Origin of the sequence: uncultured Psychrobacillus sp. (assembly GCF_938022135.1) — a bacterium.
Taxonomy (GTDB): domain Bacteria; phylum Bacillota; class Bacilli; order Bacillales_A; family Planococcaceae; genus Psychrobacillus.
In genome coordinates this window covers 115343-168980 of record NZ_CALIED010000076.1, presented here as the reverse complement: position 1 = coordinate 168980, position 53638 = coordinate 115343, and the positions used below count along the sequence as shown (strand labels likewise).

The 53638-nt window shown below is 37.1% G+C and carries 54 protein-coding genes (1 of these 54 only partly in view); 44 read left to right on the top strand and 10 right to left on the bottom strand.

What is annotated here, in order from left to right; all coding sequences use genetic code 11:
- Positions 1 to 72 precede the first annotated feature (72 nt).
- Complete coding sequence (locus Q0371_RS16230) at positions 73 to 405, bottom strand: DUF3889 domain-containing protein (protein ID WP_298472907.1); 333 nt, start codon at positions 403 to 405, stop codon at positions 73 to 75.
- Positions 406 to 660: 255 nt separating this feature from the next.
- Here Q0371_RS16230 and hemW point away from each other — a divergent pair, with 255 nt between their 5' ends.
- The 22 genes from hemW to recO all read left to right on the top strand — a co-directional run bounded on the left by hemW (position 661) and on the right by recO (position 23314).
- The gene (hemW, locus tag Q0371_RS16225; RefSeq protein WP_298472905.1) at positions 661 to 1794 is read left to right on the top strand and encodes a radical SAM family heme chaperone HemW; all 1134 of its coding nucleotides are present in this window, start codon (positions 661 to 663) and stop codon (positions 1792 to 1794) included.
- 96 nt (positions 1795 to 1890) lie between these two features.
- Entirely contained in the window at positions 1891 to 2928 is a 1038-nt protein-coding gene (gene hrcA / locus Q0371_RS16220; protein ID WP_298472902.1) for a heat-inducible transcriptional repressor HrcA, read from the top strand.
- A 17-nt stretch (positions 2929 to 2945) separates the two neighbouring features.
- Complete coding sequence (gene grpE, locus Q0371_RS16215) at positions 2946 to 3527, top strand: nucleotide exchange factor GrpE (protein ID WP_298472899.1); 582 nt, start codon at positions 2946 to 2948, stop codon at positions 3525 to 3527.
- A gap of 87 nt (positions 3528 to 3614) precedes the next feature.
- Positions 3615 to 5444 carry a molecular chaperone DnaK gene (gene dnaK / locus Q0371_RS16210; protein ID WP_169358055.1) on the top strand — a complete coding sequence of 610 codons (1830 nt, stop codon included), beginning with the start codon at positions 3615 to 3617 and terminating at the stop codon, positions 5442 to 5444.
- Between the two features lie 151 nt (positions 5445 to 5595).
- Complete coding sequence (gene dnaJ, locus Q0371_RS16205; protein ID WP_298472896.1) at positions 5596 to 6717, top strand: molecular chaperone DnaJ; 1122 nt, start codon at positions 5596 to 5598, stop codon at positions 6715 to 6717.
- A gap of 13 nt (positions 6718 to 6730) precedes the next feature.
- Complete coding sequence (prmA, locus tag Q0371_RS16200) at positions 6731 to 7675, top strand: 50S ribosomal protein L11 methyltransferase (protein WP_298472893.1); 945 nt, start codon at positions 6731 to 6733, stop codon at positions 7673 to 7675.
- Between the two features lie 13 nt (positions 7676 to 7688).
- Positions 7689 to 8429, top strand: a complete 741-nt coding sequence (locus Q0371_RS16195) for a 16S rRNA (uracil(1498)-N(3))-methyltransferase (RefSeq protein WP_298472890.1) — start codon at positions 7689 to 7691, stop codon at positions 8427 to 8429.
- A 15-nt stretch (positions 8430 to 8444) separates the two neighbouring features.
- Positions 8445 to 9785: a tRNA (N(6)-L-threonylcarbamoyladenosine(37)-C(2))-methylthiotransferase MtaB gene (gene mtaB, locus Q0371_RS16190; protein WP_251555584.1), complete on the top strand. Its 1341-nt coding sequence runs from the start codon at positions 8445 to 8447 to the stop codon at positions 9783 to 9785.
- Between the two features lie 105 nt (positions 9786 to 9890).
- Positions 9891 to 10562, top strand: a complete 672-nt coding sequence (deoC, locus tag Q0371_RS16185) for a deoxyribose-phosphate aldolase (RefSeq protein ID WP_169358060.1) — start codon at positions 9891 to 9893, stop codon at positions 10560 to 10562.
- Between the two features lie 113 nt (positions 10563 to 10675).
- Positions 10676 to 10849 (top strand): 30S ribosomal protein S21, encoded by a 174-nt coding sequence (gene rpsU / locus Q0371_RS16180; protein WP_004227078.1) that lies wholly within the window; start codon positions 10676 to 10678, stop codon positions 10847 to 10849.
- Positions 10850 to 11252: 403 nt separating this feature from the next.
- Positions 11253 to 12236 (top strand): phosphotransferase, encoded by a 984-nt coding sequence (locus Q0371_RS16175; RefSeq protein WP_298472869.1) that lies wholly within the window; start codon positions 11253 to 11255, stop codon positions 12234 to 12236.
- Between the two features lie 397 nt (positions 12237 to 12633).
- A complete protein-coding gene (locus Q0371_RS16170; protein WP_298472866.1) occupies positions 12634 to 13962 on the top strand; it encodes a nodulation protein NfeD in 1329 nt (442 codons plus the stop codon).
- 11 nt (positions 13963 to 13973) lie between these two features.
- Positions 13974 to 14960, top strand: a complete 987-nt coding sequence (floA, locus tag Q0371_RS16165; RefSeq protein ID WP_298472933.1) for a flotillin-like protein FloA — start codon at positions 13974 to 13976, stop codon at positions 14958 to 14960.
- A 27-nt stretch (positions 14961 to 14987) separates the two neighbouring features.
- Positions 14988 to 15455, top strand: a complete 468-nt coding sequence (locus Q0371_RS16160) for a hypothetical protein (protein WP_298472864.1) — start codon at positions 14988 to 14990, stop codon at positions 15453 to 15455.
- Between the two features lie 289 nt (positions 15456 to 15744).
- Positions 15745 to 16854: a sporulation protein YqfD gene (locus Q0371_RS16155; RefSeq protein ID WP_169358064.1), complete on the top strand. Its 1110-nt coding sequence runs from the start codon at positions 15745 to 15747 to the stop codon at positions 16852 to 16854.
- Positions 16851 to 17804, top strand: a complete 954-nt coding sequence (locus Q0371_RS16150) for a PhoH family protein (protein WP_298472861.1) — start codon at positions 16851 to 16853, stop codon at positions 17802 to 17804. Before Q0371_RS16155 ends, Q0371_RS16150 begins: the two co-directional genes overlap by 4 nt.
- A gap of 400 nt (positions 17805 to 18204) precedes the next feature.
- A complete protein-coding gene (locus Q0371_RS16145) occupies positions 18205 to 20313 on the top strand; it encodes an HD family phosphohydrolase (RefSeq protein WP_298472858.1) in 2109 nt (702 codons plus the stop codon).
- A gap of 19 nt (positions 20314 to 20332) precedes the next feature.
- Entirely contained in the window at positions 20333 to 20818 is a 486-nt protein-coding gene (gene ybeY, locus Q0371_RS16140) for an rRNA maturation RNase YbeY (protein WP_298472855.1), read from the top strand.
- Positions 20805 to 21170 (top strand): diacylglycerol kinase family protein, encoded by a 366-nt coding sequence (locus Q0371_RS16135; RefSeq protein WP_298472930.1) that lies wholly within the window; start codon positions 20805 to 20807, stop codon positions 21168 to 21170. Before ybeY ends, Q0371_RS16135 begins: the two co-directional genes overlap by 14 nt.
- Positions 21171 to 21184: 14 nt before the next feature.
- The gene (locus tag Q0371_RS16130; RefSeq protein WP_169358068.1) at positions 21185 to 21595 is read left to right on the top strand and encodes a cytidine deaminase; all 411 of its coding nucleotides are present in this window, start codon (positions 21185 to 21187) and stop codon (positions 21593 to 21595) included.
- Complete coding sequence (gene era, locus Q0371_RS16125) at positions 21579 to 22499, top strand: GTPase Era (RefSeq protein WP_251555575.1); 921 nt, start codon at positions 21579 to 21581, stop codon at positions 22497 to 22499. The genes Q0371_RS16130 and era overlap by 17 nt, the downstream gene beginning before the upstream one ends.
- A 32-nt stretch (positions 22500 to 22531) precedes the next feature.
- Complete coding sequence (gene recO, locus Q0371_RS16120) at positions 22532 to 23314, top strand: DNA repair protein RecO (protein WP_169358070.1); 783 nt, start codon at positions 22532 to 22534, stop codon at positions 23312 to 23314.
- A gap of 106 nt (positions 23315 to 23420) precedes the next feature.
- Here recO and Q0371_RS16115 read toward each other — a convergent pair whose 3' ends face one another.
- Positions 23421 to 24803 (bottom strand): glycine--tRNA ligase, encoded by a 1383-nt coding sequence (locus Q0371_RS16115; protein WP_298472848.1) that lies wholly within the window; start codon positions 24801 to 24803, stop codon positions 23421 to 23423.
- A 341-nt stretch (positions 24804 to 25144) separates the two neighbouring features.
- On the opposite strand from Q0371_RS16115, the gene Q0371_RS16110 reads away from it, so the two are divergent.
- From Q0371_RS16110 to Q0371_RS16070, 9 genes are all read left to right on the top strand, one after another.
- Complete coding sequence (locus tag Q0371_RS16110) at positions 25145 to 25783, top strand: helix-turn-helix transcriptional regulator (protein WP_169358072.1); 639 nt, start codon at positions 25145 to 25147, stop codon at positions 25781 to 25783.
- Positions 25784 to 25794: 11 nt separating this feature from the next.
- Positions 25795 to 26604, top strand: coding sequence for a pyruvate, water dikinase regulatory protein (locus tag Q0371_RS16105; protein WP_169358073.1), 810 nt, complete (start codon positions 25795 to 25797; stop codon positions 26602 to 26604).
- A gap of 215 nt (positions 26605 to 26819) precedes the next feature.
- Positions 26820 to 28661, top strand: coding sequence for a DNA primase (gene dnaG / locus Q0371_RS16100; protein WP_298472846.1), 1842 nt, complete (start codon positions 26820 to 26822; stop codon positions 28659 to 28661).
- Between the two features lie 28 nt (positions 28662 to 28689).
- Positions 28690 to 29817, top strand: a complete 1128-nt coding sequence (gene rpoD / locus Q0371_RS16095; protein ID WP_169358075.1) for an RNA polymerase sigma factor RpoD — start codon at positions 28690 to 28692, stop codon at positions 29815 to 29817.
- A 176-nt stretch (positions 29818 to 29993) separates the two neighbouring features.
- Positions 29994 to 30563 (top strand): hypothetical protein, encoded by a 570-nt coding sequence (locus Q0371_RS16090; protein ID WP_298472843.1) that lies wholly within the window; start codon positions 29994 to 29996, stop codon positions 30561 to 30563.
- Positions 30564 to 30869: 306 nt separating this feature from the next.
- A complete protein-coding gene (locus Q0371_RS16085) occupies positions 30870 to 32009 on the top strand; it encodes an acyl-CoA dehydrogenase family protein (RefSeq protein WP_169358077.1) in 1140 nt (379 codons plus the stop codon).
- Between the two features lie 141 nt (positions 32010 to 32150).
- Positions 32151 to 32534 (top strand): cytochrome c550, encoded by a 384-nt coding sequence (cccA, locus tag Q0371_RS16080; RefSeq protein WP_169358078.1) that lies wholly within the window; start codon positions 32151 to 32153, stop codon positions 32532 to 32534.
- An 83-nt stretch (positions 32535 to 32617) separates the two neighbouring features.
- Entirely contained in the window at positions 32618 to 33310 is a 693-nt protein-coding gene (locus Q0371_RS16075; protein WP_298472838.1) for a tRNA (adenine(22)-N(1))-methyltransferase TrmK, read from the top strand.
- Positions 33311 to 33312: 2 nt separating this feature from the next.
- The gene (locus Q0371_RS16070; protein ID WP_298472835.1) at positions 33313 to 34431 is read left to right on the top strand and encodes a Nif3-like dinuclear metal center hexameric protein; all 1119 of its coding nucleotides are present in this window, start codon (positions 33313 to 33315) and stop codon (positions 34429 to 34431) included.
- A 117-nt stretch (positions 34432 to 34548) separates the two neighbouring features.
- On the opposite strand, the gene Q0371_RS16065 is transcribed toward Q0371_RS16070, so the two are convergent.
- Positions 34549 to 35526, bottom strand: a complete 978-nt coding sequence (locus tag Q0371_RS16065) for a 4-hydroxy-3-methylbut-2-enyl diphosphate reductase (protein WP_169358081.1) — start codon at positions 35524 to 35526, stop codon at positions 34549 to 34551.
- A gap of 68 nt (positions 35527 to 35594) precedes the next feature.
- A complete protein-coding gene (vrrA, locus tag Q0371_RS16060) occupies positions 35595 to 36296 on the bottom strand; it encodes a VrrA/YqfQ family protein (protein ID WP_298472831.1) in 702 nt (233 codons plus the stop codon).
- 107 nt (positions 36297 to 36403) lie between these two features.
- Here vrrA and Q0371_RS16055 point away from each other — a divergent pair, with 107 nt between their 5' ends.
- Together Q0371_RS16055 and Q0371_RS16050 are read left to right on the top strand one after the other, a co-directional pair.
- Positions 36404 to 37702 (top strand): DEAD/DEAH box helicase, encoded by a 1299-nt coding sequence (locus tag Q0371_RS16055; protein WP_169358083.1) that lies wholly within the window; start codon positions 36404 to 36406, stop codon positions 37700 to 37702.
- A 12-nt stretch (positions 37703 to 37714) separates the two neighbouring features.
- Positions 37715 to 38602 carry a deoxyribonuclease IV gene (locus tag Q0371_RS16050; RefSeq protein WP_298472828.1) on the top strand — a complete coding sequence of 296 codons (888 nt, stop codon included), beginning with the start codon at positions 37715 to 37717 and terminating at the stop codon, positions 38600 to 38602.
- Between the two features lie 30 nt (positions 38603 to 38632).
- Here Q0371_RS16050 and Q0371_RS16045 read toward each other — a convergent pair whose 3' ends face one another.
- Positions 38633 to 38893, bottom strand: a complete 261-nt coding sequence (locus Q0371_RS16045; RefSeq protein WP_298472825.1) for a hypothetical protein — start codon at positions 38891 to 38893, stop codon at positions 38633 to 38635.
- 102 nt (positions 38894 to 38995) lie between these two features.
- On the opposite strand from Q0371_RS16045, the gene Q0371_RS16040 reads away from it, so the two are divergent.
- From Q0371_RS16040 to Q0371_RS16030, 3 genes are read left to right on the top strand one after another with little or no spacing between them, the layout of a single operon-like run.
- Positions 38996 to 39763, top strand: coding sequence for a metal ABC transporter ATP-binding protein (locus Q0371_RS16040; RefSeq protein ID WP_169358086.1), 768 nt, complete (start codon positions 38996 to 38998; stop codon positions 39761 to 39763).
- A complete protein-coding gene (locus Q0371_RS16035; RefSeq protein WP_298472822.1) occupies positions 39760 to 40608 on the top strand; it encodes a metal ABC transporter permease in 849 nt (282 codons plus the stop codon). The genes Q0371_RS16040 and Q0371_RS16035 overlap by 4 nt, the downstream gene beginning before the upstream one ends.
- Positions 40605 to 41015: a Fur family transcriptional regulator gene (locus Q0371_RS16030; RefSeq protein ID WP_169358088.1), complete on the top strand. Its 411-nt coding sequence runs from the start codon at positions 40605 to 40607 to the stop codon at positions 41013 to 41015. Before Q0371_RS16035 ends, Q0371_RS16030 begins: the two co-directional genes overlap by 4 nt.
- A gap of 259 nt (positions 41016 to 41274) precedes the next feature.
- On the opposite strand, the gene Q0371_RS16025 is transcribed toward Q0371_RS16030, so the two are convergent.
- The 5 genes from Q0371_RS16025 to Q0371_RS16005 form a co-directional block, all read right to left on the bottom strand.
- Entirely contained in the window at positions 41275 to 41892 is a 618-nt protein-coding gene (locus Q0371_RS16025) for an NAD(P)-binding oxidoreductase (RefSeq protein ID WP_251555561.1), read from the bottom strand.
- A 141-nt stretch (positions 41893 to 42033) separates the two neighbouring features.
- Positions 42034 to 42612, bottom strand: coding sequence for a hypothetical protein (locus Q0371_RS16020; protein ID WP_169358090.1), 579 nt, complete (start codon positions 42610 to 42612; stop codon positions 42034 to 42036).
- Between the two features lie 12 nt (positions 42613 to 42624).
- Positions 42625 to 43743 (bottom strand): flavodoxin-dependent (E)-4-hydroxy-3-methylbut-2-enyl-diphosphate synthase, encoded by a 1119-nt coding sequence (ispG, locus tag Q0371_RS16015; protein ID WP_251555618.1) that lies wholly within the window; start codon positions 43741 to 43743, stop codon positions 42625 to 42627.
- A gap of 93 nt (positions 43744 to 43836) precedes the next feature.
- Entirely contained in the window at positions 43837 to 44172 is a 336-nt protein-coding gene (locus tag Q0371_RS16010; RefSeq protein WP_169358092.1) for a hypothetical protein, read from the bottom strand.
- A gap of 48 nt (positions 44173 to 44220) precedes the next feature.
- Positions 44221 to 44721, bottom strand: coding sequence for a DUF1189 family protein (locus tag Q0371_RS16005; protein WP_169358093.1), 501 nt, complete (start codon positions 44719 to 44721; stop codon positions 44221 to 44223).
- A 175-nt stretch (positions 44722 to 44896) separates the two neighbouring features.
- Here Q0371_RS16005 and Q0371_RS16000 point away from each other — a divergent pair, with 175 nt between their 5' ends.
- The 8 genes from Q0371_RS16000 to pstB all read left to right on the top strand — a co-directional run.
- Positions 44897 to 46528, top strand: a complete 1632-nt coding sequence (locus Q0371_RS16000; protein WP_298472814.1) for a Na/Pi cotransporter family protein — start codon at positions 44897 to 44899, stop codon at positions 46526 to 46528.
- The gene (locus Q0371_RS15995; RefSeq protein ID WP_298472925.1) at positions 46528 to 47007 is read left to right on the top strand and encodes a DUF456 family protein; all 480 of its coding nucleotides are present in this window, start codon (positions 46528 to 46530) and stop codon (positions 47005 to 47007) included. The genes Q0371_RS16000 and Q0371_RS15995 overlap by 1 nt, the downstream gene beginning before the upstream one ends.
- Before the next feature lie 116 nt (positions 47008 to 47123).
- Positions 47124 to 47732 carry a superoxide dismutase gene (locus Q0371_RS15990; RefSeq protein WP_169358095.1) on the top strand — a complete coding sequence of 203 codons (609 nt, stop codon included), beginning with the start codon at positions 47124 to 47126 and terminating at the stop codon, positions 47730 to 47732.
- Between the two features lie 116 nt (positions 47733 to 47848).
- Positions 47849 to 50089 (top strand): penicillin-binding protein 2, encoded by a 2241-nt coding sequence (locus Q0371_RS15985; RefSeq protein WP_298472810.1) that lies wholly within the window; start codon positions 47849 to 47851, stop codon positions 50087 to 50089.
- Between the two features lie 351 nt (positions 50090 to 50440).
- The gene (locus Q0371_RS15980; protein WP_298472808.1) at positions 50441 to 51415 is read left to right on the top strand and encodes a PstS family phosphate ABC transporter substrate-binding protein; all 975 of its coding nucleotides are present in this window, start codon (positions 50441 to 50443) and stop codon (positions 51413 to 51415) included.
- 24 nt (positions 51416 to 51439) lie between these two features.
- Positions 51440 to 52432 (top strand): phosphate ABC transporter permease subunit PstC, encoded by a 993-nt coding sequence (pstC, locus tag Q0371_RS15975; RefSeq protein WP_298472806.1) that lies wholly within the window; start codon positions 51440 to 51442, stop codon positions 52430 to 52432.
- On the top strand, positions 52433 to 53311 hold the full coding sequence (pstA, locus tag Q0371_RS15970) for a phosphate ABC transporter permease PstA (RefSeq protein WP_298472804.1): 879 nt from the start codon (positions 52433 to 52435) through the stop codon (positions 53309 to 53311).
- A gap of 13 nt (positions 53312 to 53324) precedes the next feature.
- A protein-coding gene (gene pstB, locus Q0371_RS15965; protein ID WP_298472802.1) for a phosphate ABC transporter ATP-binding protein PstB crosses the window boundary here: on the top strand, positions 53325 to 53638 show its 5' end (the start). 487 nt of this gene lie beyond the right edge of the window; the window shows 314 of its 801 coding nt (coding positions 1-314); its start codon is at positions 53325 to 53327; its stop codon lies off the right edge, out of view.

Below are 53638 nucleotides of genomic sequence, written 5' to 3'. Positions count from 1 at the left end.
GGCTGAGGAACTGCCTCCTCGCTTTTCCCCATTTGCCTGTCGGGGCAGACATAGGCGGTTTCGCTTTTCTTATTATCGAGAAGTTTCTTGAAATTCAATATCAACTAATTTACCTGTTTCCGTTGTGTATTTAATATTTATAAAAACTCCAAATTCCTTATTGCCATCCTTCATCCACAATTTAAACCTTTCAATGGTTGAATCCTCTTTTGTTTCACTTCCTATATGCAAGTAGTCAATAATAGTCGCATTTGGATATTTAGTTTGTGTCTCCTTTACTGCTAGCTTTCCCCATTCCGCGTATGCTGGAACTTGGTCTTGAGCATATGTGTTTGAATACATATTCATGGACACAGTGGTTGCTAACATACATATACCTATGGCTATAAACACTTTTTTTATCATCTTCATACCATCTCCTTTTCTTTAAGATGGTTATCTTGCTTAAAATCATTCCAACTTAATAAATAAATCGGAAAACCTAGTGTAACTTCAATAGTTTGAAGGAAGATGAATTATAAGCTATAATTTATGTAGGTAATTTCGGAAAAAGGTATTCAAATTAGTGCAATATTTGATGCTTGATAAATAACTAGGAGAAGGAGGCACTATTTGCCTCCTTCTTCGTATTTATAAAAGAACGTAGAAAGAAGGCTTATAATGGTACGCGGAGTATATATACACATCCCTTTTTGTCATCAAATATGTAATTATTGTGATTTTAATAAATTCTATTTTCATAATCAGCCAGTAGATGAGTATATTGAGTCTTTAGGAAAAGAAATGGCTCTTTGGAAAGACGACTTATCGAAAGGTCATATTGAAACTATTTTTCTTGGTGGAGGAACTCCTACTTCTTTATCACTTGAACAGTTAGATCGGTTGTTAACGCTTATCCAAGAGCATATCCCGCTGGATCATGTAAAGGAGTTCTCATCAGAAGCTAATCCAGATGAGCTTACCCTGGAAAAAATGCAGCTCATGCGAAAATTTGGTGTGAATAGATTAAGCATGGGAGTGCAAACTTTCAATCAAGACTTGTTAAAAATATTAGGTAGAACCCATTCCAATGAACATGTATATAAAGTAATTGAATATGCGAAGGAAACAAATTTCCCCTCTATAAGCATTGATTTAATGTATGGATTGCCAAATCAAACGATGGAGCAATGGAAGGAATCCCTCCAAGAGGCTTTTAAACTGAAGATACCCCATATCTCAGCCTACTCGTTACTAGTTGAGCCTAAGACCATATTCTATAACCTTCTATCAAAAGGGAAATTATCATTACCTGGTGAGGATTTAGAAGCTGAAATGTATGGATTCTTAATGGATGAAATGAAAGCGAACGGATATCACCAATATGAGATTAGTAATTTTTCTCATGAGGGAAAAGCCTCCGAGCATAATCTTTTATATTGGAACAATGACGAATATGTTGGATTAGGGGCTGGCGCCCATGGTTATGTAAATGGAATACGATATTCTAATCATGGCCCTCTTAAAAAGTATATGCAGCAGTTAGATTTAGGTGAAAAGCCTATTATGATGCAAAAAGAGGTTACTTATGAAGAAAAAATGGAAGAAGAGATGTTTTTAGGTCTTCGAAAAAACAGAGGAGTTTCTTTAACCGTCTTCGAACAAAAATACAGCAAGACTTTGCATGAGGTATACGGGAAAGAAATCGAAGAGTTAATTCATAAAGAGCTTGTGGCTTTAGAAGAAGACCACATTTTCCTTACAACTCGAGGACGTTTTGTAGGTAATGAAGTATTTCAATATTTCCTTAAATAATTTGGCGCATAATCGTTGACAGTTTTCTTTAGATTTGATAAGTTTTATATGAGTATTAGCACTCTCTACAGATGAGTGCTAACAGAGGTGATAATCATGCTAACTAACAGGCAATTATTAATATTGCAAGTAACGGTAGATGATTTTATTGATACCGCTCAGCCAGTTGGATCTCGTCAACTTTCGAAAAAGGAGGAAGTACCGTTTAGTCCTGCTACGATTCGAAACGAAATGGCAGATTTAGAAGATATGGGTTATTTAGAAAAAACTCACACCTCTTCTGGCCGTGTGCCATCAGAAAAAGGCTATCGTTACTATGTAGACAACTTACTAACTCCACAAATGGTTTCAAAAGAAGAGATTAAACAAATTCGTTCCGTTTTCGAGGAAAGAAAGGTTGAGACGGAGCAAATAATTCGTAAGTCAGCTAATATTTTGTCTGAACTAACGAGCTATACCTCTATTATGTTAGGCTTAGATGTGAGAAAGCATCGAGTCAAAAGATTTTCAATTGTTCCTCTTACAGACGATTCTGCAGTAGCTATAATCGTTACGGACAGTGGTCATGTTGAAAATCGAGTTTTTTCTATTCCTGAGGCCTTTACTGCTTCCGATATTGAAAAAATGGTCAATATCATAAACGAACATTTAGTTGGTGTATATTTACACGAGCTACAAATGAAGTTAGAAGCTGTCACTCAGTTCGTCTTACGTCAGAATAACGGTCGGTTGAATGACCTACTTGGTTCTCTAAACCAAGCGATGATAATTGAGCATGAGGATAAAGTGTACTATGGTGGAAAAATGCAATTGTTAAGCCAGCCTGAATTTAATGATGTGGAAAAAGCAAAAAGCATTATGTATTGGATGGAACACGTCAATGAATTCCCTGGACTTTTCCATTTGAACAAAAAAGGCATCAATATCAGTATTGGTTCTGAGAATAACCAATTTGGAATGAATAATTGCAGTATAATCACAGCTTCTTATGATATTGGAGAAGAGCAAAGTGGTTCTATTGCCATCATAGGTCCCACGAGAATGGATTACAAACGTGTAGTATCTTTGTTGGATGTAATGAGTGGGGACTTATCTAGAGAGTTGTCTAGAATATTACGAGGTCAACACGAATAAAGGAGAGTTGCTGCTAAATGGAAAATCAAAAAGAAGAAGTAAAAGATGTATCGACTGAAGAAGAATCAGCAGAACAAGAAATGGTAACTGAAGAAGCGATCGAAACTAAAGAAGCAGATGTATCAGAAGAAGCTACTGAAGCAGAAGAAGTAGACGAACTAACGCTTTTGAAACAACAATTAGAAGAAGAACAAGATCGTACGGTAAGACTGCGTGCTGACTTTGAAAACTACAAACGTCGTGTTCAAAAGGATAAAGAAGCAGACTATAAATATCGTGCCCAATCTTTACTTAGCGATTTGTTACCTGTATTAGACAACTTAGAACGAGCACTTGCTGTTGAAGCTACATCTGAAGAAGCGATTTCTTTAACTAAGGGTGTAGATATGGTTTATCGTTCTCTTGTAGCAGCTGTTGAAAAAGAAGGATTGGAATCAGTTGAGTCAGAGGGAAAACCTTTTGATCCAAATCTTCACCATGCAGTTATGCAGGAAAAAGACGAAAGCCAAGATTCAGGTATTGTTCTTCAAGAACTACAAAAAGGCTACAAATTGAAGGATCGAATTCTTAGACCAGCAATGGTAAAAGTAAACGAATAAAATATAAACTGATTTTTATTGGTGTCCATTAGGTTGCCAGTTATAATATAAATTGCATATAACAGTATTTATTAGGAGGAAAATTGTATGTCAAAAATTATCGGTATTGACTTAGGAACAACAAACTCATGTGTATCTGTACTAGAAGGCGGAGAGCCAAAAGTAATTCCAAATCCAGAAGGAAATCGTACAACTCCATCTGTAGTAGCTTTTAAAAATGGCGAAAAACAGGTTGGGGAAGTAGCTAAACGTCAATCTATTACAAACCCAAATACAATTTCTTCAGTTAAACGTTTAATGGGAACTAGTGAAAAAGTAAGTGCTGAAGGAAAAGACTATACTCCTCAAGAAGTATCAGCAATGATCCTTCAATATTTAAAAGGTTTCGCAGAAGAATACCTTGGAGAAAAAGTTACAAAAGCAGTAATCACTGTTCCTGCATATTTTAATGATGCAGAACGCCAAGCTACAAAAGATGCTGGACGTATCGCAGGGCTAGAAGTTGAGCGTATCATTAACGAACCTACTGCTGCAGCGCTAGCTTACGGCTTAGATAAAATGGATCACGATGAAAAAATCCTTGTTTATGATCTAGGTGGAGGTACTTTTGACGTATCTATTCTTGAACTTGGAGATGGTGTATTTGAAGTACTAGCTACAGCTGGGGACAACCGTCTTGGTGGGGATGACTTTGACCAAGTAGTTATGGATTTCCTAGTACAAGAGTTTAAAAAGGATAACGGTATTGATCTTTCTAAAGACAAAATGGCAGTGCAACGTTTGAAAGATGCTGCTGAAAAAGCTAAAAAGGATCTTTCAGGTGTTACTTCAACACAAATCTCATTACCATTCATCACTGCTGGTGAGGCAGGTCCACTTCACTTAGAAGTTACTATGACTCGTGCTAAATTCGATGATTTAACAGCTCATTTAGTAGAGCGTACAATGGTTCCAACACGTCAAGCATTAAAAGATGCTGGATTATCTTCTTCACAAATTGACAAAGTTATCTTAGTTGGTGGATCTACACGTATTCCAGCTGTACAAGAAGCGATTAAAAAAGAAACAGGTAAAGAGCCACATAAAGGTGTTAACCCAGATGAAGTAGTAGCAATGGGAGCAGCAGTACAAGGTGGAGTTTTAACTGGTGACGTAAAAGACGTAGTACTTTTAGACGTAACACCACTTTCTTTAGGGATTGAAACAATGGGCGGAGTATTTACGAAGTTAATTGAACGTAATACGACAATACCAACTTCTAAATCTCAAACTTTCTCAACAGCTGCTGATAACCAACCGGCAGTAGATATTCATGTATTACAAGGTGAGCGTCCAATGGCAGCTGACAATAAAACGCTTGGTCGTTTCCAACTTGCGGATATTCCACCAGCACCTCGTGGAGTACCACAAATCGAAGTGACGTTTGATATCGACAAAAATGGTATCGTAAATGTTAAGGCGAAAGATCTTGGAACACAAAAAGAGCAAACAATTACAATTCAATCTAATTCATCTTTATCGGATGAAGAAATTGAACGTATGGTAAAAGAAGCAGAAGCAAATGCTGACGCGGATAAAGTACGCAAAGAAGAAGCAGAAGTTAAGAATGAAGCGGACCAATTAGTGTTTATGACTGAAAAAACACTAAAAGATTTGGAAGGCAAAGTTTCAGACGATGAGAAAAAATCTGCTGAAGATGCAAAAGAAGAGTTAAAAGCAGCTCTAGAAGCTGGAAATTTAGAAGATATTAAAGCGAAAAAAGATAAATTAAACGAAATCGTTCAACAGTTGACTATGAAGCTTTATGAACAAGCACAAGCGGATGCAGCGGCTAACGGACAACAAGAAGACGGGCCATCTGATGACGGTGTAGTCGATGCAGAGTTTGAAGAAGTAAAGGACGATAAAGACAAGTAATGTCAACAGGAAAAGTCAAAGACCGTTTTCGGCTTTGGCTTTTTCCATGTAATTAGTAGCATGGAGAAATACGCTATTTGTTTTGCTATTAGGAATTTATCCATGTTACAATTATCTTTATGTGTAAGTTAACAGAGCAGGAGAGTGAACTATGAGCAAACGTGATTATTACGAAGTCCTTGGAGTAGCCAAGGGAGCTTCTGGAGATGAGATAAAAAAGGCGTATCGCAAATTATCTAAACAGTATCACCCAGATATCAATAAGGAAGCTAACGCTGAAGATAAATTTAAGGAAATTTCAGAAGCATATGAAGTATTAAGCGACGATCAAAAACGTGCACAATACGATCAATTCGGTCATGCAGGTCCTAACCAAGGTTTTGGTGGCGGATTTAGTGGCGCGGATGGATTTGGATTTGAAGATATTTTCAGCTCGTTCTTTGGAGGAGGAGGTTCGCGTCGTCGTGACCCGAATGCTCCTAGAAAAGGAAATGACCTTCAGTACTCTATGACTATAGAATTTGAAGAAGCAGTATTTGGTATGGAAAAAGAGATTGAAGTAGCTAAAGAAGAAACTTGTGATACGTGTAATGGTACTGGAGCTAAAAAAGGCACACATCCAGAAAAATGTACACACTGTAACGGAAACGGTCAAGTTAATGTTACGCAAGACACTCCTTTCGGAAGAATTCAAACGAAACGAGCATGTAATTATTGCGAAGGAACTGGGAAAATTATCAAAGATAAATGTTCAACGTGTCATGGTAATGGAACAGTTAATAAGCGCAAGAAGATTAAAATCACTATTCCAGCGGGTGTAGATGATGGTCAACAATTACGAGTTAGCGGTCAAGGTGAACCAGGTGTAAATGGTGGTCCAGCAGGAGATCTATACGTTGTATTTAGAGTGAAAGCCGATCCAAGATTTGAACGTGATGGTGACGATATTTATTACGAATTACCTTTGACATTCGCACAAGCGGCACTTGGGGATGAAGTAGAGATTCCAACTGTCCAAGGAAAAGTAAAATTAAAAATCCCAGCGGGCACGCAGTCTTCTACGAAATTCCGTCTTAAAGGAAAAGGTGTAAAAAATGTGCATGGCTATGGCATGGGAGATCAGCATGTAATCGTAAAAGTAATCACGCCTAAGAAATTGACCGAAAAACAAAAACAATTATTACGTGAGTTTGCAGAAATCAGCGGTGATATACCGGAAGAGCAAGGTAGTACATTATTTGACAAAATCAAGAGAACGATAAAAGGCGAATAAGGAGTTGGAGCAAGTGAAATGGTCTGAGCTATCCATTCATACTACTAATGAGGCAGTGGAAGCAGTAAGCAATATTTTGCATGAAGCTGGTGCTAGTGGAGTAGTAATTGAGGATTCAGAAGAGTTGGCTAGAGATAGAGAAGATGTTTTTGGAGAGATCTACAGCTTAAATCCAGATGATTTTCCAGTAGACGGAGTGCGTATTAAAGCTTATTTGGCTGAAACAAGCTTTCTATTAGAAACGGTGGAAGAGATCAAACTTGCGATCAACAACTTACTAAATTTTAATATTGACCTTGGACATAATATTATTACCGTAACCGAAGTAGACGAAGAAGATTGGGCGACTGCTTGGAAAAAGTACTATCACCCAGTTAAAATCTCTAACAGATTTACAATTGTTCCTACTTGGGAAGAATATAATAGAGTGAACTCTGATGAATTAATTATAGAGTTAGATCCAGGTATGGCGTTTGGTACAGGGACACACCCTACTACCGTTATGTGCTTGCAGGCACTTGAAAAAACAGTGAAGCCTAACCTATCAGTTGTCGATGTAGGCACTGGTTCTGGTGTGTTATCTATTGGAGCAGCTAAACTAGGGGCAGTTACAGTTCACGCACTTGATTTAGATGAAGTTGCAGTAAGATCTGCACAAGAAAACATCGCGATTAATAGAGTGAGCGATATTGTAAAAGTTACTCATGGTAATCTATTAGACAATATTACAGAACAAGCAGATATAGTTGTTGCCAATATTTTAGCTGAAATCATTATGACATTTACCGATGACGCTTATACTATTGTTAAGTCTGGTGGGCTATTCATAACTTCTGGAATAATTTCGACTAAAAAAGATGATGTGAAAACTGCTCTTCAAAATTCTGGTTTTGAAATAGATGAAATAATGATGATGGAAGATTGGGTAACTATCATTTCAAGAAAGCCTGTTAAGTAAAGGAGTAGTTGTCTTGCAACGTTATTTTACAGAAAAACCGTTAGATGAGAATTCTACTATAAAAATTCTTGGAGACGATGCGCATCATATGATTCAAGTGATGCGCATGTCACCTGGTGATGAAGTGTATATAGTGGCCGCTAAAGAAACGTATATTATGACTATTCTTTCTGGAACTAGCAAAGAAGTCATTTTAGAAACAAAAGAAAAAGTGTTAAAAACAAATGAAATGCCAATTAAGGTTTCTATTGCCTGTGGATTACCAAAGGGTGACAAACTAGAACTAATCACACAGAAGGCCACTGAACTTGGTATGCATTCCCTCTTTCCTTTTGAAGCAAAGCGCTCTATCGTGAAATGGGACAAGCAAAAAAACGAGAAAAAAATAGCAAGATTGCAAAAGATTGCAAAAGAAGCGGCGGAACAGTCCCATCGCTCATCTATTCCTCACATACATAGTCCTAAGAGCTTGAAAGACCTAATAGAAGTCTCTAAGCAATATGACGTTAAATTTGTTGCTGATGAAGAGGATGCAAAATTAACTGAGCGACAAAAGTTTGCTGACCAATTAAAAAAGGTGTATGATAAACAATCGATACTGATTGTTTTTGGTCCAGAAGGTGGACTTGATAGACATGAGGTTAAGCAACTTTTAGACAATGATTTTCAACCCATTGCACTTGGCCCTAGAATATTAAGAACTGAAACTGCGCCGTTATATGCGCTTGCTGCTATTTCCTATGAATATGAATGAAAGAGGTGTAAGGATATGTCATCCGTTGCATTCCATACATTAGGCTGTAAGGTAAACCATTATGAAACAGAGGCCATTTGGCAACTGTTTAAAGAAAATGGTTATGAACGTACAGACTTCGAAAAAAAATCAGACGTTTATGTAATTAATACATGTACTGTAACAAATACTGGTGATAAAAAGAGTAGACAGGTTATACGAAGAGCTATTCGTCAAAACCCTGATGCTGTTATTTGTGTTACCGGCTGTTACGCACAAACCTCTCCTGCAGAAATAATGGCGATTCCTGGCGTTGATATTGTCGTTGGTACCCAAGAGCGTACAAAAATGCTTGGTTACATTGAACAATATAAAATGGAGCGTAAGCCTATTAATGCGGTAGGAAACATTATGAAAAATCGTGTATATGAAGAGCTAGATGTACCTGCTTTTACTGACCGGACACGTGCTTCTCTTAAAATACAAGAAGGATGTAACAATTTCTGTACTTTTTGTATCATTCCTTGGGCACGTGGCTTGATGAGATCACGAGACCCACAAGAAGTAGTTAGACAAGCACAGCAGTTAGTTGATGCTGGTTATCTAGAAATCGTCTTGACTGGTATACATACTGGTGGATACGGAGAAGATTTAAAGGATTATAATCTTGCTCAACTATTAAGAGATATTGAAACAAATGTAAAGGGACTTAAACGTCTTCGAATTAGTTCAATAGAAGCTAGTCAGCTATCAGATGAAGTAATCGATGTTTTAAAGCAATCGAATATAGTTGTAAGGCATTTACACATACCAATTCAGTCAGGCTCTGATACTGTACTAAAAAGAATGCGTAGAAAATATACAATGGAATTTTTTGCAAATCGCTTAGACCGTTTAAGAGATGCACTTCCTGATTTGGCGATTACATCAGATGTAATTGTAGGATTTCCGGGAGAGACAGAAGAAGAATTTATGGAAACATATAGCTTTATTCGTGACCAAAGATTTTCTGAACTACATGTTTTCCCTTACTCAAAACGTACAGGTACCCCTGCTGCTAGAATGGAAAATCAAGTGGATGAAGAAATTAAAAACGAACGAGTACACAGACTTATTAGTTTAAATGATCAGCTGGCTGTAGAATATGCATCTCGCTTCGAGGGAGAGGTTCTTGAAATCATCCCAGAGGAAGTTATCACTTCAGAAACGGGAGAAACCATGGTAGAAGGCTATACGGATAATTATTTAAAAGTTGCTATACCTGGCTCTGAGGAACTGATCGGAAAATTAGTAAGAGTAAAAATAACGCGAGCAGGCTATCCTCAAAATATTGGTCAATTTGTTCGTGTGTTAGAAGAAGTTAAAGAGCTAGTTTGACTTAGGTCACTAGCTTTTTTTGTTGGAAGAAACATAGTTGCTTGGCTTTTCTTATGTTTACTAGTAATATTAAGAGGTACGTACAACTAAGAAGGAGATTTTAAAATGACAAATAATATAGCAGCACTTATAGATCATACGTTATTAAAGCAAGATGCTACTAAAAATCAAATTGAAAAACTTTGTGGGGAAGCAAAACAACATGTATTTGCATCTGTTTGCGTTAATCCGACTTGGGTTAGCCTAAGTGCTTCTCTATTAAAAGACTCACCGGTTAAGGTATGTACAGTAATCGGATTCCCATTAGGGGCTAGCACAAGCGAAGTAAAAGCATTTGAAACTACGGATGCTATTGAAAAAGGTGCAGATGAAATAGACATGGTTTTAAACGTTGGAGCTTTAAAAGACGGCGATTTTGATTATGTTCAAAAGGATATTGAAGCAGTAGTACAAGCAGCTAAAGGAAAAGCTATTGTAAAAGTAATTTTAGAAACTTGTTTATTAACAAATGAGCAGATAGCTAAAGCTAGCGAACTATCTAAATTAGCTGGGGCAGATTTTGTCAAAACTTCTACTGGTTTTTCAACTGGAGGAGCAACTGTCGAAGCAGTTAAATTAATGCGCGAAACAGTAGGTCCTGAGCTAGGTGTGAAAGCTTCTGGAGGAGTTAGAAGTCTTGCTGATTTAGAAGCTATGGTTGAAGCAGGAGCTACTAGAATAGGTGCAAGTTCTGGTGTAGATATTGTAAATGGCTTAGAAAGTAAGTCAGATTATTAATTGGTGAATATTTAAAACCAAAGTATTGACCAAGTCTATAATATACGGTATAATTTTTTAGTACATAACACTTGGTTATGTACTGACGTGTGTTCGGAGGGAGGGAAAGAGAGATGTCAAAAACTGTCGTTCGCAAAAACGAATCGCTTGAAGATGCTCTTCGCCGCTTCAAACGTACTGTATCTAAAAGTGGTACAATTCAAGAGGTTAGAAAGCGCGAGTTTTATGAAAAACCAAGCGTGAAACGTAAAAAGAAATCAGAAGCTGCACGTAAACGTAAGTGGTAATTTAATCCCAACCATCCCTACGTTCAAAACACGTACTGTATGATTAACATTTACAATTATGTAAACCGAGAAAATTTATTTTCTCGGTTTATTTTAATTTATAGTTTAAAAGAGATTAGCAGTATGTAATATAGGGAGCACCGAAAAAATCCATAAACGAATAGAATTGAGCACTCGAACGATTATCGTTCAAGTGCTTTTTTTGCTTTTCTGCGTAAAAAAGGGATTTGTAATTATATCTAGAATGTAAAGAAGATATATGGCTATTGAATTCTTATAGCCGAAACTTCTGGAAGGGGTGACATATTGAAAATGAAAGAATTTCAAAACAGTATACTAATGAGAGGCATTACTTTTTAACTAGGGTATTAACCTCTCAAGGTAATGGGAGGAAAAACAAGAGATGATGAATTTAGAAAACATGGTACACGTATTAGCTTCAAATACCGTCGCTCAAAACCTCGTTGAATTGTGGGAAAATGATGAGGGTTCATTAGAACTATGGCGCGCAAGTTCAAACTTTGTATATGCTTTTAAACAAAATCAAAATCAATATTTTTTACGATTTAGTTTTGAACAGGATCAAACTATGGACCAAATAAAAGCTGAGTTAGAGTATATGCAATATGTATACTTAAATGGTTTTCCATCTGTCGTACCAATTCGTTCAAAGAATGGAGAATTAATTGAAACACTAATGGCTCCTGAAGGAACGTATATGGCTGTTGTGTTTAGTAAAGCAAATGGGATTAACATGGATTCGGATGATATTACTGAAATACAGATGGAGAAGTGGGGAAAATCCCTTGGCTCACTACACACTTTGTCGAAAAAATTCGAGCCTGGATTTGTAAGAAGAAAAAGTTGGTTGGACACAGTGGAGCTCATGGAAGGTGTGTTTCAAAGGCACCCTTCGGATCGTATTGCCCTAGAGGAGCTAAATAAAGTTACGTCATGGCTTCAATCGCTACCGAAGGATAATGATACATATGGACTCATACACTATGATTTCCAGCTGGATAATATCTTTTTTGAAGAGAATAAAAATTGTTTCCATGTAATCGACTTTGATGATGCAATGTACCATTGGTATGCGATTGATATTGTAATAGCCCTTGATGATTTTATTGGAGAAGAAAATCCTTCTTCAAAAGTATTAATGCAGTCTTTTTTGAATGGTTATCGCTCTAAAATGAATCTAGAAAATGATATAGTGGCTCAATTTCCACGGTTTCAAAGATATGCGAATTTATATAAATTCTACAAGTTATCGATTTCGCTAGATCATGAAGTCATCATGGATGCTCCGTCTTGGTATGATGGGTTAAGGGGAAAGTTAATGCGCGTGAAAGATGACTTAAGAATGACCTTTCAAAAACCATGGTAAATATAGTGTTGTAGGACAAATAAAGGTATGATTTAGTAGGAATTGAAAAAGGAGACTGGATATTATGCCTGTGGTTTCGGTTGATGGAGAGAAAACACGAAAACGTAACTAACAACTGTATTAGCATATGAATTGCAACCGAATTAACAGTATAAAAAACAAGGAAAATGCCCAGGCTTTTATGCCTGGGCATTTTTTTCGAATCACGTTCTCTTGGCTTGCACCAGGTATTAAGACTATACTCTTGGACCACTGTAATCTCGTCTTCAAATCAATTGACATGAACATAAACAATTAAATTTATCTCATAATCAAAATATTTTTCTTAATAAAATGAAACTTTTAAGATTTTCATCCGTAAACAATAATATACATATAGATGAAGGGAGGTTTAAGTGTGAAATTATCGCGGCTGTTAATTTCTTTTTGTTTGCTGCTTGCCGCTTTTGCTATGTTGACTCCAGCTTTTTCTGCAGACTCCAAGCTAGTCTATAAAGTTCCCGTTTATAAGGAAGTAGAGAATGGTCTGTATGCTTTTTTAAAGCGATCTATTAAGGAAGCGGAGGAAGCAGGAGCAGATGCCATCATCTTCGATATAAACACGCCAGGAGGGTTTGTAAATTCTGCAGAAAGTATCGTGAACTTGTTAGATTCTACCGATATTCGCAAAATAGCCTATATTAATTCAGAGGCATTATCGGCAGGGGCTTACTTAGCATTGCACACAGATGAAATTTATATGTCACCAAATGGTTCTATGGGAGCTGCAGCTGTCATTGACAATGCAGGAAATGCTGCAGACATGAAAGCAACGAGTGCTTGGAAGGCTAAAATGATAAACGCAGCGGAAAGAACTGGTAAAAATCCTATTTATGCTCAGGCAATGGCTGATGAATCCGTAGATCTTCCTCAGTACCGAGCAGGAAAGGGAGAATTGTTAACGCTTTCAGCAAATGAGGCCATAGAAGTAGGTTATTCGGAGGGAACTGTTGCGACATTCGCTGAGTTACTAACTGCAAGCAATCTTGAAGGTGCAAAAGTAGTGGAAACAGAGCAAGCTTTTGTAGAAACTCTCGCGCGTATTGTTACAAATCCAGTAGTAGTTCCTATTTTATTATCTCTAGCAAGTCTTGGCTTGGTTCTTGAGTTATATTCTCCAGGGTTTGGACTTCCTGGTACAGTAGGGTTACTATCATTAGGTCTTTTCTTTTACGGGCATCTTGTAGCTGGATTGGCAGGGTATGAATCCATTATTTTATTGGTTTTAGGTATTATATTAATTATCGCTGAATTTTTTGTACCAGGAGGAATTATTGGTATAATAGGTTTAGCAGCTGTTTTATTTAGTATAATATTAGCAGGTGGTAATCTTTTTTACATGAGTGTTGCTGTTTTAATTGCAATAACAGTAGCTATATTAGGAATGGTGATTATTGTGAAATTCTTTGGTAAAAGAGTGAGATTGTTAAATAAAATGATTTTGACGGATGCTACTACTACTGAACAAGGGTACGTTTCTAATCAAAATCGTTTAGATTTAGTTGGAAAAATAGCAGAGACAATGACACAGCTTAGACCTTCAGGGACTATACGTATTGAGAATGAACGTATCGATGCGGTATCTGATGGTAGTTTTATCGGCAAAGATAAGAAAGTAGTAATTATCAAGGTGGAAGGCTCTCGAATTGTTGTTCGAGAAGCAAGAGAAGGGGAGGCAACACAATGATTTCTTCAGGCATGATTGGTACTATAGTTATTATTGTCATTGCATTCATTTTGTTATCGGTATTTTTAACATTTTTCCCGATAGCACTTTGGATTTCAGCATTGGCTGCAGGAGTTAAAATTAGTATTTTCACATTAGTAGGGATGAGGTTACGTCGAGTAATTCCGTCACGTATCGTAAACCCGCTTATTAAAGCACATAAGGCTGGATTAAATGTAACGATCAATCAATTAGAAAGCCATTACTTAGCAGGTGGTAATGTTGACCGAGTTGTTAATGCATTAATCGCTGCACATCGTGCAAACATCGAGTTGACGTTTGAGCGTGCAGCAGCTATTGACTTAGCAGGTCGTGACGTATTAGAAGCAGTACAAATGTCTGTTAACCCTAAAGTTATTGAAACACCGTTTATCGCCGGTGTAGCTATGAATGGTATTGAAGTAAAAGCAAAAGCACGTATTACCGTTCGTGCCAATATCGATCGTTTAGTCGGTGGTGCTGGTGAAGAAACAATTGTAGCACGTGTTGGGGAAGGGATTGTATCTACAATAGGTTCTAGTACTAGCCATGAACGTGTATTAGAAAATCCTGACCTAATTTCGCAAACTGTGTTATCTAAAGGATTAGACTCTGGTACTGCATTTGAAATTCTGTCGATTGATATTGCGGACGTTGATGTCGGTAAAAATATTGGTGCAGAACTACAAACGGAACAAGCTGAAGCAGATAAGAAAATTGCCCAAGCTAAAGCGGAAGAACGTCGTGCAATGGCTGTAGCATCTGAGCAAGAGATGAAAGCAAAAGTTGTCGAAATGCGCTCTAAAGTTGTTGAAGCAGAGGCAGAGGTTCCTCGCGCAATGGCTGAAGCACTTCGTGAAGGTAACATGGGTGTCATGGATTACATGAATTATAACAACATTAAAGCGGACACTGGTATGAGAGACTCAATTAGCAAGGTAGGAAATGACAAGCCTTCAACGGATGAGTTGAAAGACTAGTATTAGCTCAGGAAGGAGGACTTCTCCTTGGAAGGTTTAATAATACCATTAATAATTATTATCCTTAGTTCATTGTTTGGCAGAAAGAAGCCGGAAGAAAAGCCGGCTCCCAAACCTGCACCTCGTAACACCCAAAATGCTCCACAGCAAAAACCTGTTAACCCAAATCCCTTTAAAAGCTTAGGGGATTTAGCAAAAGAGTTTCAGCAGGAGCAACAACAAGCTAGACCCGAAAGAAAACAAACACCTAGAAAGCAAGCTCCAAAACAAGTAGTACAGGCAGCAGCTCCTCCTATTGTTGAAAAAGTCGGAAGAGAAGTAGGGAGAGATCAAGGTGTACCGAGGTCAACAGGCCGTCTTTCTGTCCATCAAGTGGGACCTACAAATATAACAAAAAAATCGGTCGTTCAAGAAATAATGCCCGATACAAAAGAAGAGCTAATGCGCGCCATTGTCTTATCAGAGATATTAGCTCCGCCAAAATCTAAAAGATAACTCATGAACACCCCTTTACATGCATAAATTCATGTAAAGGGGTGTTTTTTATCAAACAATTATTTCCACTCCATGCGAGTATTATGATTGATAACTTTGATGACATTATATTAGATTATGAAATTTCTCTTCTTCGGTTAACAGATACGGAGTTAGTCTGTTCCTACAACCATTATCTTCTAGAAATAAAAGCAGACCGTTTGTCTATAAAGTCCATGTCGATGGAGCGCCTTCATCTTCAGGTAGACAAACTCCTTCACTTTAAATTAATTAGGAAGGAAAGCAGCTGATGCCACAACAATTAATTAGGATCCAATTGCCAAGCTCTACTGATCAGTTTCTATTATTTCAAAAGCTGTTATCACAACAAATTGAAGTATATCGGGTGTATAGCACAGAAGAAAGCTTGTTCTTTTCTATCAAACGTAAGGATCTTAAAGAGTTTAGAAAGATAAGGAAAACATTGAAGATTCCTGTGCATCTAAAAGATGAGACAAAAAATCGTACGATTTCTTTATATTCATATTCCATAATCGGGGTAATCTTTTTTTTCATAATACCAGTGGTTTTGGCACAATTTATATGGAAGATCAATATTGACTCTTATACGCCAGAAAGCAATATTCTAATTACAGAACAACTGAAAGAAATGAAAATTAAAGAACGTATACGTATTTCTTCTTTACCGTCAGAACAAGAAATTCGGCAAAAGTTACTTTTAAAGCATAAGGAGTTCTCTTGGATACACTTCACGCAATCAGGTTCCACTTTAACAGTGACTCCGATGCTTGCTCCAATCACGAAGGAGAGAGAAGTGAAAAATGCTCCTGCATCTCATCTTATTGCTAAAAGAAGCGGCGTTGTTACAGACTTTGAGTTAGTAAAAGGAGTTAGAGCAGTCGAGAAGAATGCTGCTGTAAAAAAAGGTGACATACTTGTAAACGGCTTTGTTACTCAGGGAGAAAAACGAATTATAACTAGCGCAGAGGGCAAGGTCTATGCAAGTTATTGGATAGAGCTTAACTTCGAACTTCCCAAAAAAGTGACCATTGTAAAGCCGACTACTAGAGAAGTGCTGATTGAGAAAAAATCCAATAACAGCAATGAATATTGGAAGGAAATAGCTATGCCTAGATTCTTACAGCCATATTTTAAAGCGGGCTATGTACAGGGCAGTGAAAAAGTTACCTATGACTTAGATGAAGAATCGGTAGAGCATTTAGTTCGACCTTTATTATTTCAAAAAATTATGAATGATTTACCGAGGGGCACTCAAATCTTAGAAGATAAAGTTTTACAGATGTCTATAGAAAATGATAAAGTTAAAGGAAAGATATTATTACTAATAAATGAAAATATTGCAACACCACAAGTTATACCCCAAGGAGACGACACATGAGCCAACAAAAACAATTAGATATTAATCTACAGGATCCAACTGAAGCAGTAATGCTGCTTGGTATTTCAGATAAGAATATTAAACTGATTGAAGAAGAGTTGAAGGTGCAGTTGATCACCAGAGGAGAACTAATACAAATTGCTGGTGAAGAACAAAATGTAGAAGATGCAAGGCAGCTAATCATACAACTTCTACTTGTAATTCGAAAAGGTATTAATATTAACCTTCGAGACGTAACCACAGCTATAGAAATGAGTGCAAATGGAACAATTGAATATTTTGCAAGTCTTTATGATGAAGAAATAGCTCGAAATACTAAAGGGAAGGCAATACGGGCAAAAACCATTGGACAAAGAGAGTATGTCCACGGTATTAGACATACTGATTTAACGTTTGGAATTGGACCAGCCGGTACGGGAAAAACTTACCTTGCTGTAGTAATGGCTACACAAGCTTTAAAAAATGCACACGTTAAGAGAATCATTTTAACACGTCCAGCAGTTGAGGCAGGGGAAAGTCTAGGATTCCTACCAGGAGATCTAAAAGAGAAGGTAGACCCTTATTTACGTCCTTTGTATGATGCATTACATGATGTATTAGGAACAGAGCAAACGGATCGCCTTATGGAACGTGGTACAATAGAAATTGCTCCTCTTGCCTATATGCGTGGTAGAACGTTAGATGATGCTTTTGTTATTCTGGACGAGGCCCAAAATACTACAAAAGCTCAAATGAAAATGTTCTTAACACGATTAGGCTTTGGTTCAAAAATGGTCATAACTGGAGATAAAACTCAAATAGATTTACCAAAAGGTGCAGAGTCAGGTCTCATAGTAGCAGAAAAAATACTACAACAAGTTTCTGGCATACACTTCCAATATTTAGAGCAAGGCGACGTAGTACGTCACCCATTAGTTGCTAAAATTATATCTGCATATGAAGAGCAGTAGTCAATAAGTTAAACGTGAAATCATCAACTTGATTTCACGTTTTTATTTCTTTTTAAAGGCAGTTAATTCCTTAGAACCTCTCCATACTAGCTGTTTGAGAGGAAGAGAACTTCTGTGGGGATAGCTCAAGCTCCAAACCAAAGCAGGAGCAAAAGCCACGAAAAATTGGAAGGCGTGCCCCTAGGGAAGTATCCTACCAAATATAATTGGAATTGAAACCCGAAAACTTTATCTGATCGTAGAATTTTTGAGATTTTTTATTTTCCTTGCATAGAAGATGAACCAGTTACCGCCAGATAACGTCATCATTCTAACTATAAACCAGTCATTTCAGATAAATTGGTCAAATTTTGAAAATATAAGGTATAATAAAGAGAATAGTAGACGAGGGGATGATAGGATGAAGTCTTTAATGATCAAGTGGAGAAAATGGCGAGAAAGTAAATATCTCCCTTTAATTATTATCCTTCTAACTTCCATAAGTATGTTTCTATTGGTTAAGGGAAGCGTGCAAGAAAATACATATGATATATCTTTAATGAACTTAGCACCTGAAACCATCCGTTCAGTTAAAACGATGGAAGACCCAATAAAAACTGAAGAAGAAAAAGACCAGGCTGCTTCAGAAGTAAATCCCGTCTATCAATTTCAGGATGAAACAGCTGAAAATCAGGCGACTATCATTGAGTCTATTTTCGATAGTGTAATAGAGATTAAGCAATCTATCACAAGTGATGAGCCTGAAGCAGCAACAGATAGTCTTCAAAGACTAAAAAAAGAAATGAACGTTCTAGCAGAAAATGCTAGCTTTGTACCGTTAACTGACGATGCACTGAGTATATTATTAAGTCAAAACATAGCAACTATAAATGATGTTAAAGAAAAGCTTCCGATCCTAGTAGAAGAAACATTAAGTGAACCGATTAGGAATGAAAATTTAGGTACAGAAAGAGATAAGGTTGTTCAGAAAGTCCGAACTACTTTTAATTATCCAGATAATTTTATGAGCGTTTTAGTATCTATTGCTCGGGGCTCCATTATAGCTACAGAAACAAAAAACGATGAACTAACGGAGCTACGCATGGAACAAGCTAGAGCTAGCGTTGAACCAACTAGAATATTACAAGGTCAAATACTCGTTCAAAAAGGGGAAATTGTCAGTAAAGATGTGTATCGTCAACTAGAGCTATTAGGAATGCTGACTGATAAATCATCTTATAAACAATATATAGGTGTAGCTCTTTTTGTATTGATGACAATGTGGGTGCTTTTCGGACAAACCATTCGTTTCAAAGACCCTAATGTTATCAACGTGAAAAATCTGATTGTTGTGGCTTTTAGTGTTATTGTATCCGTCTTGATGATGAAAGTGCTACAATCAGTAGCGTACAATTTTGATGTTGTTATTGCATTTTTGTTTCCTACTGCAATGGTATCCATGTTAGTTTATATTCTAGTCAATGAAAGAGCGGCTTTTATATCTAGCTTTGTCGTAGCGGCCTATGCAGGGATTATTTTTCAAGAAGGATATACGAATATCTTTCAAATGGAAGTTGCTTTATACATACTCTTTGGTGGTATAGCAGGGGTTTTTGCCGTACAGCGTATGTACAATAATTCTCAAATTTTACGTTCAAGCTTAATTGTTGCGTCTATAAATTTAACGTTTATCTTATTTTATCTGTTAATGACAAAGACAACTTATGAGTTTGTTGATGTAGCTTTCTATATTGGCGCTGCATTAATATCTGGTATATTATCCGGGGCTCTTACACTTGGTATTTTGCCTTTCTTTGAGTCGCTTTTTGGAATCTTATCCACAATGAGGCTCATAGAACTTTCTAACCCAAATCATCCATTACTTAAGAAAATTTTAACTGAAACCCCAGGTACGTATCATCACAGTCTGATGGTGGCAAACTTAGCAGAAGCAGCTTGTGAGGCAATCGGAGCGAATGGCTTGCTAGCTAGAGTTGGATGTTATTATCATGATATCGGAAAAACCAATCGACCTGGGTTCTTTATAGAAAACCAAGTGAACGGCTATAATCCACATGATAACCTTTCTCCAGAAGCTAGCAGGGATATTATTATTTCTCATGCAACAGATGGGGCAAATATTTTAAAGAAACATAAGCTGCCGAAAGAAATCGTAGATGTGGCGGAACAGCACCACGGCACTAGTTTGTTGAAATTCTTTTATTATAAAGCGAAAGAAAGTAATCCTAATACTACTGAGGAGTCCTATAGATATCCTGGGCCAAAGCCACAGACGAAAGAAATTGCAATTATTTCAATTGCAGATAGCGTAGAAGCTGCTGTAAGGTCCATGAAGGAACCAAATGGAGAGAAAATCCACAGTCTGATTAAATCCATTATTAAAGATAAGGTAATTGATGGACAATTAGACGAATGCGACTTATCATTCAAAGAAATAAAGAAAATTGAAGAAAGCTTCTGCTCTACTATGAATGGCACATTTCATTCGAGAATAGAATACCCTAAATAAATAGTAAGGAGTCAATAATATGTTAGAACTAGATTTAATGGACGAAACAAATACTTTAACTAAAGAAGCTATTGCACTAGTAGAAAAAGTACTCCAATCTGCAGCAGGGCAATTGAATGTAAAAAATGAGAGCGAAGTAAGTGTTACGTTTGTTACAAATGATCAAATTCAAGAAATCAATAAAAATTATCGGAACAAAGATATGCCTACAGATGTAATATCTTTTGCTATGGAAGAAATGGGTGAAGGGGAAATAAAAATTAAAGACGCTGACATACCCACATTGCTTGGAGATATCATTATTTCTGTAGAACGTACGATTGAACAAGCGCAAGCATACGGGCATACCTTTGAACGCGAGCTTGCTTTTTTAGCCGTCCATGGTTTTTTACACCTATTAGGGTATGATCATGGGACAGAAGAAGAAGAAAAAGAAATGTTTGGTCTACAGGAGAAAATTTTGCAGGAGTTTGGTTTGAAGCGTGAAGGCCATGAACTTTCATAAGTTTGGGAAGTCCTTTGTCTATGCTACACAGGGAGTTATACATGCTATAAAGACAGAGCAGAATTTCCGGCTACATTTGCTTGCTGCAGGTATAGTATTCCTTGCAAGTTTATTAACTGGCCTCTCTAAATGGGAGTGGATAATCGTTGTTATGCTCATTTTTGGGATGTTCATGATAGAATTAGTTAATACGTCCGTAGAAAGAATTGTAGACCTTGCTTCTCCGGACTTCCATCCTTTAGCCAAACAGGCTAAGGATCTTGCTGCAGGCGCATGTCTAATCTATGCGCTCTGCACAGTAATAGTAGGTTTAATTATATTCATACCGAAATGGTCGGTAATCTTATTTTAAAGGTGTGATTTTATATGAAGAAAGAAGAATTACTAAAAGCATCTATCACAGCCATGGAAAAAGCATACGTTCCGTATTCCAAATTTCCTGTGGGAGCAGCTTTACTTACTAAAAGTGGAGAAGTTATATTAGGCTGTAATATTGAAAATGCATCTTTTGGGTTAACAAACTGTGCTGAGCGAACTGCCGTTTTTAAAGCTGTGTCAGAAGGTATAAAAGACTTTACAGCAATAGCTATCGCTGGAGATACAGATGGACCAATTTCACCATGCGGAGCATGTAGACAAGTTTTAGCGGAGTTCTGCGAGCCTAATATGCCCGTATATTTAACAAACTTAAAAGGAAATGTAACAGAAACGACGGTATCAGAATTATTGCCTGGAGCTTTTACAACGGAGGATTTAAATTATGCTGCAAAACAATGAAGGATATAAATCAGGATTCATATCAATAATCGGACGACCAAATGTAGGTAAATCTACATTTCTAAACCGTGTAATAGGGCAAAAGATAGCAATAATGAGTGATAAGCCACAAACGACTCGCAACAAGGTACAAGGAGTTCTTACTTTAGATCAAAGTCAAATGATTTTTATTGATACCCCGGGTATTCATAAGCCTAAGCATAAATTAGGTGACTTTATGTTAAAAGTTGCAAAAAATACGCTACGTGAAGTAGATGTAATTATATTTATGGTAAATGCTACAGAGCCAAGAGGTAAAGGTGATGAATTTATCATTGATCTCTTAGAAAAAAACGAAACTCCAGTATTTTTAGTGATCAATAAAATAGACCAAGTACATCCAGATGATTTAATCGGAATAATTGAGTCTTATAAAGATAAATATGACTTTGCTGAAATCGTTCCTATTTCTGCTCTTCAAGGTAATAATGTAGAAAGACTATTAGAAACAATCCAATCATATTTACCGGAAGGTCCACAATATTATCCAGCGGACCAAGTAACTGACCACCCAGAGAGATTTATCATCTCTGAACTGATCCGTGAGAAAGTATTGCACTTGACTAGAGAAGAAATACCACACTCAATTGCAGTTGTAATTGACAAGATAAAAAAAGAAGAAGATACAGATAAAGATATGATCCGTGTTATGGCTACTATTATTGTAGAACGTGATTCTCAAAAAGGTATTGTAATCGGTAAAAGAGGTGCACTTCTAAAAGAAGTTGGGACAAGAGCTCGTCATGATATTGAAATGCTTTTAGGAACTAAAGTATTCCTAGAACTTTGGGTGAAGGTTCAAAAGGATTGGCGCAATAAATCTGCCCATCTAAAAGATTATGGATTTAGAGAAGACGAATATTAATATAGAGGAAGCATAGAAGGAAGGGAAGGCTTTTGCTTCAAAAGGTAGAAGGGATTGTCTTACGTACCTCCTCCTACGGAGAAACAGATAAAGTAGTAACTATATTCTCTCGAGAGCTTGGTAAAAGGGCTGCGATGGCTCGTGGAGCTAAAAAGCCAACTAGCCGTCTGTCTTCAATCTCCCAGCCTTTTACGTATGCTTATTTTTTAATACAACAAGGGAGAGGGATGGGGTCTCTTCAACAAGGTGAAATAATTGACTCGATGCGTGTCATTCGAGAAGATATTTTTACTACAGCTTATGCTAGTTTTATTATGGAGCTAGTAGATAAACTAATTGATGATGAATCTCCTAAACCGCATGTGTTTACAATTTTACAGCAAGCATTAGAGGCAATATCAGAGGGCTATGATCCAGAAGCCATTAGCTTGTTTGTTGAGTGGAAGATGTTATCCGTAGCTGGAATATATCCGGTACTTCACCAGTGTGCCAATTGTGGAGCAACAGATGGGGAATTTGCATTCTCTTTTGCTCAAATCGGTTTTTTATGTCATCGTTGTTTTACAATTGACCCTTATTTAATCCGCTTAACACCCTCACAGGTGAAGCTGATCCGAACATTTTATACCGTTCCTATTGACCAGGTTGGTAAGCTAACTTTGAAAAAAGAGACGAAGGGCTTTATAAAAAAAATCGTCCGGACCATATACAATGAGCAGGTTGGAGTTCGTTTAAAATCTCAAGGGTTTCTAGACCAAATGGAAAAAACCCCTGAGTTTTTCCAGCCTAAAAAAGATTCTCATTCGGAAGAATAATTCCGGATGAGTTTTTTTATAGGAAATAATAAATAAAAAAAGCCTGCAAATTGTATCCGTAATTGGATTTGTTTTGCAGGCTTAAATTATTTTAATATACTTCTAATTAAAATTGTATTTGCTCTTCAATATAAGCTTTTACATCTGAAATAGGCATTCTTGTTTGTTCCATTGAATCGCGATGACGCACTGTAACTTGGCCGTCCGTTTCGGAATCAAAGTCATACGTGATACAGAATGGTGTACCGATTTCATCTTGGCGACGGTAACGTTTACCAATCGATTGAGACTCATCATAGTCCACCATGAAATGCTTGCTAAGGTCAGAGAATAAAGCAGTTGCACCTTCAGATAGCTTCTTCGATAAAGGCAAAATCGCTGCTTTTACCGGAGCTAGAGCAGGGTGGAAGCGTAAAACTGTTCGTTGGTCGTCGCCTTCTAGCTGCTCCACGTCATAAGCCTCGCATAAGAATGCCAATGTTACACGGTCAGCACCTAGAGATGGCTCGATGCAATATGGTACATATCTTTCATTGGTTACTGGGTCGATATAATTGAAATCTTCACCAGAGTGTTCCATATGCTGCTTCAAATCGAAGTCAGTTCTATCGGCAATACCCCATAGTTCACCCCAACCGAATGGGAATTTATATTCAATGTCTGTTGTTGCATTCGAGTAATGCGAAAGTTCGTCGTCAGAGTGGTCTCTTAAACGAATGCTATTCTCCGAAACACCTAAGTTAAGTAGCCATTCGCGGCAATAATTGCGCCAAAACTCAAACCATTCCATGTCTTCACCAGGTTTACAGAAAAACTCTAGCTCCATTTGTTCAAATTCTCTCGTACGGAACGTGAAGTTACCAGGAGTGATTTCATTTCTGAAACTTTTTCCTACTTGGGCAATACCGAATGGCATTTTTTTACGCATAGAACGCTGTACATTTTTATAGTTTACAAAAATACCTTGTGCTGTTTCTGGACGTAAAAAGATTTCGTTCGTAGAAGATTCCGTTACACCTTGGAACGTTTTGAACATCAAGTTAAATTGACGAATTTCCGTGTAATCATATGCACCACAAGAAGGACAAACTACATTATGCTCCTTCATGATTTCTTCCATTTTCTCAAAGGACAGGCCATCTATTACCATTTCAATTCCTTTTTTATCTAATGCATCCTCGATGATTTTATCCACTCGGTGACGTGATTTACATTTTTTACAGTCGATCATTGGATCATTGAAGTTACCAATATGACCTGAAGCGACCCATGTTTTTGGGTTCATAAGAATAGCAGCATCTAAACCTACATTATATGGTGACTCTTGTACAAATTTTTTCCACCAAGCTTTTTTTACGTTGTTTTTAAGCTCTACTCCAAGTGGACCGTAATCCCATGTATTTGCCAAACCTCCATAAATTTCAGAGCCAGGGAATACAAAGCCTCTTTGTTTTGCTAAACTTACTACATTTTCCATTGAAAATTCCATTTGACATACCTCCATTTTGATAAAAGCTTTTAAAGAAAAAATGAAACAAAAAAACTCGTCTCCGGGCCTCAATAGCCCGGGGACGAGTTTATAACCCGCGGTTCCACCCCGATTGGTTGTATGTATGACAACCCTCTTTAAAAACTTAAGCTCCAAGCTGCCGTTTCCTGTAGATGTGGTCTTTCACTGTCACCACTCGCTTTATGTTACAGTACTTATAATGCTCTTCAACGCTTTAATATTATTGATGATTGTATCATATGCTTCTTTATTTAGCAATGTGATGGATAATGGTATATAATTATTTAGAATAAGTATAACTAAGTATAAACTTTGAGGCGGTGAGTCCAATCGAACTCAACAAACGGCAAGTCGAAATTTTGGACATTGTAAAAGGGAATGGACCTATTACTGGTGAACAAATTGCAGAACGACTTAATCTGACTAGGTCAACTCTAAGACCTGATCTTGCGATATTAACGATGGCTGGCTTTCTGGATGCTCGACCTCGTGTAGGTTATTTTTACTCAGGTAAGAAAACCAGTCAGGCAATCTCTGATAGCATTGCACAAATGCTCGTAAAGGATTTTCAGTCTATCCCCGTTGTTGTAGAAGAAAGTATGTCGGTTTACGATGCAATATGCCATATGTTTTTAGAGGATGTTGGCTCTTTGTTTGTCGTTGATAAAAAATCAGTATTATCCGGTGTGCTTTCTAGGAAAGACTTTTTACGAACAAGTATCGGAAACCAAGACTTAACCAAAATGCCGGTACATATGATTATGACTAGGATGCCAAATATTACGTATTGTCTGAAGGAAGATACATTAATTGAGGTAGCTAATAAATTAATGAGTCGGCAAATAGATTCGTTACCGGTAGTAAAAGAGTCGAAAGACGGTCTAGAGATTGTTGGAAGAATAACTAAAACAAATATTACACGTGCCTTCTTATCTTTAGCTGATGACCATGATTTATGAGGAGTGAAAGAATGAAAATGTTAAACCTATTTATTGTCTCAGACTCCATTGGGGAAACTGGCGAGCTAGTAGCTAGAGCTGCAGTAAGCCAATTTAGACCAGGTCTGCAGCATACCAAACTAAAAAGATTTACCCATATCGATTCTTTGGATCATATAAAAGAAATTACTGCTTTAGCTAAAGACCAGAATGCAAGTATCTTATATACATTAGTTCAACAGGAAATGAGAGAAGCTATTGTTAAGTATTGCAAAGAATATGACTTAGAGTGTGTAGATCTTATCGGCCCTGTAATTAATCTACTCGAAAAGAAACTAGATGAAAAATCTTTTGAAGAGCCTGGTCTCGTTCGAAAGCTGGATGAAGATTACTTTAAAAAAATTGAAGCAGTAGAGTTTGCTGTAAAATATGACGATGGTAGAGATCCAAGAGGGTTATTGCAGGCGGATATTGTACTAATAGGTGTCTCCCGCACTTCTAAAACACCTTTATCGCAATACTTGGCAAACAAACGGTATAAGGTTGCGAACGTACCATTAGTACCAGAAGTAGAGCCGCCAGAAGAACTTTTCCAAATAGATCCTTCGAAATGCTTCGGTCTTATCATTACTCCTGACAAATTAAACTCCATTAGAAGAGAAAGACTAATCGCAATTGGTCTTAAAGATGATGCTTCTTACGCCAAAGTGGAACGTATTAATGAAGAAATTGCGCATTTTCAAAAAGTGGTAGAAAGAATTGGCTGTAAGGTTATTGATGTGACAAATCGAGCGGTAGAAGAAACAGCAAATCTAGTAATAACTCAAATTCAACAAAAATAATTTGAAATTTTGGACCGATTCACAATTGTGAAAAGGTTTTTTTATGTACGAAAGCGAATTAAATGTATAGATTAATATATTGAAATGTTTTATAATATTTATTTGTGGAAAAAAGAAATTTTTCGTATTATCATGTAAATATTTTGTCGATTCTTGCAGGATTTTTCTTAAGTCTCTCGAATTAATACTAAGTAGTAAGTAAAGATGGTGAATTCATGAATCGTATAGAAGAAGAAGTAATCGAACAAGTTAGAAATAATACAGACATAGTTGATGTAATTAGTGAATTTGTTCAGCTTACAAAAAGAGGTAGAAACTTTTTCGGTCTCTGTCCATTTCATGGTGAACAAACCCCATCTTTTTCTGTCACTCAAGAAAAGCAAATTTTTCATTGCTTTGGCTGTGGAGCTGGTGGAAATGTAATTACGTTTTTAATGGACATTGAGAATCTCTCATTCCATGAAGCTGTTAGTAAATTAGGTAGCCGTCTTGGAATGCAGATTGAACATAAGGCAACCGAAGTTTCTGAAGAGAAAGCACCGGTCTCCAAAGAAGTATCTCTTATGAAAAAAGCGCATGAATTTGCTAGCGAATATTTTCATCATCTTTTACTTCACACGGAGGAAGGAGAAAATGCATTACATTACTTACAAGAAAGAGGGTTTTCTACCGAACTCATCGAAAAGTATAAAATAGGATGGTCATTGCCTAGCTGGGATGCCCTAACTACCTTATTAGAGAGAAAAGGTATGGATTTGCAAGAAATTGAGAAAACTGGACTTATTATTAGAAAAGAAAATGAATTGAAGTATTTTGACCGCTTTCGTGGAAGAATTATGTTTCCCGTTTTCGACGAAACTGGCCATGTAGTTGCGTTCTCTGGAAGGATTCTTGGTAAGAAAGAAAATGAAGCCAAATATTTAAATAGTCCTGAATCCCCTATCTTTCAAAAAAGCCAGATACTCTATAACTTAGATAAAGCGCGACTAGACATTAGGAAAAAACGCAACGTGGTTATTTTTGAAGGCTTTTTAGATGTTATATCGGCGTCTAAAGCGGGTATAACAAATGGTGTTGCAACAATGGGAACAGCATTAACGTCTCAACATATAACCAAGCTGAATAGATTAACCTCCAATGTTACCCTTTGTTTCGATGGAGACAAAGCAGGGATGGAAGCAGCAAAAAGAGCAGCAATCTCTTTACAAGGGCAAAATATTCAGACAGAGGTTGCTATTATTCCGGATGCCATGGATCCAGATGATTATATTAAGAATTATGGGGAAGAAGCTTTTAAGGAGAAAATTATTGAAAAGCCCCATTCTTATCTTTCATTTATGATGATTGTTTCCAAAAGAGATAAGAATTTTAATAACGAAAATGATACCCTTCAGTATATTCAAGAAATATTGGAAATACTGAGTGAGAGAAACTCTTCTGTAGAAAGGGATCTGTATATTCGACAGCTTTCTCAGGAAACAAATGTATCCGAAGAAGCTATCTATCAACATTTACGGAAAATACAGGGGAAAAAAGCAAGAGACACTAAAAGTAGTAATCATAGCAACAATTCAACTCCTTTAGGTGCTCCTCAAGAGCTGCCTAAAAAGAAACGAACACTGTCAGCTGATGAAAGAGCAGAAAGAATCTTATTAGCACATATGCTCCATAATCCGCAGGTAATTGACATTGCAATTAGAACTATAAGTGATGGCCCATGTTTTATAAGGGACGCATACGAAGCTGCGTATGTTCGTTTGATGGGGTATTACGAAGATTATCCGGAAGGTGACTATCAACGGTTTTTAGAAGTATTAAACGACGGTGAATTAAGGAAAATAGTAATGGAAGCTGCGCTCTCAGAACGTGATCCAGAACATGAAACTGAGGAAGTCATGGACTGTTTGCGCCATATTAGAAAATACCGGATTGAGCAGCAAATTGGGCAAAAGTTACATGAAGCTAAAGAGGCTGAAAAAATGACGGATATAACTAAAGCGCTCCAACTGGCACAAGAGGCCATTCAGTTAAAAAAATCTTTAGTAAATTTTCAATAATCATCCGGTAGTAAAAGGAGGAATTCTTATGGCGGACAAGTCTGAACGTACAAAAGAAACGGACATCGAATTATCATTATTAGAAGCAAAGAAACAACTGATTGAGTTAGGTAAAAAGAATGGTGAGGTAACTTATCATGATATAGCAGATAAATTAGCGTCTTTCGATTTAGAATCAGACCAAATCGAGGAATTCATTGATCAGCTAGAAGGCAAGGGTATTGAACTTGGACGTAAAGCTGGAGATGAGGAAGATTTAGATCGTTTGATGAAGGGGAAGGAAGAAGAAACTTTTGACCTTAATGATTTAAGTGTTCCCCCAGGTGTTAAAATCAATGATCCTGTACGTATGTACTTAAAAGAAATTGGTCGAGTAGATCTTTTAAAGGCATCAGAAGAGATTGCACTTGCTGAAAGAATAGAGCAAGGTGATGAAGAAGCGAGAAAGCGTCTAGCAGAGGCGAATCTACGTCTAGTTGTAAGTATTGCGAAGCGATATGTTGGTCGTGGAATGCTTTTCTTAGATTTGATTCAAGAAGGAAATATGGGTCTTATCAAAGCCGTAGAGAAATTCGATCACAGAAAAGGTTTTAAATTCAGTACGTATGCTACTTGGTGGATTCGCCAGGCCATAACTCGTGCAATTGCAGACCAAGCAAGAACTATTCGTATACCAGTGCATATGGTTGAAACTATTAATAAGCTGATTCGTGTGCAACGTCAATTACTTCAAGACTTAGGCCGTGAGCCTTCTCCAGAAGAAATCGGAGAAGAAATGGATCTTCCAGCAGAAAAAGTTCGTGAAATTTTAAAAATTGCTCAAGAGCCTGTTTCCTTAGAAACACCTATTGGGGAAGAAGATGACTCACATTTAGGTGATTTTATTGAAGATGCCGATGCACAGTCACCATCGGATCATGCAGCATATGAGCTTCTTAAAGAGCAATTAGAAGATGTACTAGATACTTTAACTGACCGTGAAGAAAATGTACTCCGTTTACGATTTGGTTTAGATGATGGACGTACAAGAACACTTGAAGAAGTTGGAAAAGTTTTTGGTGTTACTCGTGAACGTATTCGCCAAATTGAAGCGAAGGCTTTAAGAAAATTACGCCATCCTTCTAGAAGCAAGCGTTTAAAAGATTTCTTAGAATAATCAAGAGACATCCTGATAAAGGGTGTCTTTTTTACAGTATTTTTTAGTGCCTTATTTCTCCTGAAAAGTGGGATTACCCATCTCACTTTTCTTTTTATTTCAAGGTGTTCGTAAAATGCACTTGAAACTAGCCGAAAAGATTAGTATAAAGAGATATAAGGGAAAAGAGGATGGATATGTCTATTCAACGAAAAAAAGTAATATTGAATGAGATTGCTTTTTGGAAGCAAAACAAGCTACTTCCCGAGCATTACTGTGATTTTCTCACAGCTCTTTATGCTCAAGGGGAAGGAGAGGGAACCGAAGTAATCAACGATGGCATACTAGCAAAGGAAGCAAAAAAGTCAAAGCTGAAAGTAACCTCGGCTACTTCCGTTATAAGTCTTATTACTCTCGCACTTTTAGGCTCACTAGTTTTCATCACAACGGCCATTATAATACCTATTATTTTATCGGGACTTGCAATTCTAGTTTTTACATACTTATCTATTAAAAAGTTTAGTAAAAGTTCAATCTTATCACCCTTACTATTAGTATTTTCTGCGTTATTACTATTAGGAATTACTTTTAAAATATGGGAAGCCTTTTTCATAACGGAGCCTACTACACTAGTAATTATGATTGCAGTTAACTGCATATTATGGTTATTTTCTGGCTTACGATTGAAGCTAATTTATTTTACTATTTCCGGTATTGTGGGACTCTTATTGATATTTGTATACATCTCCATTACATTTTTTACATAGAATACAATTTTTAATGATTGAAATTTCACGTTACCAGTGGAATTTCATTTTTTTTTTAGTTAATGAACCTACACATGCACCTAAGCAATGGGATAATGGCTTATCGGGTGTTCCATAGAAAGCTGCTGACTGGAGTGGAGATCAATTTTACTTTCTGTGAAATGTATGTAGATTTTATATTTCTCTATTGGAACTAAAAGATTAATAAAGAAAAATAGATTCAAATTCGTTTTAATATGATTATTTACATAATCTTTTGTATAATAAAAAAGTAAGCGTTTTTATTTACAAAGGGGATGGAATAAAATGAATTTTGATTTAACGCAGGAACACCAAATGATTCGTAAAACGATTCGAGAGTTTGCTAGTGAGGTTGTAGCTCCCGGAGCAATTGAGCGAGACAAAACGAAGGAATTTCCAAAAGAAATCTTTAAACAGTTAGCCGACATGGGGATGATGGGCTTACCGTTTTCAGAGGAGTATGGTGGAGCAGGAGCTGATACAGTTAGCTTTGCTATTGTGACTGAAGAATTGAGTCGTGCCTGTGCATCAACTGGTATTACCTATTCAGCTCATATATCACTAGGCGGAGCACCGCTAAGCTTGTTCGGAACAGAAGAACAAAAACAAAAGTACTTAGTTCCAATTTGTACAGGAGAATCTTTAGGTGCTTTTGGATTAACGGAGCCAAATGCTGGATCAGATGCTGGGGGAACTCAAACAACTGCAAAAGAAGAAGGTAATGATTTTGTTATAAATGGAAGCAAGGCGTTTATTACAAACGCTAGTTATGCAAAACATCTTGCACTGACTGCTATTACAGGTATGTCAGATGGTAAAAAAGAGATTTCTGCTATTATAGTTCCAACTGATGCAGATGGTTTTACAGTAATTGATAACTATGAAAAAATGGGGTTAAATGCCTCTAACACGACTGAATTAGTGATAGAAAATGTTAGAGTACCTCAAGAAAACTTATTAGGTAAACGAGGAAATGGTTTCAGACAATTTCTTGTTACGTTAGACGGTGGAAGAATAGGAATAGGTGCAATGGCAGTAGGGATTGCTCAAGCTGCATTTGACCGAGCTCTCCAATATTCCAAGGAACGTAAACAGTTTGGAAAAACATTATCAGAGTTTCAAATTACACAGTTTAAACTAGCAGATATGGCAATGAAGATTGAATTAGCAAGAACGATGGTGCATAAAGCTGCTTGGTTAAAGGACCAAGGACGACCGTTTGGTAAAGAGGCATCTATGTGTAAACTATATGCTTCTGAAATTGCAATGGAGGTTGCTGATCAAGCGATTCAGCTTCATGGCGGATATGGATATATGAAAGAATATGAAGTAGAACGCTATATGAGAGATGCGAAACTTCTTGAAATTGGAGAAGGTACTTCCGAGGTACAACGAATGGTAATAGCTAGACATATTGGTTGTTAAACATTAAAAATATGTCGATTTTGTCACAAAGCTATAAAACTTTCTTCAATAACACTTTTCGTTTTCGACACAATGGAGTACAATATGAGTGTTGACTAATTCTATATTAGAAAAGAATGTATAAAAGAAGGAGGGTTAACTATGCAAAAGAATCCAATTATCCCATTTATACTTATTATGGCATTTGGTATCGGTTTAATTTTCTTCCTATCTATCGATGGAGTAGGTAATAAAGCAGAAATTACGGCTGAACATGAAGCTGCTGAAGGCGGAGAATCTGCTGAAGGTGGAGAAGAAGCTACTGCTGGTGAATTCGATCCTGAAGCACTTGCTCAAGGAAAATGTATCAGCTGTCACGGTAACACTTATGAAGGCGGAATGGGGCCATCATTAGTGGGTACAGCATTGTCTGAAGATGAAATTAAAGACATTTTAGCTAATGGTAAAGGTTCAATGCCTGGTGGTTTAGTACCAGAAGCAAACCTGGATGAAATGGCTGCTTGGGTCAAATCTCTAGGTGAATAAGATTTTAAGAAAAGACCTCTAGATTCTTTCTAAGAATCGAGGTCTTTTTTTATTTTTGTTATAATAATGGTGAGGTGTATAGAATGAATGCGAAAAACTTATCAGATAGACTGAAAACTGTGGCATCCTTTGTCGAACAGGATACAATTTTAGCGGATATAGGAAGTGACCATGCTTATCTTCCATGTTACTTGGTCCACCAATCCATAATCTCTAAAGCAATTGCTGGAGAGGTAGTAAAGGGACCATTTGAATCTGCAGTGAAACAAGTGAAAAGTGAAGGCCTGGATAAGCAAATTGAAGTGCGTTTTGGCGACGGTCTACAAGTGATTGAAGACGAGGACCAAGTGGGCACCGTTACAATTGCTGGGATGGGTGGTCCGTTAATTGCTTCCATACTAGAAGCAGGTAAGCATAAACTTACTAACGTTCACACGCTCATTCTTCAACCGAACATTCACGCAAAAGCAATTAGAGAATGGGCGATTAAAGAAGGCTGGAATATTGATCAAGAAACAATTTTGGAGGAGCATTCCAAAATTTATGAAGTAATTGTACTTAAAAAAGGAAATATGGTGCTTACTGAACAGGAGCTTTTATTAGGACCAATTTTAATGCAAAGCTGTACAAGTGTATTTCAGAAAAAATGGTCAGTTGAAATGAAAGAATGGGAAAGAATACTGACTCAATTAAAAAATATTCCACCATCTCCGGAAGTTTTACAAAAAGTAGAGGAAATAGAGAATAAAATCTCGTTAGTGAAGGAGCTGTTGTAAACATGAAGCAAACCAATGGACAACATCTTATTTCTATCTTTGAAGAATGGGCACCACGCTCCTTAGCGGTAGAGGGAGATTCGGTAGGTCTTCAAATCGGTAGATTAGATAAGCTGGTTACGAAGGTGCTTGTGACATTAGATGTGAACGACGAAGTGGTTGATGAAGCAATTGAGCAAGGGTGTCAGCTAATCATTGCTCATCATCCTCCTATTTACAGTAAGCTTAAGAATATACGTACAGATATGCCACAAGGACGTCTGTTTGAAAAACTGATTAAGCATGATATTGCTGTATACGCTGCTCATACGAATTTGGATATAGCTACTGGAGGGGTTAATGATCTATTAGCTGAAGCACTGAAGCTAGAGAATATTTCTATATTAGAACCAACTACCTCCGAAAACTTAATGAAGCTTGAAGTATTTACTCCTAAAGAAGCTACTGAAACCGTTAGAAAGGCTCTAGCAGAGGCTGGAGCAGGTAATATAGGGGATTATAATAGCTGTAGCTTTACAACCTCTGGAGAAGGCCGGTTTAAGCCTGAGGAAAGTGCAGAGCCTTATATCGGGAAGCCAAATGAGTTAGCGGTTGTAAAAGAGGAAAAAATAGAGGTAGTATTACCTGAATCTAAGAAAAACAAAGTATTAAGAGCCCTGTTAAATAATCATCCCTATGAAGAGCCTGCATACAATTTGATGAGTTTGGATACTCAGGTCAACGAAATGGGGCTTGGAAGAATAGGGTTATTACCAAAGAAAGTTTCTTTGGCGGATTATGCAAATACCGTTAAATCATTGCTAAACGTACCTTTTGTTCGAGTAGTTGGACCGCTTGATAAACCCGTTCAAAAGGTGGCAGTACTAGGCGGAGATGGTAACAAATATATTTCGATTGCTAAAAGAGCAGGGGCAGATGTTTTTATAACCGGGGACTTATATTTTCATATTGCACAAGATGCATTAGCGATGGGACTTGCTGTTATTGATCCTGGCCACCACATCGAACAAATTATGAGAATTGGCGTTGCAAAATATATGCAAGCGGAGTGCCTAAATAAAAAACTGGACTGTGAATTCATCGCTTCTAAGATATCTACAGAACCTTTTAAACTTATTTGACTATAACGTGCTATTCTACCAAAAAAATAAAGCTTCGAAAATTTTACTATTAGTAAATTTTCGAAGCTTATTTTAGAGTATCTTCTATATCGACCTCTACATAATTAAGTTACTTTGTTAGTTAACTGTATAAGGCTCTATTTTAGTAACTGGTTTAGGAACTTTAATCTTAGGTAGAATTTTCTCGGGAAGTACTTTTTTTGTTGTATCATGAGTTGTAGGATCATTTGGATCGTATTTCTCTAAAAACTGGATGACTTCCTTAACAATCGGTGTTGGTGTGGAAGCTCCGGCAGTCACTGCTACATGGTTAACATTGTCTAGCCATTCTAATTTAAGATCAGATATATCGCCGACTCGGTAAGATGGAGTGCCAGCAATTTCCTCAGAAACTTGTGTAAGTCTATTAGAGTTATTACTCATTGGATCACCAACAACAATTAGTAGCTCAGCTTCTCCTGCTTGCTCCGCAACCGCTTCTTGTCTAACTTGAGTGGCAAGACAAATTTCTTTGTGTACCTCAATGTGAGGAAACTTTTCTTTCAGCTTTTCCATGAGATGAACAACGTCCCATTGTGACATAGTAGTTTGATTTGTGACTAATAATTTTGTATTAGAAAGGGAAAGACTTTCAATATCCTCATTTGTTTGAACAAGATGGACTTTAGTTGGGGCAACCCCGATTGCTCCTTCAGGTTCAGGATGCCCTTTTTTTCCGATATAAATAATATCATAGCCTTCTGCTGTTTTTTCTTTTATTAAATCATGGGTAACGGTAACATCAGGGCATGTGGCATCAATGGAAACTAATCCTTTTTTGCGAGCTAATTCCTTTACCTCTGGTGAAACTCCATGCGCTGTAAAAATGACCGTTCCTGTATCGACCTTTGATAGAATATCTAAGCGATTTTCTCCATCTAAAGTAATAATACCATCCTGCTCAAATGCATCTGTTACATGTTTATTGTGAACAATCATTCCTAATATATAAATTGGACGTGGAAGAGATGAATCCATTGCTGCATTCCTTGCAATAACCATTGCATCCACCACACCATAACAATATCCTCTAGGCGAAATTTTTTGTACAATCATCTTTAAGAAACTCCCTTCAATACGAGCATACTCATATTATAGCGGAGGAAAGAGATGATTACAAAATATTAAAATGGTGGCTGGAAAATTCGCGGTAAAGAGACACCGCCAGTAGATGCTACGGTACTAGCTGCTCGGGCAACAGCTGGAGCTGCCGCTGAAGCTGCTGTAGTCGCAGTAGCCGCTGCTGTTGCTGCAGTTGCAGCGCTCGCTGCGGCACCTGCAGCAGGGGCAGCAGAGAATCCACGGTAAAGTCTTAACAGAGCAGGGACGTTTTGAAGCATTGGAGCCCATTGTTTAACCATAGGTGTAATTTGCTGTGCAGTATTTATAAACTTATCAGCTGTTTGCAAATAAGACATGGTTTTACTGCTTAATCCTCCAGTACTTGCTGCCGCTGCACCCGCTGCTGTAGCTGCGGCACCTGCCGTAGCGGCTCCTTGAGCGAATCCTTGCGGCCCAGGACCGAAATTAGGCGGGCCTCCTGGATTAAATCCTCCTGCACGTGGAGGGCCTTGACCAAAATCATTTGGAACCGGTGGACCTCCTTGGTTAAATCCACCAATTGGTGGAGTAGGAACAGCATCTGCAGAACCACCATTGCCTTGGAATTGTCTTATAAAATTTGAAATTGGTCCACTCGCTTGCCCACTTGGTGCTTGATTGAAATTGGGTGGAGGAGGGGGCGTGTTTTGGAAAGAATTTGGATTGCCAAAATTAGAGAAATTGTTTCTTCTCTGAGCAAATGGATAAAATGATTCATAGCGCAATTTATTTCTCATCTCCTTTCGAACAAACAGACTATTCTATTCTATGCAAATTATCGGTTTTATGTACAAATCGTGTTACAATATAGGTATGATAGGGAGGGACTAAAATGTCCAAATATACAGATTATAATTTTCAACCGTTTTTACTAGAAGCTATAAATAAATTAGGCTTCCAAGAACCAACACCAATTCAAAAAGAAATGATTCCACTAGTCTTAAAAGGTAAAAGTGCAATTGGTCAAGCGCATACAGGAACTGGGAAAACACATAGTTTCTTAATACCAATTGTTGAAAAAATTGATGCTAGTAAGCAAGCAGTTCAAGCAATAATTACTTCTCCGACTAGAGAGCTCGCAACTCAAATATATAAAGAGTTGAACAAGTTAATTGAAGGCACTGAAATCCAAACTAAGCTATTTATCGGAGGAACTGATAAAGCTCGTTCAATCGAAAAGTTAAAAACACAGCCTCAAATAGTCGTTGGTACTCCAGGTCGACTTCGTGATTTAACAGTTGAGCAGGCACTCTTAGTTCATACCGCAAAAATATTAGTGGTAGATGAAGCCGATCTTGCATTTGATTTAGGTTTTATCAATGAAATCGATCAGTTTGCATCAAAAATGCCAGATGAATTAGAAATGTTCGTATTCTCTGCTACCATACCAGAAAAACTACAACCATTCCTTAAGAAATACATGGATTCACCTGTGCATATTAAAATAGGTGACAAACGTCCGGTCGCTGATGGAATTGACTTTACTGTTGTCCCTGTACGTAGTAAATCTCGTAAAAAAAGATTATTAGACGTTATTGAAGGTATTAATCCTTATTTAGCGATTATCTTTGCTAATACGAAACAGAATGCGGATGAAGTAGCACACTATTTACAAGGAAACGGCATAAAAGTTGGCGTTGTTCACGGAGATGTTTCTCCACGTGATCGTAAACGAGTGATGAAGCAAATTCACGAATTAGAATATCAATACATTGTGGCTACTGACTTAGCAGCTCGTGGAATCGATATTCCAGGAGTAAGCCATGTCATAAACTACGAAATACCTGATGACCTTGAATTTTTCATTCACCGAGTTGGTAGAACTGCCCGCGCAGGACTAACTGGAACAGCTATTACCTTATTTGAGCCATCTGATGAAGATGCTTTAAACCGTATTGAAAAGATGGGGATTACATTTGAGCATAAAGATGTAAGTAATGGCGAATGGTCTGAATTGAAAGAGAGACATGCGAGAAAGAATAGAACTAAAGTCGAAAATGAGATAGATGCAAAAGCAAAAGCGTTGGTTAGAAAGCCTAAAAAGGTTAAACCAGGATATAAACGAAACATGAAATGGGAAATGGATAAAGTTAAGAAAAGAGAACGTCGCATCAAAAACCGTAAGAAATAAGGGGGAACTTCCATGCTACTAGGATCACATGTTTCCATGAGTGGAAAAGAAATGTTGCTAGCTTCTAGTAAAGAGGCAGCGTCGTACGGTGCAAATACATTTATGATTTATACGGGTGCACCACAGAATACGCGCAGAAAACCAATAGATGAGTTAAACATTGAAGCTGGCCTTGCGCACATGAAGGAAAACGGCATAAATAATATTGTCGTTCATGCACCTTATATTATTAATTTGGGCAATACAACGAAGCCAGAAACGTTTGCTTTAGGTGTAGACTTTCTACAAAAAGAGGTAGAGCGCACTGCAGCTATAGGAGCTACACAAATCGTATTGCATCCTGGTGCACATGTTGGTGCTGGTGCTGATGCTGGTATACAAAAGATTATCGAAGGCTTAAACGAAGTATTAAGCTCTGACTACCCTGTGCAAATTGCTTTAGAAACAATGGCGGGTAAAGGCTCTGAATGTGGTAAGACCTTTGAAGAGCTTGCACAAATATTTGATGGTGTGAAAAATAATGAACGCTTGTCGGTTTGTATGGATACGTGTCATATACATGATGCCGGATATGATGTTGTGAACGATTTTGATGGCGTCTTAAATCATTTTGATCATTTGGTTGGAATTGACCGATTAAAAGTTCTACACATTAATGATAGTAAAAATATTTGTGGAGCAGCTAAAGATCGTCATGAAAACATAGGGTTTGGTGAAATTGGCTTTGATGCATTGCAATATGTAGTGCATCATCCACAGCTGATAAATATTCCTAAAATTTTAGAGACTCCTTTTGTTGGTGTGGATGCCAAATCAAAGAAAGCTCCATATAAAATGGAGATTGAGATGCTACGCACGAAAACTTTTAACCCAAATGCATTAGAATTACTAACTGTTTAAATATAATCAATCATTTAGGACCCTCTCTTTTCATTGAAAAGAAGAGGGGCCTTTTTCTTTCAATTGCTCGTATAAAGCAATTGCACGTTTTTCACCTAAAATATTTATAAGTTTTTGCTGAATAGCATTAGGGACACCTAAAACCAACCAAGTAATAGATATTTCCTGCAGTAAGGGATAGACGCCCTCTATTTCTTTATCTGATAATTTCACATCAAACCCTTTGAGTATTTTCTTAAACTCTTTTTTTGAACAGGTTTGTAGCTGAATAATAAACTTAGCAATATCCACTAGAACATCCTTTCAAGCATTTTTATTTACACTATACGATTTATCCTCTATACTTTTATTTTGTAAATCGTAATCATTATTAATTAGAATAGAGGAAACAAATTGGCCTTACCATTAATTCAATTACATAATATTTCATATAAGTATGAACAAACCCAAGCCTTAATCGATATCAATTTAGTTATTAAGGAAGGCGATTTTCTAGCTATTATCGGTCCCAATGGCTCTGGGAAATCAACCTTATTAAAGATAATGTTGGGCTTACTGAAGCCATCAAACGGAAATGTACTTCTCTTTGGAAAGCCAGCTAATCAGTTTAAGGAAAGGGAATGGATCGGATATGTTTCCCAAAAGTCCAATTCATTCAATACTGGATTTCCAGCAACCGTAAGTGAAGTCGTTAGAAGTGGAGTGGTTAAACAAATAGGTCTGTTTAAGCGTTTTCCGGATGATGTTAAAATACAAGTTCGTCAAGCATTAAAAGCAGTAGGAATGGAAGACTTCGCTCAAAAAAATATTGGAGAGCTTTCTGGAGGCCAGCAACAGCGCGTATTTATCGCAAGGGCTTTGATAAGTAATCCAAAAGTGTTAATACTAGACGAGCCTACCGTTGGAATTGATAGTAAAAATGTTCGTTCATTTTATAATATGTTAGTACACTTAAATCGTGAACATAACATTTCTATCGTATTAGTTACACATGATGTGGACGCAGTATCAACAAGTATTAGCCATGTAGCTTGCCTAAATCAGAGAATTCATTTTCACGGCTTTAAAAAAGATATGGAATCGATGAGCGAGGAACAATTAGAATCGTGGTACGGTCATTCGGTCCGTAAAGTAGAACACCAGGGTGAGGTACAGTCATGATAGAGTCTATTTTTCAGTATGAGTTTTTACAAAATGCATTTGCTTCCGGATTGATTATTGGAATTATTGCTCCATTATTAGGTGTGTTTATAGTTGTCAGAAGATTATCCTTAATCGCTGATGCACTGAGTCACGTAACCCTTGCCGGAATAGCAGGCAGTCTTTACCTTAGTCAATCTGTAGGAGCACTTGCGCTACTAAACCCATTATATTTGGGCATTGTGGCTTCTGTTACTGGTTCTCTCTTTATAGAGAGGCTTCGTCGTTTATATAAGCACTATGAAGAATTAGCGATTCCAATAATTATGTCAGCAGGTTTAGGCTTTGGTGCCATATTTATCTCCTTAGCCGAAGGGTTCAGCTCTGACTTGTTTAGTTATTTATTTGGATCGGTGTCTGCTGTTAGTAGACAAGATCTTTGGATAGTTATTTGTATAGCAGCGGTTGTCTTCTTGTTTTTAGGATTATTGTTTAAAGAACTATTTGTACTATCCTTTGATGAAGAGTATGCAAAGGCATCTGGCCTTCCTGCTAAGTGGATTCATATGCTATTCATGATAGTCACAGCTCTAGTAATAGCTGCCTCTATGCGAATTGTGGGAATCTTACTTGTTTCCTCTTTAATGACCTTACCTGTAGCAGCTGCTATGAGATTGTCAAAAAGCTTTAAACAGGCGCTCATTCTTTCAGTAGTATTTGGTGAGCTAGCTGTCCTTATTGGATTAGTAAGTGCATTTTACCTTGATTTAGCCCCGGGAGGTACCATTGTAGTTACATCTATTGTCATTTTACTTGGAGCTATTTTTGTTAAAAAGAAGGGTAGAAAGGGAGCGGTGGCAACGTGAATATAGATAAAGCATGGGATATTCTTAAAAAAGAAGGTTTTAAAAAAACAGACAAGCGAGAACAAATTCTTGATATTTTTTCTAAAACAACCAAGTATATTACCGCTAGAGATATATTAGACGTCATGATGGAGGAGCATCCAGGCATGAGCTATGATACTATTTACCGTAATCTTAGTACTTTTGTTGAGCTTGGTATTTTAGAAGAAACAGAGCTTGCCGGCGAAAAGAACTTTCGTATGCAATGTGAAGTAGATCATCACCACCATCATTTTATTTGTTTGAAATGTGGCAACATTAAAGAAATAAATTATTGCCCGATGGAAACGCTCCAAAATTCGATTCCTGGATATGAAATTGAAAATCACAAGTTCGAGATTTACGGCAACTGTCCAGAGTGTCATTAAAAACTTATTCTGTTAGGAATAGTGCTGAACAAAATTTTTCACCACATAAAAAGCCTCGAAAACTCTACGACCTAGTAAAGTTTTCGGGGCTTCTCTATTTTCATTCCTGTAGTTGTTTTCCGTTACAGCGGACGCTTTCTGCGGGGCACGGCTTCCATTTTCCTCGTCGCTTTGCTCCTGCTTAGGCTTTCAGCTCGGTCTATTTCCCAGGAGTCGACGGGCAAATCTTTAAAAAGTGTTACTTACGCTAAAATATATATTAGCTGCTTATTCCTACAGAAGTATTTTCATACGAGCTGTCCGTTAACGCCTTGTAGATAAAATCAGCTACATCTGCTCTTGAAATTGATTTTCCGGAACTAGGAACGCTTGTAGCAGACTCTTTGTAATTCCCAGTAAATGCTTTGTCCGTTAGTCCCATAGGTCTTACAATCGTATACGTTAAATTATTGGATTTGATATATTCAATCGCATTCTTATGATCGGCTAACACGTTACCAAGCATCTTCATCATCATCTTGCCCATTAATCCAGGTATTTCATTTTCTACACCTGCCGAAGCAGTATAAACAATGCGGCTTACATTATTTGCTACCATTCCATCAACTACATTTTTCATCATATTCTCTAGTTGCGTTGATTTTTTCATCCCGGTTGTGGAGCCTAAACACGAAACAACGGCATCTTTTCCGTTTATAGCAGCTTCGACAGCTTGCTTGTCAAAAGCATCTCCTTGAATAATAGTTAGATTCTCGTGATTAATCTCTAGCTTGGAAGGTGTACGAATATAAGCAGTGACAGAATGACCGTTGTCTAATGCCAATTTAGTAAAATGTTTACCTACTCCACCGCTAGCTCCAAATATAATAATGTCCATTCGTAATTCCTCTTTTCATTTGTTTTGGTTAATGTTTTGCTTTTTGTAGCCATTAACATTCTGCAATCTTATGCAAAGTCATGAAGTTGGTTTATATCTAAAAAAAGGAGGTAACCCTTAACAGGTTACCCCTTCAACTTTTTATTTAATTGTCATCGAAAATTCCTTTTCAATCCAATTGTTAGCCTCAATCCAGTTATTCACTCGAATGACTCCCTTAGGAGCTGGCTGCTGGTTATATGGGGTATTGAACAATAATACAGGTATATCTAGCTCTTCATTTATTTCAACAGCATTGTCATGCTTGTCTTCGAAAAATACATGAACCCCATGCTTTCTTGCAGTTTCAATTTTGTTATGCGTACCAATCAATTCGATATGGTCATATAGGAGCTCTTGCTCTTTAAACCAGTTTAGCGTTACATCCATCACGTTTTCTCCACGAGCTGAGATGAAGTATAGCTCATACTTTTCCTTCCATGCTGATAAAACAGCTTTCGCATCAGCCTGGATAGGGGATGTAGCGTAAATGACTGGCTCAGAGGATTTAAACCATTCATAAAATTCCTTTTGGTCTACTTCAAAAGCTTTGGTTAAGTCATATTCTTTAATATCCTCTAATTGCAAGTTGCATTTAAATGCTTCATTTATATGAGGTAGCAAAGAAGTAGGGCAAGTTACTGTCCCATCTATATCAATGCCGAAACGTACATTCGTCATTTATATCTCTCCTTAAGCTTGTTGAGCTTCAATTTCCTTTTGTTGCTTTTCTAACTCTTGTTTCGCAAAATATTCAGCTGCGATTTTATCAATTTCAATCTTAAGTTCATCTACCATAGTTTCCTCTGGCACTTTGCGAACTATTTTTCCTTTACGGAACAATAGACCTTCGCCACGTGCACCAGCAATTCCGATATCAGCTTCACGAGCTTCTCCAGGACCGTTTACTGCACAGCCTAGTACTGCTACTTTAATAGGTGCTTTAATATGGGAGATATACTCTTCCACTTCATTTGCAATAGAAATTAAGTCGATTTCAATACGTCCACATGTAGGGCAAGAAATTAATGTAGCCGCATTAGAAGAAAGACCAAATACTTTTAGCAGCTCACGAGCTACTTTTACTTCCTCCACTGGGTCTGCACTTAACGATACACGTAATGTGTTTCCGATACCCATGGCTAAGAGTGTTCCTAGGCCGGCAGCACTCTTAATAGATCCAGCGAACAAAGTTCCTGACTCAGTAATCCCTAAGTGTAATGGATAATCAAATGCCTCAGAAGCCTTGCGATATGCTTCGATCGCAAGATTAACATCCGAAGCCTTCATCGAAACGATAATATCATGAAAATCCAAGTCTTCTAGGATTTTAATATGGTGTAGAGCACTTTCTACCATACCGTCTGCAGTAGGATAGCCATATTTCTCTAAGATTTTTTTCTCTAATGAACCAGCATTTACTCCAATACGAATTGGAATACCTTTTGCTTTAGCGGCATTAACAACAGCTTCTACTTTTTCTTTACGCCCGATGTTACCAGGGTTAATACGAATTTTATCAGCACCTTGCTCGATTGCAATTAGTGCTAATTTATAATCAAAATGGATGTCCACTACTAATGGAATATTAATACGTTTTTTTATCTCGCCGATCGAATAAGCAGCACGTTCATCTGGACAAGCTACACGAACAACCTGACAACCAGCTTCCTCTAAACGTAATATTTCAGCTACGGTTGCTTCCACATCATGTGTTTTAGTTGTTGTCATACTTTGAATAAAAAGTTCGTTACTGCCACCTATAGTTAAGTTTCCAACTCGTACAGGACGAGTTTTGGAACGATGAATTATTTCACTCATGAAATTCTCTCCTTCTTGAGGCTTTATGCCGTCACTATCCACCATTTTATCAGTCTTTCAAACGAATTGACAAGGAAGAAACCTCTAATTTTCTTTTTTACAGTTTGATTGTGATGTATAAACAGGTAAAAGTACTTTTTCTCCGACATGAAATGATTGCTTTTTTAAGTGTGGATTAAGCTCGTAAAAATCATTTAATCGTTTAGTAAAAGAAATTTCTTCACTAGTTGGGTAAATGGCAAACAACGAATAGATTGTTTCTCCGGGCATAATCTCAGCAACTATATATTCTGGAGATTCCATACATTCTTCTATTAAGACTTCACTTGAATAAGCTAGTGGGATTGTTCCTTCAAACAAATCTACCTTAATAATATAAAACGATATAAAAAGTATAATGGTTGCTATAAATAGTTTCATAAAAAATCCCCCCCTAAACAACTCTATGTCGGAGGAGGGGACATTATGCTATTTCTTTATTGGATAATATTTTAAAGAAATATATAAATAGACAAAGGTAACAGCATAGATTCCTAGCTGAATCCAATCGTTAGACCATTGCAGGATTGCAATGACAATAGAAATGACCATAGGCACCGTACTAGCAAACAGCGTAGTTCTCCAAAGGTGTCGATATTCTCCACGTCGTTTTAAAAGAAGAAGTATTAGGGTACCTAAATAGGCAAAGATACTAATACGGACAAATATAAACATAGTATTTAAAACAAATAAAAATAGAAATGCAAAGGGATAGATTAACCATTGAATATCAGAAAAGTATTCGATTAGTCCTTCTACATTTTGTTGTTGTTCTGAAATACCGTTTATAAATCCGAAAAAGGAGATTGCGGTCATGAAAAATACGTAGATAAACACGTATTGCATTACCTTTCCGATTGGAATAAGTCGAAATGCAGCAATTTTTTTAGGGCTATGTAGGCTTGCTTTAAATAGCTGAAATAAATTCATAAATTTCACCCTTTCTATTCTATATTATCATCATCAGAATGAACTAAACAAAGTAAATTTAATTTTACTTTGTTAAGATATTGTAAAGAATGGCGGGTAAGTGTTTACATAAGCTAAACAAATTAACGATAATAGAAAATGAATGAATTTGTCGAAATAGGAGTTGAAGGACATCGTGGAATTGGAATGGCAACAGATGTTGTTTGAATTTTTTGGAGGACTTGGGATATTCTTATTCTCCATTAAGTATATGGGAGATGGTTTACAAAAATCGGCTGGAGATCGCCTAAGAGATATTTTAGATCGCTATACTACTAACCCTTTTATGGGAGTTTTAGTCGGAATCATTGTAACTGTATTAATTCAATCTAGTTCTGGGACAACTGTAATTACAGTAGGTCTAGTAAGTGCAGGGTTTATGAAACTGCGACAGGCTATTGGTGTAATAATGGGAGCAAATATAGGAACAACAATAACTGCGTTTATCATAGGCTTTGATGTTGGGGGCTATGCACTTCCAATTATGGCAGTAGGGGCGTTCTTAATTTTCTTTTTTAAGAAACATATTGTACAAAATGTAGGGGAAGTTATATTTGGATTTGGTGGGTTATTCCTCGGGCTTGAACTAATGAGTGGCGGTATGAAGCCTTTAAGAGAGTTAGAAGCATTCACTGATTTCACTCTCGCAATGAGTGATCATTCCTTCCTTGGTTTATTGGCAGGAACAATTTTTACGTTAATAGTACAAAGCTCCAGTGCAACTGTTGCTATATTGCAAGGTCTATATTCAGAAAATTTACTCTCTCTACAAGGAGCCTTACCAGTACTTTTTGGAGATAATATAGGTACTACAATTACAGCTATATTAGCTTCTTTAGGTGCATCTGTTGCTGCAAAGAGAGCAGCTGCAACTCATGTTCTATTTAATGTCATTGGTTCAGTAATTTTCTTAATTTTGTTAATTCCATTTACTCTTTATATTGAGTGGATCTCTGGAGTACTAGATTTAGAAAGCAAGATGCAAATAGCTTTTGCTCACGGTTCCTTTAACGTGGCAAATACAATTATTCAATTTCCATTGATTGGGGCTTGGGCATATCTTGTTACTAAGTTAATACCTGGAGACGATGTTTCCATAGAATATAAGCCTAAACATTTAGATGTTAACTTCATCGAACAATCACCATCCATCGCTATCGGACAGGCTAAAGAGGAAATCTTACGTATGGGAGCTCTAAGTATACAAGGATTAGAGAAAACATATGCTTATCTAAAAACAAAGAACAAGCGTGATTCAGATTTGGCTTATCAAGTTGAAGACGCATTAAATAATTTAGATCAAAAAATTACAGATTACTTAGTAAAAATCTCTTCGCAGCCATTGTCGGATCAAGATTCTAGCCGACATAATATGCTAATGGATACCGTTCGGGACATTGAAAGAGTTGGAGATCATTTTGAGAACATTTTGGAACTGATAGAATACCAAGAAGTCCACCGAATAGTTTTAACTCCAGATGCATTAGAGGATGTTTCTGAGATGTTCGAGTTAACGATAAAAACAGTAGAAAAAGCAATAGAAGCTCTGAATACTAATGATGTAAAATTAGCACAAGAAGTAGCAGAGCAAGAGAATGTTATAGATAAAATGGAAAGACAATTTAGAAAAAATCACATTCTACGAGTAAACGAAGGTAAATGTTCAGGTCAAGCAGGTATTATGTTTGTAGACATTTTAAGTAACTTAGAGCGAATCGGAGACCATGCTTGTAATGTGGCAGAAGCCGTATTGGGGAGACGCACATGATAGAGGTTACTGGCTGGATTTTAATAATAGCAAGTTTTGCAATAGCTTATATCGGTACTTTTTATCCTATTATTCCTTCAGTAGTATTCATGCTACTTGGTTATATTTTGTATGGATTGTTCTTTTCTTTTACTGAATTGACTTGGCTGTTCTGGACAATACAAATATTATTTGTCATTCTTTTGTTTGGAGCGGATATGGCTGCCAATGCGCTTGGTGTTAAAAAATTTGGTGGAACGAAGGCCGGAGTATGGGGCAGTACAATCGGCTTGTTATTTGGACCTTTTGTTATTCCTGTCGCTGGTATCATAATTGGACCATTCCTTGGCGCTGTATTAGCTGAACTATTCGTGACAAGAGAAGGATTAAAACATGCGATTAAATCTGGTATAGGATCTTTAATCGGTTTCTTAACTTCTTCCATAGCTAAAGTGGTAATATTAACTGTAATGCTAGTGGTATTTGTTCTCTTTGTATAACTCAGTCAAAAGTAGGAGAACAATAATAGGCTATTTTAATTGAACGTTTGATCATATTTTGATACGCTAATAAATGGGTAGAAAATTACTATATTATTCTTTAGGAGGAAACTATAATGGCATACGAATTACCACAATTACCTTACGCTTACGATGCACTTGAACCACATATCGACAAGGAAACGATGAACATTCATCACACGAAACACCACAATACTTATGTAACAAACTTAAACAATGCGGTAGCTGGTAAAGCTGATTTAGAAAACAAATCAGTAGAAGAACTAATTGCTAATATCGACGCTCTTCCAGAAGACATTAAAACAGCAGTACGTAACAATGGTGGCGGGCACGCTAACCACTCATTATTCTGGCAACTATTATCACCAAATGGTGGTGGTACTCCAACTGGAGATTTAGCTCAAGCAATCGATGCAAAATTTGGTAGCTTTGATGCTTTCAAAGAAGAGTTTGCTAAAGCAGCAACAACTCGTTTCGGTTCTGGATGGGCTTGGTTATCTGTATCAAACGGAGAGTTAGAAATTTCTTCGACTGCAAACCAAGATTCACCTATCATGGAAGGTAAAACTCCATTATTAGGATTAGACGTTTGGGAGCATGCTTACTACTTAAATTACCAAAACCGTCGCCCTGATTACATTTCTTCTTTCTGGAATGTTGTAAACTGGGATGAAGTTTCAAAACGTTACGCTTCAGCAAAATAATTATTATTATAAAAAGTCAATAAAAAGAAACTTAGCACACACTTTTTCGTCTAAAAGTGTGTGCTTTTTATGTTACACTGTAAGTAAAGAAAATTATTTAACAAGTAGGTGATATCATGCGAAAAATTTCAAAAAAACGTGCACAAAGTATAAAAGCAAAACAAAGGAAAAACATTACTTTTCGTATGAACATTCTTTTCTTTTCCATATTTCTTTTGTTCACCCTTTTAATCCTAAGACTAGGATATCTTCAAATTGTAAAAGGGGAAGAGTATGTCAAAAAACTGGAGAGTACGGAAGAGACATCTGTAAACACTAGCGTTCCAAGAGGACGATTATATGATAGTGAAGGACGTATACTAGTCGATAATAAACCACAAAAGGTTATAACTTATACAAAAATGCAGACCACGAAATCCGAGGATATGTTAGAAACTGCAAAGAAATTGAGTAAGTTAATTGAAAAGGATACAGACAATATTACAAAAAGTGATCGTCAAGACTATTGGTTAAGAGAGAATGCAGAAGAAGCTAAAAACCTCGTGACAGATAAAGAACGAAATAAAATCGAATCTAACGAAGAGTTAACGACGAGCGAAAAGAACAGAGCAATCGACCGTTTACAAAGAAGTAAGCTAACTGAAGAACAGCTCAATTCCTTTACCCCCGAGGAAGAGGAAATTATTGCGATCTATCGAGAGATGGCTGCAGGCTATGCCTTATCACCACAAATTATTAAAGGTGATGAAATGAACAAGGAAGAAGGAGACATAAAAGAGGTTACAGCTGAGGAATTTGCTAGAGTTTCCGAGAGACTGGGAGATCCAGATATGGTCGGGGTAAACACGACAACTGACTGGAGACGTGTAAAAAACTCAACCTTAGCAGTATTAGGAAGCGTATCCTCTCCGAAAAAAGGACTTCCAAATGAGCGACTAAATTATTTCTTATCTAGAGACTACACTCGTAATGATCGAGTAGGAACTTCTTATATCGAACAACAATATGAAGAAATACTACAAGGACAAAAAACGGTAGTAAAAAATATAACAGACGGTAAAGGTCGAGTCATTGATGTAAGTACCATTTATGATGGGAAGCCAGGAAATGAACTCGTATTGACAATCGATAGTCAAGTTCAGCTCGAAATGGAAGGAATTATTGAAAGACAGCTTCTTCAAATGAAAAATAATAATGCAGGAACAGATTATTTAAACAGTGCATTCTTAGTTATATTAGATCCATATACGGGAGATGTCTTATCTTTAGTAGGTAAAAGGCTAGTAAAAGAGAATGGCAAATGGGCTGTACAAGACTATGCCTATGGGTCATTTAAAACTGGCTATGAGCTCGGGTCTACTGTTAAGCCAGCTACTGTTTTAACAGCTTATAGAGAAAATGCAATTAGCGTAGGGGATTATATGGTAGATGAGCCTATTCGTATTAAGGGTTCAGCGCCAAAAAGCTCTGTATTTAATAGAGGCTCAAGAATACGCTTAAACGATTTAACAGCTTTAGAACGCTCATCCAACGTGTATATGTTCAAAATAGCATACGCTTTGGCCGGCAAGACATATCAGCCAAATCAACCGGTTAACTTTGGAGCAGATGCATTTTTGAAGATGCGTAATGGGTATGCTCAGTTTGGCTTAGGTGTCCCAACAGGCATAGACTTACCAGGAGAATCTACTGGTGTTATCGGTAAAACAGAGTCAGGTAAATTACTAGATTTAAGTATTGGTCAGTATGATACATACACGCCATTACAGTTAGCACAATATACTGCCACTATTGCTAACGGTGGTAAACGCATTAAACCGCATGTCGTAAAAGAAATTCGTGAGCCATCAGAGGATGGAGTCACTCTAGGGAAGTTAGTAAAAGAAATTAAACCGACCGTTTTAAATGTGGTAGATAATTCGCAGGAAGAGATCAATCATGTTCGAAAAGGGATGCAACGAGTTTATTTTGGAAAGCAAGGTACAGGTGCTAGAGCTTTTGGTAACGCACCTTATACAGCAGCAGGTAAAACAGGAACGGCCCAGTCATATTATAAGGATGACACGATGAAAGAATCAGTTAGAACAGTTAATTTAACTCATGTAGGTTTTGCACCTTATGATAACCCAGAAATTGCTTATGCGATTGTTGTACCGCATGCATTCACTGAATCCTCTTATAAAACAAATTATACGAGTGTAATGGCTCGTGAGGTTGTAGATACTTACTTTAATATACAGAAAAAGAAAAGTACGTTAGAAAATAACGATTCTACGGCAACACCTCCTATCAAACCGGCATTCACAAATGACCAAATTGATGAAGGTGAAGAAACAAGTACAACCGATGAACAGTAAGAGGCTAGAGTTCAATCTCTTGCCGCATTAAGAGTGAAATTGCGACTGTGCAATTTCACTTTTTTTATTTAAACATTTACAAAACATGATCTAGGAAGTCTCTAAGCTCAGCAGAAGGCTGTAGAATAGCAAAGTGGTATTTTGCGTCAGTGACTTTTTATAAGAAGGAAACCTTTCATCTGTGAATTGTTAGAAAGTAAATCTACAAACAATAGACTCTCCAAAATATAGATGTAAACATTATAATATTTGAATTTACAAACTATTTACATCTCCTTTATACCCACTCAATATACAAACTTTAAAGTAAGTCTTGTAAGACAGAAAATATACTTTAGGGGGAAAAACCTGATGAAAAGCTGGAAATACTTTTTATTAACAACTATGGCAGGATTGACATTTGTTCTGGGAGCCTGCGGATCAGATTCTACAGAAGGAGCAGAGGCAGAATCCGATATTAGCTCATCAGAAGCGGGTGAACCCCAAGCAGAAGGTGTCTTGGAAGGGAAAGTTTCTGGAGATGGATCAAGCACGGTGGCGCCTATCTTAGAAGCAGTGGTAGAGGAGTATGCAGCTGAACAGTCAGAAGTACAGGTTACCGTGGGAGTGTCAGGAACAGGTGGAGGTTTTGAAAAGTTTATCGCTGGTGACACTGATTTTTCTAATGCGTCACGCCCTATTAAAGAAGAAGAAAAGCAAAAGCTAGCAGAAGCAAATATTGACTTCTCAGAATTTCAAATTGCGTACGACGGATTATCCCTAGTAGTAAATAAAGAAAATGACTGGGTAGATTCTTTAACTATAGAAGAATTACAAAAGATGTGGATAGAAGATGGGACAAAGAAAAAATGGTCAGATATTAACCCAGAGTGGCCAGAGGAAGAGATTGTATACTACTCCCCAGGCACGGATTCTGGCACATATGACTACTTTGATGAAGTGATATTAGATGAAGCGGATTTGGTTAAAAGTGCAACGTTATCTGAAGATGACAATGTTCTTGTGCAAGGAGTACAAGGTGACAAAAATGCGATTGGTTTCTTTGGGTATGCATACTATCTAGCTAACCAAGAGACATTAAAGGTAGTTAAAGTAAACGGTGTTGAACCTACAAACGAAACAATCGAATCTGGAGATTATTCACCGTTGTCACGTCCCTTATTCGTTTACGCTAACAATCGTGCCATTAAAGAAAATCCAGCTTTCTATGATTTCATGAAATTTACCATTGAACATGCCGGTGATATGGCAGAGGCGGTTGGATATGTGAGTTTACCTGAAGAAAAATATAATAAAGGGCTAGCAGACTTAGAGGCACTTAAGTAATAGAGATTTATATGTGGAAGATTTATGAGTAGCTTGCTGCTGCTCATTTCTTTCGTTGGAAAAGGGGGATTTACTGTGGTAAAAAGACTAACCGAGAGTACTTCCATTCAAGAACTAATTGTAAAATCTCGCGCAGGTAACTCTAAAAAATTTGAAAAGATTATTCCATATATCCTCATGCTTATTGCATCTGTCTCTGTCCTTACCACTTTTGGAATAATAATAACGTTAGTAGTGGAAACAATTATTTTCTTTTCCCGTATTTCGATTACAGAATTCTTATTTGGAACGGAATGGTATCCATTTGCAAATACAGAGCAGCTGTTTGGGATTCTGCCATTAATAGTAGGAACATTGAAGGTGGCTTTTATAGCTGGGGTTGTTGCAGTCCCATTTGGTATTGGTTCAGCAATTTATTTAAGTGAATATGCAAGTGATAAAACAAGAAGAATTATTAAGCCTATTTTAGAAGTATTAGCAGGTATTCCTACTATTGTGTATGGTTTTTTTGCATTAACTTTTGTCACTCCTTTATTGCAACAGATCATACCTGATTTAAAAATATTTAATGCCTTGAGTCCAGGAATTGTCGTTGGCATAATGATTTTACCAATGATTGTTTCATTGTCGGAGGATGCCATGTCATCCGTACCAAACTCCATTAGAGAAGGCGCAATAGCAATTGGCTCAACGAAATTAGAAGTAGCTTTAAAGATCGTCTTACCTGCTGCAGTTTCGGGAGTTATTGCTTCTATTGTGCTTGCCATGTCTAGAGCAATCGGCGAAACTATGATCGTTTCTTTGGCAGGGGGTTCAACACCAAAGTTTGACTTGGATGTAACAGAATCTATACAAACAATGACGGCTTACATTGTCCAAGTGTCTTCTGGTGATGCCGGTTATGGAACAACCATTTACTATTCGATCTATGCAGTAGGTTTTACATTATTCTTATTTACGTTGTTCATGAACTATCTTGCTCATGTTATATCGAGAAGATTTCGGGAGGAATATTAAATGAGATACGTAGAACATGATACGGTAGTGAAAAGGATGACTAGTAGGCTGACGATAAATATGGTGTTTAAATTTTTTTTTCTATTAACAACATTATTTGCTTTATTAGCTTTGGGTATTTTATTCTACCGAATTATTTCGCAAGGTGCGGGTTACATTACACCTGAATTTTTTCAAAACTATGGCTCCAGATTTCCAGAAAAAGCAGGTATTAAAGCGGCATTGGTGGGATCTATTTGGTTGATGGTAGTTGTCGCTCCAGTTTCCTTAATATTAGGAGTTGGAACAGCAATATATCTAGAGGAATATGCAAAGAAAAATAGATGGAATGATTTTATAAGGATGAATATATCTAATCTAGCGGGAGTTCCATCCGTTGTTTTTGGATTGTTAGGATTAACTATTTTTGTGCGTGCATTGGCATTAGGGAATAGTGTATTAGCAGCAGGCTTTACTATGAGCTTGTTAATCTTACCGGTAATTATTGTGGCATCTCAAGAAGCTATACGCTCTGTTCCATCGGAGGTTCGGGAAGCTTCCTATGGAATGGGAGCAACCAAATGGCAAACAATTATTAAAATAGTGCTTCCTTCAGCTATTCCCGGGGTTTTGACTGGTGCAATTTTAGCATTATCTCGAGCTGTCGGTGAAACTGCTCCGTTAGTTGTTATAGGTGTACCAGTTATTATACATTTTCTACCCGATGGACCGTTAAGCCAATTTACAGCTCTTCCTATGCAAATTTACGATTGGGCAAAAAGACCACAAGTGGATTTTCAATATGTTGCAGCTGCGGGAATATTAGTTTTGATGATTTTCTTACTGTTTATGAATGCAATAGCAGTTTTCATCCGTAACAAATTCCAAAAACGATACTAGGGAGGACCCATCAATGGTATATGCTAAACAGAAAAGAACTGCCCAAGATTCCAGCTCAACTAACATCGTATACGATACAAAGGATTTAAATTTGTGGTACGGTGCACACCATGCTTTAAAAAATATAAATTTGCAAATAAATGAAAACGAAGTCACTGCAATCATTGGTCCATCAGGCTGTGGTAAATCTACATATATTAAAACTTTAAACAGAATGGTAGAATTAGTCTCAACAGTAAAAATTTCTGGAGAAATAACTTATCGTAATAGAAGTATTTTTAAAGCAGACTATACCGTAGAGGAATTAAGAACAAAGGTAGGTATGGT

Coding starts and splice junctions, on each gene's coding strand:
- Q0371_RS15985 (WP_298472810.1), top strand. CDS start 47,849: ATGCGAAAAATTTCAAAAAAACGTGCACAAAGTATAAAAGCAAAACAA.
- era (WP_251555575.1), top strand. CDS start 21,579: ATGCTGCAAAACAATGAAGGATATAAATCAGGATTCATATCAATAATC.
- Q0371_RS16070 (WP_298472835.1), top strand. CDS start 33,313: ATGAAGCAAACCAATGGACAACATCTTATTTCTATCTTTGAAGAATGG.
- rpoD (WP_169358075.1), top strand. CDS start 28,690: ATGGCGGACAAGTCTGAACGTACAAAAGAAACGGACATCGAATTATCA.
- pstA (WP_298472804.1), top strand. CDS start 52,433: ATGAGATACGTAGAACATGATACGGTAGTGAAAAGGATGACTAGTAGG.
- grpE (WP_298472899.1), top strand. CDS start 2,946: ATGGAAAATCAAAAAGAAGAAGTAAAAGATGTATCGACTGAAGAAGAA.
- Q0371_RS16145 (WP_298472858.1), top strand. CDS start 18,205: ATGAAGTCTTTAATGATCAAGTGGAGAAAATGGCGAGAAAGTAAATAT.
- mtaB (WP_251555584.1), top strand. CDS start 8,445: ATGTCATCCGTTGCATTCCATACATTAGGCTGTAAGGTAAACCATTAT.
- Q0371_RS16175 (WP_298472869.1), top strand. CDS start 11,253: ATGATGAATTTAGAAAACATGGTACACGTATTAGCTTCAAATACCGTC.
- floA (WP_298472933.1), top strand. CDS start 13,974: ATGATTGGTACTATAGTTATTATTGTCATTGCATTCATTTTGTTATCG.
- dnaJ (WP_298472896.1), top strand. CDS start 5,596: ATGAGCAAACGTGATTATTACGAAGTCCTTGGAGTAGCCAAGGGAGCT.
- Q0371_RS16155 (WP_169358064.1), top strand. CDS start 15,745: ATGCCACAACAATTAATTAGGATCCAATTGCCAAGCTCTACTGATCAG.
- Q0371_RS16005 (WP_169358093.1), bottom strand. CDS start 44,721: ATGAATTTATTTCAGCTATTTAAAGCAAGCCTACATAGCCCTAAAAAA.
- deoC (WP_169358060.1), top strand. CDS start 9,891: ATGACAAATAATATAGCAGCACTTATAGATCATACGTTATTAAAGCAA.
- Q0371_RS16105 (WP_169358073.1), top strand. CDS start 25,795: ATGAAAATGTTAAACCTATTTATTGTCTCAGACTCCATTGGGGAAACT.
- Q0371_RS16230 (WP_298472907.1), bottom strand. CDS start 405: ATGATAAAAAAAGTGTTTATAGCCATAGGTATATGTATGTTAGCAACC.
- Q0371_RS16115 (WP_298472848.1), bottom strand. CDS start 24,803: ATGGAATTTTCAATGGAAAATGTAGTAAGTTTAGCAAAACAAAGAGGC.
- Q0371_RS15990 (WP_169358095.1), top strand. CDS start 47,124: ATGGCATACGAATTACCACAATTACCTTACGCTTACGATGCACTTGAA.
- hrcA (WP_298472902.1), top strand. CDS start 1,891: ATGCTAACTAACAGGCAATTATTAATATTGCAAGTAACGGTAGATGAT.
- Q0371_RS16025 (WP_251555561.1), bottom strand. CDS start 41,892: ATGGACATTATTATATTTGGAGCTAGCGGTGGAGTAGGTAAACATTTT.
- Q0371_RS16135 (WP_298472930.1), top strand. CDS start 20,805: ATGAACTTTCATAAGTTTGGGAAGTCCTTTGTCTATGCTACACAGGGA.
- rpsU (WP_004227078.1), top strand. CDS start 10,676: ATGTCAAAAACTGTCGTTCGCAAAAACGAATCGCTTGAAGATGCTCTT.
- Q0371_RS16090 (WP_298472843.1), top strand. CDS start 29,994: ATGTCTATTCAACGAAAAAAAGTAATATTGAATGAGATTGCTTTTTGG.
- Q0371_RS16035 (WP_298472822.1), top strand. CDS start 39,760: ATGATAGAGTCTATTTTTCAGTATGAGTTTTTACAAAATGCATTTGCT.
- Q0371_RS16065 (WP_169358081.1), bottom strand. CDS start 35,526: ATGATTGTACAAAAAATTTCGCCTAGAGGATATTGTTATGGTGTGGTG.
- Q0371_RS16150 (WP_298472861.1), top strand. CDS start 16,851: ATGAGCCAACAAAAACAATTAGATATTAATCTACAGGATCCAACTGAA.
- pstC (WP_298472806.1), top strand. CDS start 51,440: ATGAGTAGCTTGCTGCTGCTCATTTCTTTCGTTGGAAAAGGGGGATTT.
- Q0371_RS16075 (WP_298472838.1), top strand. CDS start 32,618: ATGAATGCGAAAAACTTATCAGATAGACTGAAAACTGTGGCATCCTTT.
- Q0371_RS16010 (WP_169358092.1), bottom strand. CDS start 44,172: ATGAAACTATTTATAGCAACCATTATACTTTTTATATCGTTTTATATT.
- dnaK (WP_169358055.1), top strand. CDS start 3,615: ATGTCAAAAATTATCGGTATTGACTTAGGAACAACAAACTCATGTGTA.
- Q0371_RS16050 (WP_298472828.1), top strand. CDS start 37,715: ATGCTACTAGGATCACATGTTTCCATGAGTGGAAAAGAAATGTTGCTA.
- hemW (WP_298472905.1), top strand. CDS start 661: ATGGTACGCGGAGTATATATACACATCCCTTTTTGTCATCAAATATGT.
- Q0371_RS16055 (WP_169358083.1), top strand. CDS start 36,404: ATGTCCAAATATACAGATTATAATTTTCAACCGTTTTTACTAGAAGCT.
- Q0371_RS16020 (WP_169358090.1), bottom strand. CDS start 42,612: ATGACGAATGTACGTTTCGGCATTGATATAGATGGGACAGTAACTTGC.
- cccA (WP_169358078.1), top strand. CDS start 32,151: ATGCAAAAGAATCCAATTATCCCATTTATACTTATTATGGCATTTGGT.
- Q0371_RS16085 (WP_169358077.1), top strand. CDS start 30,870: ATGAATTTTGATTTAACGCAGGAACACCAAATGATTCGTAAAACGATT.
- Q0371_RS16130 (WP_169358068.1), top strand. CDS start 21,185: ATGAAGAAAGAAGAATTACTAAAAGCATCTATCACAGCCATGGAAAAA.
- dnaG (WP_298472846.1), top strand. CDS start 26,820: ATGAATCGTATAGAAGAAGAAGTAATCGAACAAGTTAGAAATAATACA.
- Q0371_RS15980 (WP_298472808.1), top strand. CDS start 50,441: ATGAAAAGCTGGAAATACTTTTTATTAACAACTATGGCAGGATTGACA.
- ybeY (WP_298472855.1), top strand. CDS start 20,333: ATGTTAGAACTAGATTTAATGGACGAAACAAATACTTTAACTAAAGAA.